63 protein-coding genes (1 of these 63 only partly in view) are annotated in these 57671 nt (G+C 42.7%); 48 read left to right on the forward strand and 15 right to left on the reverse strand.

Features of this window, described 5'->3' with window-relative positions:
- Positions 1-203: 203 nt before the first annotated feature.
- From HKX39_RS00295 to HKX39_RS00395, 21 genes are all read left to right on the forward strand, one after another.
- Positions 204-992 (forward strand): MetQ/NlpA family ABC transporter substrate-binding protein, encoded by a 789-nt coding sequence (locus HKX39_RS00295; protein WP_171679324.1) that lies wholly within the window; start codon positions 204-206, stop codon positions 990-992.
- A gap of 330 nt (positions 993-1322) precedes the next feature.
- Positions 1323-1691 carry a 50S ribosomal protein L14 gene (gene rplN / locus HKX39_RS00300; RefSeq protein WP_171679325.1) on the forward strand — a complete coding sequence of 123 codons (369 nt, stop codon included), beginning with the start codon at positions 1323-1325 and terminating at the stop codon, positions 1689-1691.
- A gap of 10 nt (positions 1692-1701) precedes the next feature.
- Entirely contained in the window at positions 1702-2022 is a 321-nt protein-coding gene (rplX, locus tag HKX39_RS00305; RefSeq protein WP_171679326.1) for a 50S ribosomal protein L24, read from the forward strand.
- A gap of 14 nt (positions 2023-2036) precedes the next feature.
- Positions 2037-2576: a 50S ribosomal protein L5 gene (gene rplE, locus HKX39_RS00310; protein WP_171679327.1), complete on the forward strand. Its 540-nt coding sequence runs from the start codon at positions 2037-2039 to the stop codon at positions 2574-2576.
- Between the two features lie 11 nt (positions 2577-2587).
- Positions 2588-2893, forward strand: a complete 306-nt coding sequence (gene rpsN, locus HKX39_RS00315; RefSeq protein WP_171679328.1) for a 30S ribosomal protein S14 — start codon at positions 2588-2590, stop codon at positions 2891-2893.
- 11 nt (positions 2894-2904) lie between these two features.
- Entirely contained in the window at positions 2905-3300 is a 396-nt protein-coding gene (rpsH, locus tag HKX39_RS00320) for a 30S ribosomal protein S8 (protein WP_171679329.1), read from the forward strand.
- An 11-nt stretch (positions 3301-3311) separates the two neighbouring features.
- Positions 3312-3845, forward strand: coding sequence for a 50S ribosomal protein L6 (rplF, locus tag HKX39_RS00325; protein ID WP_171679330.1), 534 nt, complete (start codon positions 3312-3314; stop codon positions 3843-3845).
- A 21-nt stretch (positions 3846-3866) separates the two neighbouring features.
- Complete coding sequence (rplR, locus tag HKX39_RS00330; RefSeq protein ID WP_171679331.1) at positions 3867-4232, forward strand: 50S ribosomal protein L18; 366 nt, start codon at positions 3867-3869, stop codon at positions 4230-4232.
- Between the two features lie 14 nt (positions 4233-4246).
- Positions 4247-4768, forward strand: a complete 522-nt coding sequence (rpsE, locus tag HKX39_RS00335; protein ID WP_171679332.1) for a 30S ribosomal protein S5 — start codon at positions 4247-4249, stop codon at positions 4766-4768.
- Positions 4769-4772: 4 nt separating this feature from the next.
- On the forward strand, positions 4773-4958 hold the full coding sequence (gene rpmD, locus HKX39_RS00340) for a 50S ribosomal protein L30 (protein ID WP_023949362.1): 186 nt from the start codon (positions 4773-4775) through the stop codon (positions 4956-4958).
- 10 nt (positions 4959-4968) lie between these two features.
- On the forward strand, positions 4969-5409 hold the full coding sequence (gene rplO, locus HKX39_RS00345) for a 50S ribosomal protein L15 (RefSeq protein WP_171679333.1): 441 nt from the start codon (positions 4969-4971) through the stop codon (positions 5407-5409).
- A 13-nt stretch (positions 5410-5422) separates the two neighbouring features.
- The gene (gene secY / locus HKX39_RS00350) at positions 5423-6766 is read left to right on the forward strand and encodes a preprotein translocase subunit SecY (protein WP_171679334.1); all 1344 of its coding nucleotides are present in this window, start codon (positions 5423-5425) and stop codon (positions 6764-6766) included.
- Positions 6767-6772: 6 nt separating this feature from the next.
- Positions 6773-6991: a translation initiation factor IF-1 gene (gene infA / locus HKX39_RS00355; RefSeq protein ID WP_171679335.1), complete on the forward strand. Its 219-nt coding sequence runs from the start codon at positions 6773-6775 to the stop codon at positions 6989-6991.
- Positions 6992-7014: 23 nt separating this feature from the next.
- On the forward strand, positions 7015-7128 hold the full coding sequence (gene rpmJ, locus HKX39_RS00360) for a 50S ribosomal protein L36 (RefSeq protein ID WP_081710613.1): 114 nt from the start codon (positions 7015-7017) through the stop codon (positions 7126-7128).
- A gap of 33 nt (positions 7129-7161) precedes the next feature.
- Positions 7162-7527, forward strand: a complete 366-nt coding sequence (gene rpsM / locus HKX39_RS00365; RefSeq protein WP_171679336.1) for a 30S ribosomal protein S13 — start codon at positions 7162-7164, stop codon at positions 7525-7527.
- Positions 7528-7542: 15 nt separating this feature from the next.
- A complete protein-coding gene (gene rpsK / locus HKX39_RS00370; protein WP_023949353.1) occupies positions 7543-7941 on the forward strand; it encodes a 30S ribosomal protein S11 in 399 nt (132 codons plus the stop codon).
- Between the two features lie 20 nt (positions 7942-7961).
- Positions 7962-8585, forward strand: a complete 624-nt coding sequence (gene rpsD, locus HKX39_RS00375) for a 30S ribosomal protein S4 (protein WP_171679337.1) — start codon at positions 7962-7964, stop codon at positions 8583-8585.
- Positions 8586-8767: 182 nt separating this feature from the next.
- Positions 8768-9751 carry a DNA-directed RNA polymerase subunit alpha gene (locus HKX39_RS00380; RefSeq protein ID WP_171679338.1) on the forward strand — a complete coding sequence of 328 codons (984 nt, stop codon included), beginning with the start codon at positions 8768-8770 and terminating at the stop codon, positions 9749-9751.
- 164 nt (positions 9752-9915) lie between these two features.
- Positions 9916-10299 (forward strand): 50S ribosomal protein L17, encoded by a 384-nt coding sequence (rplQ, locus tag HKX39_RS00385; RefSeq protein WP_171679339.1) that lies wholly within the window; start codon positions 9916-9918, stop codon positions 10297-10299.
- Between the two features lie 106 nt (positions 10300-10405).
- Positions 10406-11350 (forward strand): DMT family transporter, encoded by a 945-nt coding sequence (locus HKX39_RS00390; RefSeq protein WP_171679340.1) that lies wholly within the window; start codon positions 10406-10408, stop codon positions 11348-11350.
- A gap of 85 nt (positions 11351-11435) precedes the next feature.
- Entirely contained in the window at positions 11436-12035 is a 600-nt protein-coding gene (locus HKX39_RS00395) for a 2Fe-2S iron-sulfur cluster-binding protein (protein WP_171679341.1), read from the forward strand.
- Between the two features lie 90 nt (positions 12036-12125).
- Here HKX39_RS00395 and HKX39_RS00400 read toward each other — a convergent pair whose 3' ends face one another.
- Both HKX39_RS00400 and phhA read right to left on the reverse strand, forming a co-directional pair.
- On the reverse strand, positions 12126-12470 hold the full coding sequence (locus HKX39_RS00400; RefSeq protein WP_171679342.1) for a 4a-hydroxytetrahydrobiopterin dehydratase: 345 nt from the start codon (positions 12468-12470) through the stop codon (positions 12126-12128).
- A gap of 10 nt (positions 12471-12480) precedes the next feature.
- Positions 12481-13272: a phenylalanine 4-monooxygenase gene (gene phhA, locus HKX39_RS00405; RefSeq protein ID WP_216605006.1), complete on the reverse strand. Its 792-nt coding sequence runs from the start codon at positions 13270-13272 to the stop codon at positions 12481-12483.
- Positions 13273-13429: 157 nt separating this feature from the next.
- Here phhA and HKX39_RS00410 point away from each other — a divergent pair, with 157 nt between their 5' ends.
- The 3 genes from HKX39_RS00410 (at position 13430) to HKX39_RS00420 (ending at position 19482) form a co-directional block, all read left to right on the forward strand.
- Positions 13430-14740, forward strand: coding sequence for an aspartate aminotransferase family protein (locus HKX39_RS00410; protein ID WP_171679343.1), 1311 nt, complete (start codon positions 13430-13432; stop codon positions 14738-14740).
- A gap of 236 nt (positions 14741-14976) precedes the next feature.
- Positions 14977-16233, forward strand: a complete 1257-nt coding sequence (locus HKX39_RS00415; RefSeq protein WP_171679344.1) for an exonuclease SbcCD subunit D C-terminal domain-containing protein — start codon at positions 14977-14979, stop codon at positions 16231-16233.
- Positions 16234-16245: 12 nt separating this feature from the next.
- A complete protein-coding gene (locus HKX39_RS00420; RefSeq protein WP_171679345.1) occupies positions 16246-19482 on the forward strand; it encodes an SbcC/MukB-like Walker B domain-containing protein in 3237 nt (1078 codons plus the stop codon).
- Between the two features lie 35 nt (positions 19483-19517).
- Here the strand turns inward: HKX39_RS00420 and HKX39_RS00425 are convergent, their stop codons facing one another.
- Together HKX39_RS00425 and glmS are read right to left on the reverse strand one after the other, a co-directional pair.
- Positions 19518-20156 (reverse strand): LysE family translocator, encoded by a 639-nt coding sequence (locus HKX39_RS00425; RefSeq protein WP_171679346.1) that lies wholly within the window; start codon positions 20154-20156, stop codon positions 19518-19520.
- A gap of 107 nt (positions 20157-20263) precedes the next feature.
- Complete coding sequence (gene glmS / locus HKX39_RS00430; RefSeq protein ID WP_171679347.1) at positions 20264-22096, reverse strand: glutamine--fructose-6-phosphate transaminase (isomerizing); 1833 nt, start codon at positions 22094-22096, stop codon at positions 20264-20266.
- A gap of 242 nt (positions 22097-22338) precedes the next feature.
- Here glmS and HKX39_RS00435 point away from each other — a divergent pair, with 242 nt between their 5' ends.
- Positions 22339-22803, forward strand: coding sequence for an Lrp/AsnC family transcriptional regulator (locus HKX39_RS00435; protein ID WP_171679348.1), 465 nt, complete (start codon positions 22339-22341; stop codon positions 22801-22803).
- 247 nt (positions 22804-23050) lie between these two features.
- On the opposite strand, the gene HKX39_RS00440 is transcribed toward HKX39_RS00435, so the two are convergent.
- Both HKX39_RS00440 and HKX39_RS00445 read right to left on the reverse strand, forming a co-directional pair.
- Complete coding sequence (locus HKX39_RS00440) at positions 23051-24364, reverse strand: hemolysin family protein (protein ID WP_171679349.1); 1314 nt, start codon at positions 24362-24364, stop codon at positions 23051-23053.
- Positions 24365-24366: 2 nt separating this feature from the next.
- On the reverse strand, positions 24367-25257 hold the full coding sequence (locus HKX39_RS00445; protein ID WP_171679350.1) for an acyl-CoA thioesterase: 891 nt from the start codon (positions 25255-25257) through the stop codon (positions 24367-24369).
- A gap of 108 nt (positions 25258-25365) precedes the next feature.
- On the opposite strand from HKX39_RS00445, the gene HKX39_RS00450 reads away from it, so the two are divergent.
- Positions 25366-26064 carry a YggS family pyridoxal phosphate-dependent enzyme gene (locus HKX39_RS00450; protein ID WP_171679351.1) on the forward strand — a complete coding sequence of 233 codons (699 nt, stop codon included), beginning with the start codon at positions 25366-25368 and terminating at the stop codon, positions 26062-26064.
- Here HKX39_RS00450 and HKX39_RS00455 read toward each other — a convergent pair.
- Positions 26061-26735 carry a Crp/Fnr family transcriptional regulator gene (locus HKX39_RS00455; RefSeq protein ID WP_171679352.1) on the reverse strand — a complete coding sequence of 225 codons (675 nt, stop codon included), beginning with the start codon at positions 26733-26735 and terminating at the stop codon, positions 26061-26063. The two genes, HKX39_RS00450 and HKX39_RS00455, sit on opposite strands and share 4 nt — an antisense overlap.
- Positions 26736-26845: 110 nt before the next feature.
- Here HKX39_RS00455 and HKX39_RS00460 point away from each other — a divergent pair, with 110 nt between their 5' ends.
- The 7 genes from HKX39_RS00460 to HKX39_RS00490 all read left to right on the forward strand — a co-directional run bounded on the left by HKX39_RS00460 (position 26846) and on the right by HKX39_RS00490 (position 35227).
- A complete protein-coding gene (locus HKX39_RS00460) occupies positions 26846-28792 on the forward strand; it encodes an AMP-dependent synthetase/ligase (protein WP_171679353.1) in 1947 nt (648 codons plus the stop codon).
- 1 nt (position 28793) lies between these two features.
- Positions 28794-29588, forward strand: a complete 795-nt coding sequence (locus tag HKX39_RS00465; RefSeq protein ID WP_171679354.1) for an ABC transporter ATP-binding protein — start codon at positions 28794-28796, stop codon at positions 29586-29588.
- A gap of 8 nt (positions 29589-29596) precedes the next feature.
- Positions 29597-30526: a branched-chain amino acid ABC transporter permease gene (locus HKX39_RS00470; RefSeq protein ID WP_171679355.1), complete on the forward strand. Its 930-nt coding sequence runs from the start codon at positions 29597-29599 to the stop codon at positions 30524-30526.
- 26 nt (positions 30527-30552) lie between these two features.
- Entirely contained in the window at positions 30553-31617 is a 1065-nt protein-coding gene (locus HKX39_RS00475) for a branched-chain amino acid ABC transporter permease (RefSeq protein WP_171679356.1), read from the forward strand.
- Positions 31618-31707: 90 nt separating this feature from the next.
- The gene (locus HKX39_RS00480; protein WP_171679357.1) at positions 31708-33027 is read left to right on the forward strand and encodes an ABC transporter substrate-binding protein; all 1320 of its coding nucleotides are present in this window, start codon (positions 31708-31710) and stop codon (positions 33025-33027) included.
- Positions 33028-33095: 68 nt separating this feature from the next.
- Positions 33096-33932: an ABC transporter ATP-binding protein gene (locus HKX39_RS00485; RefSeq protein WP_171679358.1), complete on the forward strand. Its 837-nt coding sequence runs from the start codon at positions 33096-33098 to the stop codon at positions 33930-33932.
- Between the two features lie 17 nt (positions 33933-33949).
- Positions 33950-35227: a phenylacetate--CoA ligase family protein gene (locus tag HKX39_RS00490; protein ID WP_171679359.1), complete on the forward strand. Its 1278-nt coding sequence runs from the start codon at positions 33950-33952 to the stop codon at positions 35225-35227.
- A gap of 145 nt (positions 35228-35372) precedes the next feature.
- On the opposite strand, the gene HKX39_RS00495 is transcribed toward HKX39_RS00490, so the two are convergent.
- Positions 35373-36002, reverse strand: a complete 630-nt coding sequence (locus tag HKX39_RS00495) for a hypothetical protein (RefSeq protein ID WP_171679360.1) — start codon at positions 36000-36002, stop codon at positions 35373-35375.
- On the reverse strand, positions 36002-36508 hold the full coding sequence (gene def, locus HKX39_RS00500; protein ID WP_171679361.1) for a peptide deformylase: 507 nt from the start codon (positions 36506-36508) through the stop codon (positions 36002-36004). Before def ends, HKX39_RS00495 begins: the two co-directional genes overlap by 1 nt.
- Positions 36509-36637: 129 nt before the next feature.
- Between def and dprA the strand changes: the two genes are divergently transcribed.
- Genes dprA through HKX39_RS00515 form a run of 3 tightly spaced genes read left to right on the forward strand, consistent with a single transcriptional unit; the run spans position 36638 to position 39234 of the window.
- Positions 36638-37786 carry a DNA-processing protein DprA gene (dprA, locus tag HKX39_RS00505; protein ID WP_171679362.1) on the forward strand — a complete coding sequence of 383 codons (1149 nt, stop codon included), beginning with the start codon at positions 36638-36640 and terminating at the stop codon, positions 37784-37786.
- A 12-nt stretch (positions 37787-37798) separates the two neighbouring features.
- Positions 37799-38716, forward strand: coding sequence for a hydroxymethylglutaryl-CoA lyase (locus HKX39_RS00510; protein WP_171679363.1), 918 nt, complete (start codon positions 37799-37801; stop codon positions 38714-38716).
- A gap of 41 nt (positions 38717-38757) precedes the next feature.
- The gene (locus tag HKX39_RS00515; RefSeq protein WP_171679364.1) at positions 38758-39234 is read left to right on the forward strand and encodes a hypothetical protein; all 477 of its coding nucleotides are present in this window, start codon (positions 38758-38760) and stop codon (positions 39232-39234) included.
- A gap of 29 nt (positions 39235-39263) precedes the next feature.
- Here the strand turns inward: HKX39_RS00515 and HKX39_RS00520 are convergent, their stop codons facing one another.
- Positions 39264-39581, reverse strand: a complete 318-nt coding sequence (locus tag HKX39_RS00520) for a DUF2322 family protein (protein ID WP_171679365.1) — start codon at positions 39579-39581, stop codon at positions 39264-39266.
- 73 nt (positions 39582-39654) lie between these two features.
- On the reverse strand, positions 39655-40557 hold the full coding sequence (locus HKX39_RS00525) for a cation diffusion facilitator family transporter (protein ID WP_171679366.1): 903 nt from the start codon (positions 40555-40557) through the stop codon (positions 39655-39657).
- A gap of 195 nt (positions 40558-40752) precedes the next feature.
- Between HKX39_RS00525 and fmt the strand changes: the two genes are divergently transcribed.
- The gene (fmt, locus tag HKX39_RS00530) at positions 40753-41691 is read left to right on the forward strand and encodes a methionyl-tRNA formyltransferase (protein WP_171679869.1); all 939 of its coding nucleotides are present in this window, start codon (positions 40753-40755) and stop codon (positions 41689-41691) included.
- A gap of 103 nt (positions 41692-41794) precedes the next feature.
- On the opposite strand, the gene rimO is transcribed toward fmt, so the two are convergent.
- Positions 41795-43123: a 30S ribosomal protein S12 methylthiotransferase RimO gene (gene rimO / locus HKX39_RS00535; RefSeq protein ID WP_171679367.1), complete on the reverse strand. Its 1329-nt coding sequence runs from the start codon at positions 43121-43123 to the stop codon at positions 41795-41797.
- 101 nt (positions 43124-43224) lie between these two features.
- On the opposite strand from rimO, the gene rsmB reads away from it, so the two are divergent.
- From rsmB to HKX39_RS00565, 6 genes are all read left to right on the forward strand, one after another.
- Positions 43225-44553: a 16S rRNA (cytosine(967)-C(5))-methyltransferase RsmB gene (gene rsmB, locus HKX39_RS00540; protein WP_343043399.1), complete on the forward strand. Its 1329-nt coding sequence runs from the start codon at positions 43225-43227 to the stop codon at positions 44551-44553.
- A 37-nt stretch (positions 44554-44590) separates the two neighbouring features.
- Positions 44591-45136 carry a DUF4390 domain-containing protein gene (locus HKX39_RS00545; RefSeq protein WP_171679368.1) on the forward strand — a complete coding sequence of 182 codons (546 nt, stop codon included), beginning with the start codon at positions 44591-44593 and terminating at the stop codon, positions 45134-45136.
- Positions 45088-47403 (forward strand): sensor histidine kinase, encoded by a 2316-nt coding sequence (locus HKX39_RS00550; protein WP_171679369.1) that lies wholly within the window; start codon positions 45088-45090, stop codon positions 47401-47403. Before HKX39_RS00545 ends, HKX39_RS00550 begins: the two co-directional genes overlap by 49 nt.
- A 99-nt stretch (positions 47404-47502) precedes the next feature.
- Positions 47503-48255 carry a response regulator gene (locus HKX39_RS00555; RefSeq protein ID WP_171679370.1) on the forward strand — a complete coding sequence of 251 codons (753 nt, stop codon included), beginning with the start codon at positions 47503-47505 and terminating at the stop codon, positions 48253-48255.
- 6 nt (positions 48256-48261) lie between these two features.
- Positions 48262-49638, forward strand: coding sequence for a Trk system potassium transporter TrkA (gene trkA, locus HKX39_RS00560; protein WP_171679371.1), 1377 nt, complete (start codon positions 48262-48264; stop codon positions 49636-49638).
- A gap of 13 nt (positions 49639-49651) precedes the next feature.
- Complete coding sequence (locus tag HKX39_RS00565; RefSeq protein WP_171679372.1) at positions 49652-51121, forward strand: potassium transporter TrkG; 1470 nt, start codon at positions 49652-49654, stop codon at positions 51119-51121.
- 57 nt (positions 51122-51178) lie between these two features.
- On the opposite strand, the gene HKX39_RS00570 is transcribed toward HKX39_RS00565, so the two are convergent.
- Positions 51179-51649: a tRNA (cytidine(34)-2'-O)-methyltransferase gene (locus HKX39_RS00570; protein ID WP_171679373.1), complete on the reverse strand. Its 471-nt coding sequence runs from the start codon at positions 51647-51649 to the stop codon at positions 51179-51181.
- 2 nt (positions 51650-51651) lie between these two features.
- Positions 51652-52356, reverse strand: coding sequence for a ComF family protein (locus HKX39_RS00575; RefSeq protein WP_171679374.1), 705 nt, complete (start codon positions 52354-52356; stop codon positions 51652-51654).
- A 110-nt stretch (positions 52357-52466) separates the two neighbouring features.
- Here HKX39_RS00575 and HKX39_RS00580 point away from each other — a divergent pair, with 110 nt between their 5' ends.
- The 5 genes from HKX39_RS00580 (at position 52467) to hppD (ending at position 56793) form a co-directional block, all read left to right on the forward strand.
- On the forward strand, positions 52467-53375 hold the full coding sequence (locus HKX39_RS00580; protein WP_246225941.1) for a methyltransferase domain-containing protein: 909 nt from the start codon (positions 52467-52469) through the stop codon (positions 53373-53375).
- Between the two features lie 110 nt (positions 53376-53485).
- A complete protein-coding gene (locus HKX39_RS00585) occupies positions 53486-54034 on the forward strand; it encodes a VOC family protein (RefSeq protein ID WP_171679375.1) in 549 nt (182 codons plus the stop codon).
- A 21-nt stretch (positions 54035-54055) separates the two neighbouring features.
- The gene (locus tag HKX39_RS00590; protein WP_171679376.1) at positions 54056-55057 is read left to right on the forward strand and encodes a fumarylacetoacetate hydrolase family protein; all 1002 of its coding nucleotides are present in this window, start codon (positions 54056-54058) and stop codon (positions 55055-55057) included.
- A 1-nt stretch (position 55058) separates the two neighbouring features.
- A complete protein-coding gene (maiA, locus tag HKX39_RS00595) occupies positions 55059-55703 on the forward strand; it encodes a maleylacetoacetate isomerase (RefSeq protein WP_171679377.1) in 645 nt (214 codons plus the stop codon).
- Positions 55704-55713: 10 nt separating this feature from the next.
- Positions 55714-56793, forward strand: a complete 1080-nt coding sequence (gene hppD, locus HKX39_RS00600; RefSeq protein WP_171679378.1) for a 4-hydroxyphenylpyruvate dioxygenase — start codon at positions 55714-55716, stop codon at positions 56791-56793.
- A 146-nt stretch (positions 56794-56939) separates the two neighbouring features.
- Here hppD and HKX39_RS00605 read toward each other — a convergent pair whose 3' ends face one another.
- Positions 56940-57671: the 3' portion of an amino acid aminotransferase gene (locus tag HKX39_RS00605; protein ID WP_171679379.1), read on the reverse strand. The gene runs 453 nt beyond the window's last position; the window shows 732 of its 1185 coding nt (coding positions 454-1185); its start codon lies beyond the right edge, outside the window; it ends in the stop codon at positions 56940-56942.

Raw genomic sequence — 57671 nt, forward strand, 5'->3', positions numbered from 1 at the left:
TAAAGAGTAAGAAAGAAAGAGAGGTTTGGTCTAAGAGGAGATGTTGTAAAAATGCATTATTTGCAATAGAAGATGAAAATCATTCAGACAAAAAGAGGAAAAAATTCATAAAAGCTAAAAGTTATATTGTTATCACCAAAGCTTACTTTTCAGTTAAAAAAGAGTTTGTTATGCTTATTCCATATTTTTATAGGAAGGTTGAAATGAATAACAAAAAATTATTTAGCACACTTTTATTAAGTTTGGCTGCTGCGCACAGCGTTAGTGCAGCGGAAGAATTATCGGTAGCAGCTACACCAGTACCGGCGGCTGAAATTTTAGAGTTTATGAAGCCTGCGCTTGAGAAAGAGGGTGTGGATTTAAAAATTCACGTTTTTACGGACTATATTCAACCTAATCAACAGGTGGCAGATAAACAGGTGATGATGAACTGCTTCCAACATAAACCACATTTAGACGCATTTAATGCGCGTACAAACGCAGGACTAACACCAGTAGGTTATATTTATGTACCACCATTGGGGGCATATTCTCGCAAGGTTAAGGCGGTTAGTGAGTTAGCGGAGGGTGCAACAGTGGCTATTCCTAACGATACGACCAATAGTACGCGTGCATTGTTATTGTTAGAGAAGGGCGGTTTGATTAAGCTTAAAAATCCAGCAGATTTGCATGCAACGGCGGCGGATATTGTAGAAAATCCGAAGAAGTTAAAATTCCGTGAGCTAGAGGCAGCGACATTACCTCGCGTAGTGGATGATGTGGATTTGGCTGTAGTGAATACAAATTATGCATTGGAAGCGAAATTAAATCCAAAAACTGACTCGCTAATTTTGGAAGATGCTAAATCGCCATATGCTAATTTATGTGCAACAGATCCTCAGTATAAGGATCATCCTGCAGTCGCTAAATTGATGAAAGTCTGGCATGCACCAGAAACAGTGAAGTTTATCGAGGAAAAATACAAAGGCACCATTATTCCAGTAGCAAATTAATACTCAAATAGGGTGTCAAATATACGAAGGCTTGCTTAAATAGGCGAGCCTTTGTTGTTTTTTCAATCCTTAACGCAAAGATTCTTTGCTAAGGGCTTGAATAAAATAGAAAAAACGGATAGAATATCAAGTCTTCACCTAGAAAAGGCGAAGATAAATAAACAGAATCAATCCCAGAGTGAAGCAACTGGTATGGTGAGTTTTTATTGAAAAATCAAAAGCTTACTCATAATAAGTACTTAACTCATACGGGCCCAAAACTGGTTATATGTAAATGGGAAATCACTCATTTTGGGTGGTTAATGTAACTAAGTTGGAACAGGAATAATCATGATCCAAATGCAAAGCACGCTAGACGTGGCTGACAACACTGGTGCACGCCGAGTAATGTGCATTAAGGTGCTTGGCGGTTCTAAGCGCCGTTATGCTGCTATCGGTGACATTATTAAAGTTAGTGTTAAAGATGCTGCACCGCGCGGTCGCGTCAAAAAAGGCGAAGTATACAATGCAGTAGTAGTGCGTACTGCGAAAGGTGTTCGTCGTAAAGATGGCTCATTAATCCGCTTCGGTGGTAATGCAGCTGTATTGCTAAATGCTAAATTAGAGCCAATCGGTACTCGTATCTTCGGCCCAGTAACACGTGAATTACGTACTGAGCGCTTTATGAAGATCGTTTCATTGGCACCTGAAGTAATCTAAGGGGCTGGCAATGAATAAAATTCGTAAGGGTGACGAAGTAATCGTTATCACAGGTCGTGACAAAAAACGTCGCGGTGTTGTTTTAGCTCGTGTTGATGCTGATCACGTATTAGTAGAAGGTATCAATGTTGTTAAGAAACACCAAAGACCAAATCCAATGACTGGTGCACAAGGTGGTATCGTTGATAAAACAATGCCAATCCATATTTCTAATGTGGCAATCTTTAACCCAGCAACAGGTAAAGCTGATCGCGTGGGTATCAAAGAGGTTGACGGTCATAAAGTTCGCATTTATCGCTCCAACGGTGAAGTCGTTGGCGTTAAAGCTTAAGGAGCAATTTAAGAATGGCTCGTTTCCAAGATTTATACAACAACAAGATTGCTGGTGAAATCAAAAAGCAATTTGGTTATGAAAGTGACATGGAAGTGCCTCGCATTACCAAAGTTACTTTAAATATGGGTGTATCTGAAGCTGTTGCTGATAAGAAAGTTATCGAGCACGCTGTTTCTGACCTAACCAAGATTGCTGGTCAAAAACCAGTAATTACAAAAACTCGTAAAGCGATTGCGGGTTTTAAAATTCGTGAAAACTATCCTATCGGTTGTATGGTAACTCTACGCGGTCAACGCATGTATGAGTTCTTAGATCGTTTAGTTACTATTGCTTTACCACGTGTACGTGACTTCCGTGGTATTTCAGGTAAAGCATTCGATGGTCGTGGTAACTACAACGTAGGGGTTAAAGAGCAAATCATTTTCCCTGAAATTGAGTACGACAAAATTGATGCATTGCGTGGTCTAAACATCAGCATTACAACAACTGCTAAGACTGACGAAGAAGCTAAAGCTTTATTGAAAGCTTTCGGTTTCCCGTTTCGTAACTAAGGGGCGATGACGTGGCAAAATTATCACTCATCAATCGTGATATCAAACGTGCTAAATTAGTAGAAAAATTCTCTGCTAAACGTGCAGCACTTGTAGCGATTATCAACGATCAATCAAAATCAGATGAAGAGCGCTATGAAGCGCGCTTGAAGTTACAACAATTACCGCGCAATGCTAACCCAACGCGTATGCGTAATCGTTGTGTAATCACTGGCCGTCCTCGTGGCGTTTTCAGCAAATTTGGTTTAACCCGTCACAAACTACGCGAGATGGCTATGCGTGGTGAAGTGCCTGGTATGACAAAAGCAAGCTGGTAGGAGAAAGAATTATGAGCATGAGCGATCCAATCGCAGACATGTTGACTCGCATCCGCAATGGTCAGCAAGTCGAGAAGGTTTCAGTATCTATGCCGTCCTCAAAGCTTAAAGTAGCTATTGCTACTGTGCTGAAAGAAGAAGGCTATATCGAAAACTTCGAAGTTAAAGGTGACAAGACTAAACCTGAACTTGAAATCGAACTTAAGTACTACAATAACCAACCTGTGATTGAGCGTATCGAGCGCGTATCACGCCCTGGTTTACGTATTTACAAAGGTCGTGCAAGCATTCCTCAGGTAATGAATGGTCTTGGTGTAGCAATTGTATCTACTTCACGCGGTGTAATGACTGACCGTAAAGCACGTTCAGTTGGCGTGGGTGGTGAAGTACTATGCTATGTGGCATAAGGAGAACAAATATGTCACGTATTGCTAAGAACCCAGTTATCGTACCTAGTGGTGTTGAGGTAAAAATCGCTGCTGATAACATCAATGTTAAAGGCCCATTAGGTGAATTAAATCAAGCTTTAACAGGCGACGTAGCTGTTAAGTTAGAAGATGGTAAAGTAAGCTTTGCTGTTGCTAACGAAACTCGTCACGCTAAAGCAATGTCTGGCACTCTACGTGCTCTAGTTAACAACATGGTTGTTGGCGTGAGCAAAGGTTTTGAGCGTCGCTTAACACTAGTAGGCGTGGGTTACCGTGCTGCTGTACAAGGCGAAGCTGTGAAACTAGAGTTAGGCTTCTCACATGATGTTGTACATCCACTACCAAAAGGCGTAAAAGCTGAATGTCCTAGCCAAACGGAAATCGTTTTAAAAGGCTTTGACAAACAAGTGGTTGGCCAAGTAGCTGCTAAGATTCGCGCTTATCGTCCACCAGAGCCATATAAAGGTAAAGGTGTTCGCTACGCTGATGAAACAGTTATCATCAAAGAAGTTAAGAAGAAATAATAGCGCAGACAAGGAATTACTATGGACAAGAAAGTATCTCGTTTGCGTCGTGCAGTGGCTACTCGCCGCAAGATTGCTCAATTACGTGTACACCGTTTATCAGTGCACCGTACCAATCTGCACATTTACGCGAACATTATTTCGCCTGAAGGCGACAAAGTGTTAGTGGCTGCTTCTACTCTAGAGCCAGAAGTGCGCAAAGCATTAGCTGATGGCAAAACAACTGGTGGTAACGTTGCTGCTGCTACATTAGTAGGTAAGCGCGTTGCTGAGAAAGCGAAAGCAGCTGGTATCGAATCGGTCGCATTTGACCGTTCGGGTTTCCGTTATCATGGCCGTGTAAAAGCGTTAGCAGAAGCTGCGCGTGAAGCCGGTCTTAAGTTCTAAGGAAGGATTGTCAAATGGCAAAAGCACAAGGCAAACAAGCCCCTGAACAAGAGCGCGATGACGGTTTTCGTGAAAAAATGATCGCGGTTAACCGCGTCAGCAAAACTGTTAAGGGCGGTCGCACGATGAGTTTTGCAGCGTTAACCGTGGTTGGTGATGGCGATGGTCGCATCGGCATGGGCAAAGGTAAAGCACGTGAAGTTCCTGTAGCTGTTCAAAAAGCTATGGAACAAGCTCGTCGTGGTATGAAGAAAATCGCTTTAAACAACGGTACATTACATCACACTGTTGTTGGTAAGCATGGTGCATCTACTGTACTTATTTCTCCTGCGGCAGAAGGTACTGGTGTAATCGCCGGTGGTCCAATGCGTGCTATTTTTGAAGTAATGGGTGTACGTAACGTTGTAGCTAAGAGCTTAGGTTCTAGCAACCCTTACAACTTAGTACGTGCTACTCTTAACGGTTTAAACGCTAGCATGACTCCTTCTGAAGTTGCTGCTAAACGCGGTAAAACTGTTGAAGAAATCCTAGGATAAGATCATGGCACAAAAACAAATTAAAGTAACTTTAGTTCGTTCTGTTATTGGTACTAAAAGCGACCACCGTGCTACGGTACGTGGTTTAGGTTTAGGTAAAGTAAATAGCAGCCGAGTGTTACTCGATACACCTGAAGTACGCGGGATGATTCGTAAAGTGGATTATCTAGTGTCAGTTTCAGAAGCCTAAAGGAATAAAGATGTCTGAAATGCAACTCAACACTTTATCACCAGCTGCAGGTAGTAAGCACGCTAAACGTCGCGTTGGTCGCGGTATTGGCTCAGGCTTAGGTAAAACTGCAGGTCGTGGTCACAAAGGTCAAAAATCACGTTCAGGCGGCTTCCACAAAGTCGGCTTTGAAGGTGGTCAAATGCCTTTACATCGTCGTTTACCAAAACGTGGTTTTACACCTTTAAATCAACACTTATACGAACAAGTTCGTTTGTCTGATTTAGAGCGTTTAACTGCTGAAGAAATCGACGTTCAAGTTTTAAAGCAAGCTGGTGTGATTGGCCAAGCCGTAGCTTACGTCAAGGTTATCAAATCAGGTGAATTAACTCGCAAAGTAGCCTTAAAAGGCATTAATGCAACTGCGGGTGCACGTGCTGCTATTGAAGCAGCCGGTGGTTCTCTTGCTTAATTAAGGGGTAAATGTGGCTAAAGCGCAGACAACTAGTCAAGGTGGCGGTAAAAAATACGGCGACTTAAGACAGCGTCTTGTGTTCCTATTGTTGGCATTGGTGGTGTACCGTTTTGGTACACACATCCCAGTTCCGGGTATTAACCCGACTGTGATGCAGCAATTATTTGCTGCGCAATCAGATGGCATCGTAGGCTTTTTCAATATGTTCTCTGGTGGTGCGTTAGAGCGTTTCTCAGTGTTTGCATTAGGTATTATGCCGTATATCTCGGCATCGATTATCATGCAGCTGATGACAGCCGTTATTCCATCATTAGAAGCGTTGAAAAAAGAGGGTGAAGCAGGTCGTCGTAAGATTACCCAATACACTCGTTATGGGACAGTTGTTTTAGCTTTATTGCAGGCATTTGGTATTGCCTCTACATTACAAGCTTATATGGCATCGTATCCAGGGCTTATTTATAGTCCTGGTCCGATGTTCGTATTCACTACCGTGGTTACATTAGTGACAGGTACAATGTTTGTGATGTGGTTAGGTGAGCAAATTACAGAACGTGGTTTAGGTAATGGTATTTCAATCCTGATTTTTGCAGGTATTGTCGCTGGTTTACCAGCAGCCTTAGCTGGCATGTTCGAATTAGTGAGCCAAAATCAGATTGGTGCATTTGCAGCGATTGTGATTTTAGCCCTAGTTATTGTCGTAACGGCATTAGTGGTATTTGTAGAGCGCGGTCAACGTCGCATTACAGTGAATTATGCTAAGCGTCAAGTGGGTAATAAGATTTATGGTGGTCAAAGTTCACACTTACCACTTAAAGTGAATATGGCTGGTGTGATTCCTGCGATTTTCGCTTCATCGATTTTATTATTCCCAGCGACTATTGCGAATTTGTTCTCAAATGCAAATCAAATTCGTTGGTTAAGCGATCTGTCTGCAGCATTGCAACCTGGTCAACCGCTTTACATTACTGTATTTACTGCCTTAATCGTATTTTTCTGCTTCTTCTATACAGCGTTGGTTTTCAATAGCCGTGAGACAGCAGATAATTTGAAGAAAAGTGGTGCATTTGTTCCTGGTATTCGTCCGGGGCAACAAACGGCCAAATATATTGATAAAATTCTTATGCGCCTAACTTTAGTGGGTGCGGTATATATCACTTTAGTGTGTTTAGTACCAGAATTTTTACGTATGCAATGGCAAAATGTTCCATTTTACTTCGGTGGTACTTCGCTACTGATTGTAGTGGTCGTTACCATGGACTTTATGGCACAAGTACAGGCCTATATGATGTCGAACCAGTATGATTCATTACTAAAGAAAGCTAATTTCCGCGGTAATAATCTTCCAATGAGGTAACACACAATGGCAAAGGACGACGTCATCCAAATGCAAGGTGAGGTTGTAGAAAACCTCCCTAATGCAACTTTCCGTGTCAAACTGGAAAATGGACATGTAGTATTAGGACATATTTCTGGTAAGATGCGTATGCACTATATTCGGATTCTTCCAGGAGATAAGGTTACTGTGGAATTAACCCCATACGACCTAAATCGTGCTAGAATCGTATTCCGCTCTAAATAAGTGGAACTATTAGGAGTCTACCAATGAAGGTAATGGCATCGGTTAAAAAGATCTGCCGTAATTGCAAGATCATTAAACGTCACGGAATTGTACGAGTAATTTGTACAGATCCGCGTCACAAGCAACGTCAGGGTTAATCCCCTACGTTTTTAATATAACGAGGAACAGTCATGGCCCGTATCGCAGGCATTAACATTCCGCCGCATCAGCACGCTGAAATCGGTTTAACAGCTATTTATGGTATTGGTCGCACACGCTCTCGCTTAATCTGCGAAGCAGCTGGTGTACCATTCGATAAGAAAGTTAAAGATTTAACAGACGCAGAACTCGAAAAACTACGTGAACAAGTAGGTACGTTCACAGTTGAGGGTGATTTGCGACGTGAAGTACAACTTTCGATTAAACGCTTAATCGACTTGGGAACCTATCGTGGCATGCGCCACCGTCGTGGACTGCCAGTGCGCGGTCAACGCACTCGTACGAATGCTCGTACACGTAAAGGTCCACGTCGTGCAGCTCAATCGTTGAAGAAATAATCGGAGTAGCTAAATATGGCGAAAGCTTCTAGCAGCGCAGCACGCGCACGTAAAAAAATCAGAAAGGTAGTGACGGACGGTATCGCTCACGTTCACGCATCTTTCAACAACACAATCATCACAATTACTGACCGTCAAGGCAATGCCTTGTCATGGGCGACGTCGGGTGGCGCGGGCTTCAAAGGCTCTCGTAAATCGACGCCTTTTGCAGCGCAGGTTGCAGCCGAGTCAGCGGGACGTGTAGCATTGGAATACGGTATCAAAACTCTTGATGTACGTGTAAAAGGTCCAGGCCCAGGCCGTGAATCTTCAATCCGTGCATTGAATGCTCTTGGTATCAAAATTACTAGTATTTCTGATATCACGCCAGTTCCGCACAACGGTTGCCGCCCTCCAAAACGCCGCCGTATCTAATTTTATAGGGAACATACATAATGGCACGTTATACTGGTCCAAAATGTAAACTTTCACGTCGTGAAGGTATTGATTTATTTCTAAAGAGCGCACGCCGTCCTTTAGATTCTAAATGTAAATTTGAAAGCAAACCTGGTCAGCACGGTCGCACTTCAGGTGCTCGTACTTCTGACTATGGTACACAATTACGTGAGAAACAGAAGCTCAAACGTATGTACGGTGTTTTAGAGAAACAATTCCGTAAATACTTCGCAGAAGCTGAGCGTCGCCGTGGTAACACTGGCGAGACCCTGATTCAACTTCTAGAATCTCGCTTAGATAACGTTGTGTATCGTATGGGTTTTGGTTCAACTCGTGCAGAAGCTCGCCAATTAGTGAGCCATGGTGCGATTGAAATCAATGGTCACAAAGCTGACATTCCATCAATGATCGTTAAAGCTGGTGACGTAGTTTCTGTGCGTGAAAAATCAAAAGGTCAAGCACGTATTAAAGAAGCTATGGAATTAGCGACAAGCATTGGCTTACCACAATGGGTTGAAGTTGATTCAGCTAAATTAGTTGGTACGTTCAAACAAGCTCCAGATCGTTCAGATGTAGCACGCGACATCAACGAATCAATGATTGTGGAATTGTATTCTCGCTAATCTTGATTCTAAAGAGAACACAGTGGGTATTTTACTCACTGTGTTTTTCCTATTTATAGAATTTCTTATTCTTGTTGATTGTTTTGTATTGAACAAGAATAAACTAGGGTATAATCCCTCTTTTTAACTTATCCATCAGCCTTATCGGTGTAACGAGCCGAGGGTATTGAAAAGGAATTGATATGTCACAAGCTTTTTTAAAGCCACGTACTATTAACGTAGTACCTATCACAGAAAATCACGCTAAAGTTGTTATGGAGCCATTTGAACGTGGTTTTGGTCATACTTTAGGTAATGCTTTACGTCGTATTCTATTGTCATCAATGACAGGTTACGCACCAACAGAAGTACAAATTACGGGTGTTGTTCACGAGTACTCTACCATCTCAGGTGTTCAAGAGGACGTTGTGGATATCCTTTTAAACTTAAAAGGTGTTGTATTCAAATTACACGGTCGTGAAGAAGTCACATTAGTTTTAAACAAAACAGGTGTGGGTCCTGTGTTAGCGAGTGACATCGAATTACCGCATGATGTAGAAATCGTTAATCCTAATCACGTGATTGCTCACTTACAAGAAAATGGCAAATTAGAAATGCACATTAAAGTAGAGCAAGGTCGTGGTTATGTACCAGGTAATGTACGTGCTTTGCGCGAAGATCGTCAGCACACTATTGGTCGCATTATCTTAGATGCTTCTTATAGCCCAATCCGTCGTGTGAGCTACGAAGTTGAAAATGCACGTGTAGAACAACGTACAGACTTAGACAAATTAGTTTTAGATATCGAGACAAACGGCGTTATCACGCCAGAAGAGGCAGTTCGCCAATCAGCGCGTATCCTTATGGATCAAATTTCTGTATTTGCAGCTCTTGAAGGGGCGACAGAGACTTATGAAGCGCCTGCTCGTGGTACACCACAAATTGATCCAGTATTATTACGTTCTGTTGATGACTTAGAGTTAACGGTACGCTCTGCTAACTGCTTGAAAGCCGAAAACGTTTACTACATCGGCGATCTTATTCAGAAAACAGAAAACGAGTTACTTAAGACACCTAACTTGGGTCGTAAGTCACTTAATGAAATTAAAGACGTGCTTGCTGCACGTGGCTTATCTCTAGGTATGAAACTAGAGAACTGGCCTCCAATTGGCTTAGAGCGTCCTTAATTAAGAGATTTTGTGGTTGGAGAATATCGATTGTCTGACCACATTTTAAGCTTACCTAGTTATAGGTATATTTTTCAACCGGACCGCCTGAAAAGGGATAGAAGATCCGTTTAACAATTGAATAGACAACCGTTTATTCACATATAGATTCAAAGGAAATTATCATGCGTCACCGTAATGGTCTTCGTAAATTAAATCGTACTAGCAGCCATCGTTTGGCTATGTTCCGCAACATGTCTGTATCTTTAATTCAGCATGAAGCAATCAAAACAACATTGCCAAAAGCAAAAGAATTACGTCGTGTAATTGAACCATTAATCACTTTAGCTAAAAATCCAACATTAGCTAACAAGCGTTTAGCATTTGCTCGTCTACGTGACCGCGATGCAGTGGTTAAATTATTCGCTGAAATCGGTCCTCGTTATAAAGAGCGCAACGGTGGTTACACTCGCGTTCTAAAAATGGGTTTCCGTCAAGGTGACAACGCTCCTATGGCTTACATGGAATTAGTTGATCGTCCAGAAGTGACAGAAGCTGCTGCTGAATAATTTTATTCAGTCAAAAAGTAAGATTTTTGAACACGTCTAGGTTTACCTAGGCGTGTTTTTTATTGTATAGTCGGTGAAGTATATTGTACGGTAAGGAGATAGTGTGGTGGCTATTTTATTGGGCATATTAATGGGGTTTGGTGTGGCTATTCAAACGGTCATTAATACGCGCTTACGTATCTATGTAGGCTCTCCTTTATTAGCAAGTACAGTATCTTTTACCGTAGGTTCAGTGTTATTGGCATTGGCTTTATTCATTCTAGGAGAGCCTATTTTTCCAGAATTTCATCGTGTTGTCGCCTCCCCATGGTGGTTTTGGATTGGAGGCTTGTTGGGTGCCTTTTGGATTAGTGCGAATATTCTTGTTTTTCAGCAGTTAGGTGCGGTACAAACGGCTATTTTTCCTATTTTTGGTCAAGTGGTGATGGGTGTTATGATTGACCATTTTGGATGGTTTAATGTGCTGACAAAACCTGTGACGAAGGTTCAGTTACTGGGAGTTGTATTGGTTTTAACAGGTATTGTCATTGCGGTAGCGTGGCAAAGTATTCAGCAGCTGTTATTTAAGAGAGAACGGATATCACATATGGATGAGCCACCTGCGATGGGAGCATGGAAATGGCGATTATTCGCTTTGATTGGCGGGGCGATGATTGCTTCTCAAAGTGCCATTAATACACAATTAAGTCATTTACTCGACTCTAGCGTACAGGCCAGTTTTATTTCCTTTTTTGTAGGGATGGTGGCACTACTGCTTATTTTGCTTATCAAAGAGCGTCAAGTGAGTGGATTAAAACTTGCCATGGGTAAGCCTTGGTGGATTTGGATAGGTGGCGTTCTGGGAGCAGGTTTCGTGGTTATGAGCGTGATTCTTGTCCCTTGGATTGGTGTAGGTCAGATGCTCGTGCTGATTTTACTGGGTTTATTGCTCGGAAGTTTTTGTGTGGATAGCTGGGGATGGTTCGGTGTGACTCGTAAGCCAATACGGGCGTTTCAATGGGTAGGAATGATTATATTAGTATCGGGGGTTTTCTTAATTCGATTGACATAGCCACCTAATTTTTAACATAGGTTTTTGTGAATATGGAGCTTATTTTCGATTAAAATACGACTTTACCTTAATCAGAATTATGACCATGTCAGAGAATCATTTGCGTTGGATTCCAGCAAGAGTAGAAGAAATTAATGAAATCGCTGAGCAAACCAAGCAATTTCGTTTGTTTTTGCCTTCTTTTACCCGTTTTGAAGTACTACCGCCCAATGCTTATATAGAGATTAAAACAGCATCAGGTATGGCAAGACAAGTGCCAATTGTGACACATCACCTTACTAAGCAAGAAATTATGATTGAAGTAGCGCTAAAAGACGCAGAGGATGTGGCTTTACGCGACTTTTATGACAATACAGCACTTGAACAAATTATAGAATTGACTGCACCATTCTCAGTAGAAGATAGAGATGATGGTATTGATTTCTATGTCAAATTCGTACGACAAGGGATTACCTTAGCCATCCCTAAAGAAGTCAGCATTACAGATATAATGCGTGAGCATGGATTAAAGGTGAATACGTCTTGTGAGTATGGAATCTGTGGGACTTGTTATGCAGAGGTCCTTAAGGGAGAAATCCTTCATAAGGATACCTATCTTATGGATGATGAAAAGGCCAAGCAAGATTGCATGATGATTTGTGTATCAAGAGGCATACCAGGAAGTACGATAGAGTTAGACCTTTAGGAGGCAGGGGCTTTATCCTAAAGGTCTTTCATGAAGGGATATTTGATCGTAAATATAACTTAGGTAGCTTCGATAAAAGTCGTGTAGAACTTACTCGTTTGCCCAGAGTGCATCAGTTTTGGCTGCCATAATAAAATCATTACGGTGCAATCCTTTGATACTGTGTGACCACCATGTCACTGTCACCTTGCCCCATTCGGTTAGGATGCCGGGATGATGACCTTCACTTTCGGCTAAATCGGCAAGACGATTACTAAAAGCCATCGCTTGTTTAAAATTCTTAAAGGTAAATACGCGTTCAAGTTGCATAATGCCATCGACGACAATAGCACGCCATTCGGGCACCATACGAACGAGTTCAGCGAGTTCTTCGTCGGTTACACGAGGCGCATCGGCACGGCAGGCTTCACAAGATTGTTGATTAAGAGCTGTCATTATTTTCTTCCTATGATAAAAGACTGGGGTGAGGGTCAAAAAGCCCTTTTTCCATCGCGATATGAACTTGTTGCATTAAGTCGCTTTTAGCGAGTGTGAACAAGCTATCAATATCATCAAGTACATAATAAATGGGTTGAATACGATCAATACGATAAGGGGTACGCAGTACATCCATGAGATTGAACTCACGATATTCAGGCTCTCCGCTTAAGGCATAGATGGTTTCTGCGGGGGAACTGAGGATCCCTCCCCCATAAATGCGACGTTGATTAGCGGAGCCAACCAGCCCAAACTCAATCGTAAACCAATAGAGGCGGGCGAGGAAAATCCGCTCTTCCTTAGTCGCCTGTAGTCCTAATTTACCGTATGTTTCATTAAAAGTGGCAAAGGCAGGGTGCGTTAGCAACGGACAATGACCAGCAATTTCATGAAAAATATCGGGCTCTTGAATATAGTCAAAATCCTCTCGGCGACGGATAAAAGTCGCAACAGGGAAGGATTTATTGGCCAATAATTCAAAAAAACGACCAAATGAAATCAGTGCAGGTACAGGGGCAGTACGCCAACCGGTATTCTCGATAAGGACTTGGTCAATTTCCCCGAGTTGAGGGATGCGATTGAGAGGAAGATTTAATTTAGCGAGACCATCTAAGTACTCTTGGCAAGCATGTCCCGGAAGGGCGGCTTGTTGCCGAGTAATGAGGGCTTGCCATATAGAATGCTCATCAGCAGGATAACTGATAAAACCTGTTTCATCTGCCTGACGAGCGACATAGGTGTAGTTATCTCTTGTCATCATTGATTTATAAGTCAGGTGAATAAGACTGTCAGCGTAACAAAAAAAAACCTATGAGGATATGGGCATTTTCACTAATGCCACTGTGGAAATGTTTGACCGTTTCTAGGCTAGCTTGTATGATAGGCTCATTAAAGACGTGTTTTTGGAGATTTTATCAATGAGCACACAAGAAACGAATCAAAGCGTAGCAAACAACGATTTAGACTACGTTTTTCATTCATGGTCAGTACAAAATCAATTAAAACCGATGGCCTTTAAAACGGGTAAAGGTTGTTATCTCGAAGACTTTGAGGGTAAGCAATATCTGGATTTTAGTAGCCAATTAGTCAATACCAATATTGGACATCAACATCCTAAAGTCGTCGCGGCAATTATGGAGCAAGCCCAGTTATTGGCGACGATTGCGCCCGCCCATGCGAATAAAACACGTGCTTTAGCAGCTAAGAAAATTTTAGAAATTGCCCCAAAGGGATTTAAAAAAGTATTCTTCACGAATGCTGGTGCAGATGCAGTCGAAAATGCGATTCGTATGGCACGCCTATACACAGGACGCCGTAAAGTCTTATCGACTTATCGCTCTTATCATGGTAATACGGGGACAGCGATTAATGCGACAGGTGAGGCACGTCGTTTTAATAACGAATATGCGCAAGACCATATACATTTCTTTGGGCCTTATTTATATCGTTCAGAGTTTTGGTCAAGTACTGAAACAGAAGAGTGCCAACGTGCTCTACATCATCTACGCCGTATCATCGAATGTGAAAATCCAGCGAGTATTGCTTGTATTATTTTAGAAAGTTTACCGGGTAGTGCAGGTATCATGGTACCACCAGCAGGCTATATGCAAGGTGTTCGCCAATTATGTGATGAATTTGGCATTATGCTGATTCTTGATGAGGTAATGGTGGGTTTTGGGCGTACAGGTAAATGGTTGACCCTTGAGCATTATGAGGGTGTAACGCCTGATTTAATCACCTTTGCTAAAGGGGTGAATTCAGGTTATGTTCCTGCTGGTGGTGTGATTATTTCTGAAAAAATTAGTGATTATTTCGATGATAAAATATTCCCTGGTGGTTTGACCTATTCAGGACATCCATTAGCGATGGCGGCGATTGTGGCGACGATTGATGCCATGCGTGAAGAGGGTATGGTAGAGAATGCGGCTCGTCTTGGTGCAGAGGTTTTAAATCCAGGACTAAAAGCATTGGCAGCGAAGCATCGTGTTGTGGGTGAGGTTCGTGGTTTAGGACTTTTCTGGGCAATTGAGTTAGTCAGTGATAGTGAGAAAAAGACTAAATTCACTGCAGCTGATATGAATAAGGTTAAACAGCTTTGTATGGAAAAGGGGTTAGTGCCGTTTATCGCCGAAAACCGTATTCATGTGGCTCCTCCATTAATCGTTACAGAGGCAGAGGTACAAAAAGCCTTAGCAATTTATGATGAAGTGTTAAGCGTTTTTGCGTAAAACCTAGTTTATTTAATCTCTATTAAAGTTAAGTATCTCGCCAAGCTTCCATCAGTAAGGAGATTGGCGACACTTAACTTTTGATGTTTTTGCACAATGCTAAATAATGCATCATGGTATCAGCAGGACATGGATGCATTTGTAGCGTGAAGTACGGTTATGAGCCTTAGGTGGCACTAAACAGTACACGATAGTAATCTCTCAAAATCTTCTCATCTTATCAAGACAGGAAACTTATGCGTTTTCTCCACACATCAGATTGGCATTTAGGACGAACCCTCTACGGCAAAAAGCGTTATGAGGAGTTTGCTCAGTTGCTTGACTGGACCTTAGCGACGCTTAAACAAGAGCAGATTGATGTGTTGATTATTGCAGGGGATATTTTTGATACGACAGCACCGAGTAATCGAGCCCAGCAGCTTTATTATGATTTTCTGGTGGGTGTACGAGATACGCCTTGTCGCCACGTGATTGTGATTGGTGGTAATCATGACTCGGCGAGTTTCCTTAATGCCCCTAAAGCTGTTCTTAAAAGTCTTAATGTTCATGTCGTAGGTGCGATGGGAGAGCAGCTAAGTGATGAGCTCGTCTTGCTGAAAAAAGGCGATGAGGTGGAGGCGATTGTGTGTGCCGTACCTTATCTTCGCGACCGTGATTTGCGTGCTTCCGTGCTAGGAGAGAGCAATCAAGATAAGCAGTTAAAACTGGTGGAAGGATTAAAACAGCATTATGCGGCTGTATGTGTTTTAGCTGAGCAAAAGCGCGAGCAAATCTATCAAACACAGCCCCATCGTTATATCCCCATCATAGGCACGGGACACCTGTTTGCGGCAGGCGGGGAGACGATTGATGGTGATGGTGTACGCGATTTATATATTGGTACATTAGGTCAAATTGGCAGTGATGCATTCCCTGCTTGCTTAGATTATGTCGCATTGGGTCATTTACATGTCCCACAATATGTGAATAAAGAAGAACGAATTCGCTATAGTGGCTCACCGATTGCCATGGGTTATGGCGAAGCAAACCAACAAAAAATCATGATTGTGGTGGACATCGATGAGGCATTACAGAGTGCACAGCGTATGCAAACCCATGATATCACTATTCCACGTTTTCAAGCCTTAGCACGTGTCAAAGGCACTGTAAAAGAGATTCTAGCGACACTGATGTCGCTATGTAAGCGTGGAGAGACGGTGTGGGTTGAAGTGGAGTATACCGGTGAAGATATCGTCGGTGATTTACGTGAACAGATAGAGGCTGTAGTGGGTGATAGCACAGTCGAGGTATTGCGTATTCGCAATAATCGTATTGTGCAGCAAACGCTTGCCGCACAACATACCGAAGAAAGCCTTGATGATTTAGATCTTTATCAAGTCTTTGAGCGTCGTTTGGATGCCGCTCTGGTTCCTGCTGATCAACGAGAGAGTTTGATGGTGAGTTATCGAGAGATTGTGCGTGAATTAGACCAAGAAGATAGTCGTGCTGAGTAATAGGATAAGTTGATGAAAATTTTAAAATTAAACTTTCAAAACTTAAACTCTTTATATGGTGAGTGGTCGATTGATTTTACCGATGATGCTTATGTACAAAATGGTATTTTTGCCTTAACAGGTCCGACAGGTGCAGGTAAGACAACTATTTTAGATGCGATTTGTTTGGCGCTTTACGGACGTACGGCACGCTTAGATAAAATCACGAAATCGAGTAACGATATCATGTCGCGTCAGACGGCAGAGTGCCGGGCGGAGGTGATATTTAGCTCACAAGCAGGAGAGTTTCTCTGTCAATGGTCACAACGCCGTGCGCGTAATAAAGTTGATGGAGCATTGCAGGACACAGCACAGGAGATTTCGGTCTTAGAGCAAGGTGAGTGGAAGTTGTTAGCCACCAAGAAGAAAGACTTTGATCAATTGGTTGAAGAAAAGACTGGAATGGACTTCGACCGTTTCTTGCGCTCTATGCTGTTGGCACAAGGCAAATTCGATAATTTTTTGAAAGCCGATGTGAATACTAAATCAGCCGTACTAGAGAAAATCACGGGGACAAAAATTTACTCCGACATTTCTCAGCGTGTGCATAGACGCAGTGCTACCGAAGATGAGAAACTCAAACTATTACGTGCACAGATTGAGGGAATTCAACTCTTGAGCGAACAAGAGCGTGTGGAGATCAGCGAGCAAATCACCCAGAATCGACAGCAAGAGGTACAACTCCAAACCCAGCTCAAACAACTGGATGTAGAAATCCAATGGCACCGAAACGTGGAGCAGTTAAGACATGAATTAACTCAAGCAAAAGCACAGCAAGTCAGTTTAGAGACGGATAAAGAAGCTTTTGCTGCTCAAGGTGCTGTATTGGATACGGCTATCAGGGCAGATAGACTCAAAGATGCTTATGCCGCACTTCACACGATACGTGAGGAGCAAAGGAAAGCTCAAGTATTACAACAGCAATTGAGTCTGCAGGTGCCGCAGTTAATAGAGGCATTGACGACAAAAAACCACGTCTATCAAGTGACAGAAAATGCCTTGTTAGATTTAAAAAAACAATGGGAAACTCAACAACCTATCTGGAAACAGGTGCGTGCGCTCGATGTGCAATTAAAAGAACAACAGAAACGTCTGCATGAGGGAGCGATAGCTCTGCGAGAAGTGCAAGACAGACAACGACAATTTGAGCGAGAACAACAAAACTATCAAGAACAGCTTAATCATCAAGAGCAGCAATTAAAAGCGAGTGAGCAGTATCTTAGTCAGTATGCTCAAGATAAACATCTGGTGGAAAAACTCTCTGGTCTGGCGTTAAGTTTTCAACAGCTAAAGCAAGGTCGTGTCGATGTATTGCGCCAACAACAAGCACATACAACGCGTAGGGAGGCATTACAGACATTAGAGCAAGCCATCGCAAGTTTGAAAGCGGATAAACAGGCTTTAGTCGATAGACAGCAAGCTTTACAACAGCAGCATAGTCAAGAGCAGCAGAAGTATCAGCAGATGATGCAAGGTAAAGCCTTATCCCATTATCAACAAGAGTTAGACCATGCCCGTGAGAAAAAGGCATTGATCCAGAATATTCATGATGTGGCGGCCATACGTGAACGACTGGTAGAAAATGAGCCTTGCCCAGTATGTGGTTCAGAACATCACCCTTATCGTGTGTCCATTCCTGCTTTGAATACATACGATGATCAGATTGCTCAATTAAGTGCGATGATTCGACAGATTGAGCAGTTAGAAAAAAGCGTGCGTCATTTAGAGGATAAGCTGAAAGATAGACAGCATGAGATTAGCTTAAAGGATAGTGAGTTATTGAATAAAACGAGCTATTTCGAGCAGACAGCACAGTCGCTGAAGGAAGAAAAAGAGCAGATTGCGGCAATTGAGCAAGCCTTGCAAGTGCGTGAGCAGCAGCTATTAAGAGAGTTATCCGTATTCAGCGTTAATACACTTGATGAGACGAGTTTTGCACAGTTGGATTGGCGTGTTCGCCAGTGGCAATATCATGCTGAATTACAAGAAAAAATTCAGGCAGATTTACAGCCATTACGAGAGAAGATGGCTGCCTTACAAGCGGAACAGAAACTGTTACATACCGATATGCAGACGCGTCAAATGCGACTGAATGAGCAGCACGATGGCTATGCACAGGTACAACAAGAACGGTTTAAACTCTTTGGTGAGCAAGATGTTGATCAGCTTGAGCAACAGTATCAGCAACAAATGCGACATGCTGAACAACAGCAAAAACAGGCGGCAGAACAACGAGATAAGGTGAAATCAAGTTTAGAGGATGCTCAGGGGCGTTTGCAGCAAATCACAGAGGGGGTGCAGCAACGAGCTACGCAGTTGATTCACCAAGAAGAACGTTTTATCACGCAATTAAATCAGCATGGATTTGAGCAAGAGTCCTTGTTTATTCAGGCTTTATTACCGTCATCACAGTTGCTAGCCTTGCAAGCCCAAGCCAAGACTTTAGCAGATAGAGAAACGCAATTGAATGCCTTGATGGCGGATCGCAGTGAGCGGTTGAAGGTAGAAGAAAATAAGCAGTTGAGTCAGACAGATCTGGTGCAGTTAGAGACAGAAAAGCAAGCGTTGTTACCGCAATGGCGAGGATATATAGACCAGATTGCAGCAGCTGAGGAACGACTACGTCAAGACGATCGTCATCAGCTTAGCTTGGCAGATAAGCAAAAACAGATTATCCAACAAGAGCAAGAGGCGGCACGCTGGAAAACCTTAAAAGCACTGATTGGCTCATCGGATGGTAGTGCTTATCGTAATTTTGCACAGGGTCTGACGTTTGAATTAATGATTAGTCATGCCAATCAGCAATTACGCAAGATGAGTGATCGTTATGTGTTATTGCATGATCGCGAGAATGCCCTTTCCTTAAATGTGTTAGATGCGTATCAAGCGGGTGAAGTCCGTTCTGTACGTAATCTATCAGGGGGTGAGAGTTTTATTATTAGTTTGGCATTAGCACTTGGCTTATCGAAGATGTCGAGCCAAAAAATCCGCGTGGATTCCTTATTCTTAGATGAGGGTTTTGGGACGCTTGATGAAGAAGCCTTAGAAGTGGCTTTGGATACCTTGGCCGCACTACATGAGGATAATAAGTTGATTGGTGTGATTTCCCATGTATCTGCTTTGAAAAATCGGATTGGTACGCAAATCCAAGTTGAGCCTTTACATGGGGGGCGTAGTGCGTTGAAAGGGCCGGGTGTGTCGCGGGGGTGAAGTTATTGTTAGCCCCTCGTTGCGGAAGGGCGATGCTAGAACCACTTTTGAATGTTATAGAAAACCGCTAAACACGCCACGATGAAAATCATATAAGCAGCGAGCTTGGTAATGATCTGCATGCGATGACGCATGGTTTTATGAATAATGAGGATATACGCCAGTAGAATACCGAAATCACACACAATCCACCCAAGGGTAAGGATGGCTAGACTGAACTCCATCGAGGAGGTGATATGAATAAACTGGGGAAAAAGTGCCACAAAGAAAATCACGTCTTTGGGATTTGCTACACCAAGGAGATAGCCTTGCAACAGAATTTGGGAAAGTCTTTTTTGTGGTTTTTGAAGGTCTAATCCATACTCACCACTCGGTGCTTGAGGGGCATAACGACTTTGCTTCATCATCTTAATAGCGATAAAAAATAGCGCTACACAGCCAATAATACTGATGACTTCAAAGACAAGTGGGTGGATAATTAAGGCACCTACTAAGACTAAGGCCGCAATAATGAGTAGCGTGAGAGAGGCGATATTGGTAGCAATCGTCGTAATAATCGCTGTTTTCACCCCATAACGTCCTGAGATAAAAAGCACATAAGCAAGTACTGGACCCGGTGTGGCAATAAGTAAGGCAATTGTAGTGAAATAGGCAATGAGCAGCGAATAATTCATCGATGATGAGAGAAGATAAGGGATACTTTTAGTCTATCATTTTTTGCAAGAGAAAATGCCCTTCGGGTAAGGGAAGGGCATTGTCAAAGCGAAAGAGAGAGCGTGTTTTATTCTACGGTAACGCTCTTAGCTAAGTTACGTGGTTTATCCACATCTGTACCGCGCGATACCGCTGTATGATAAGACAATAATTGTAATGTGACGGTATGTAGAATTGGTGATAATTTACCGTAATGCTCTGGCATACGAATCACATGGATATTGTCGCTATTGACAATCTGTGTATCTGCATCGGCAAACACATATAGCTCACCACCACGTGCGTGGACTTCTTGCATATTTGATTTAAGTTTTTCTAATAACTCGTCATTCGGTGCAATCACTACAACTGGCATAGCATCGGTCACAAGTGCTAAGGGACCATGCTTAAGTTCACCAGCAGGATATGCCTCAGCGTGGATATAACTGATTTCTTTCAGTTTTAATGCACCTTCTAAAGCGATAGGATAGTGCATACCGCGACCTAAGAAAAGCGCGTTTTCTTTTGGTACAAAGCGATCTGCCCATGCCATTACTTGTGGCTCTAAGGCTAATGTTGCCGTAATGGCTGCTGGTAAGTGACGGAGCTGTTTGAGGTAAGATTCCTCTTTTTCAGCCGTAAGATTACCTTTTACCTTTGCTAAACACATGGTGAGCATAAATAAGCCCACGAGTTGCGTCGTAAAGGCTTTAGTCGAGGCTACACCGACTTCGACACCTGCACGAGTGATGTAATTTAACTTACACTCACGTACCATGGCACTGCTGGCTACGTTACAGATAGTGAGCGTATTTTCCATACCGAGACTACGCGCATGTTTAAGTGCAGCGAGTGTATCGGCGGTCTCACCTGATTGAGAAATAGTGACCACGAGAGATTTTGGATTAGGTACGCTATCACGGTAACGGTATTCACTAGCGATTTCTACGTTAACAGGGATTTTAGCGATAGACTCAATCCAGTAGCGTGCTGTCATGCCGGCATAGTAAGACGTACCGCAAGCGAGGATTAATACATTATCAATCTCTTTGAAGACTTGTTCTGCGCCCTCACCAAATAGTGCTGGTACGATAGCATCAACGTCTTGGAGCGTGTCGCCAATCGCACGAGGTTGTTCAAAGATTTCCTTTTGCATATAGTGACGATAAGGACCTAATTCAGCGGCGGCTGTGTAGGCAGCCACTGTGTGTACTTTACGCTCAACAGCTTGTAGATTCGCATCGACAATCCATACTTTAGACACTTGTAGGTCAGCGATATCACCGTCTTCTAAGTAGATGATTTGATCGGTAGTACCCGCAAGCGCTAAGGCATCAGAAGCCAAGAAGTTTTCATTTTTGCCTAGACCTAGTACTAATGGTGAACCTTGGCGTGCAGCTACTACACGATGAGGCTCTTCGCGAGAGAATACCGCAATTGCATAAGCGCCTTTTAGACGAGCGACCGTTTGTTGTACCGTGTCGAATAAATCACCGTTATAAAGGTGGTTGATTAAGTGTGCAATGACTTCCGTGTCAGTCTGGCTTTCAAAGACAAAGCCTTGAGCGATGAGCTCTTGGCGGAGTTCTTCGTAGTTTTCGATAATGCCATTGTGCACTAAACCAATGCGAGGAGAGCCTTTGTCTTGACCCGAAAAGTGTGGGTGAGCATTGTAAGTGGCTGGTGCACCATGCGTAGCCCAACGCGTGTGAGCGATACCAGTAAAGCCTTGAATGCCTTCATTTTTGACTTGCGCATCTAACTCAGCCACACGTTGAGTACTGCGAGTACGGCGTAATTCACCGTCCATATAGACCGCTACACCACAAGAGTCGTAGCCACGGTATTCAAGACGCTTTAGACCCTCTACAAGAATAGGGGTAATATCTCTTTGTGCAACAGCACCAACAATTCCACACATAATTAGATCTCCAAATAAGGAATTTTTACTATTGTGCAACAAAGAGCTGAAACTTAATATCAAAATATGGTTATAAATTGTTAAATTATTGCATTGTTTGTACTTGTAGAATATTATTTAAATTAACGGTTAATATTTGAAATTAAATTTCATGTTGCTGGATGTGAAACCTTGCTGAGGGTGGGAGTGGTTCGTGCCACGGAATAAAACGTCGCTAGAAAAATACACTGATAGGAGAGGTAATGATAGCGTTAGATGATTTAGATAAACGCATTTTAGAACAATTACAAGAAGATGCTTCACTGACAAATCAAGAGTTAGCAGAGCGAGTATTTGCCTCTGCACCGACTTGCCTACGCCGTGTACGCCAGTTGGAACAGATGGGTGTTATCCAAAAGCGAGTGGTACTGGTGGATGCCGATAAGATTGCCCCAAGCCTGACCGCTATTGTGGAGATTAATCTTATGCAGCAATCGGCAGAGGTTTTTAATGATTTTGAAAAACTCCTCGTGGCAGAGAGCGCTATCTTACAATGCTATCGCGTATCAAGCGGACCAGATTTTATCGTAGTGATGCAGGTAGCGGATATGAATGCGTATCATGAGCTAGTCAATCGCTTATTTACTAGTCATCACCATGTGCGCAATGTACGGACATTCTTCTCCACGCACCGCAGTAAGTTTGAGACAAAAGTGGCGGTGGAGTAATTGGATCGGTTGAGTAAACAAATTGGTTTAGTGAACAAATTTGCTCTTGTTGAATATGTATATTGACAGTTTCTCCGACAGTAAATAGTTTATCTTTTGATGTATTTAAGTAATCTACTAAAAGAATCTCGTCATGAACGAGAACCTTATAACGAATAATATTACTTAAGAGTTGACGTTTAGTAATAATACCTGTGCCATACTTTTTCTCAGCTGTTGGAGTCAGTTCATTGATAGGGCATAGCCATCACTCATCCGCCTCTTCTTTTTCCTCCACAGGCTCTTCCACCTTGACCAATAGACGGTCAATACGATGTTTATCCATATCCATCACTTCGATGTAGAAGTTTTGCCACGTAAAGGACTCTGCCTCTTTGGGAATGTGCCCTAATTGATGCATCACAAAACCAGCGAGAGTGTGGTAATGCTCCAGTTCTTCATTAGGGAAGTAAACTTTTGTATTAAAGACTTCACGGAAACGGTCTAATGTCATCGTGCCATCAATAAGCCAAGAGCCGTCTTTGCGCTGAATCGCATCGGATGTTTGGTCTTCATTGACAGGGAGATTGCCACCGACGAGAACTTTGAGAATATCACGCAGCGTGACAACGCCTTCAACTTCACCGTACTCATTAATCACCACAGCAATCTCTGAGCGATGTTGTTGGAGGGTCTCAAGTAAGTCCATGGCGCTAATGGTTTCTGGTACAAAGCGCGCTGATTTCATGACGGCTCGGATGTCCGTCGCTTCGCCACGAATTTGTTGTTCAAATAAGCTACCTGCATCGACAATACCGATAATATTATCTAGCTCATTTTCCACCACAGGAAAGCGTGAGTAAGGGCTATCTGCAATGATGGCTAATGTTTCTTCGAGAGGGGCATTAATATCAATATAATGCACTTCATTGCGTGGCGTCATAATTGAGGCAATATGCTTATCATCTAAGCTTAAGGCACGAGCAACGATTTCGTGTTCGGTTTTCTCGAATAAACCTGCACTGGCACCTTCGTGTAGGATACCGCTGATGTCTTCTTCGGTGAGGGAGTCTTGTTGTTTGCCTGACATACCGAGTAGGCGTAAGACGAAGTCGGTACTAATCGATAGTACCCAAACAAAAGGCGATACAATGCGTGATAGCCATGTCATCGGTAGAGCAATCAGCATGGCTACACGTTCTGGGTAGTGCATGGCGATACGTTTAGGCACTAACTCACCAAAAATCAACGAAGCAAAGGTAATTCCTATCACCACAATGGCGAGGGCAACTTGATAGGCGAAATCCCCAAAGATATGCTCAATCGCAGGGGCTAGCCGAGAAACCAATGAGGCCTCACCGAAAGCACCGTTAAAAATACCAATCAGGGTAATGCCAATTTGTACGGTAGATAGAAATCGGCTGGGGCCATCCGCAAGATTAAGCGCCGCTTTTGCCGCCTTGCTGCCTTCATCAGCGAGCTTTTGCAGGCGCATACGTTTTGATGATACAACGGCAATTTCTGACATAGCAAAAAGGCCGTTAATAAAAATCAGAAAGAGAATAATAAAAAGATCTAACATAGTTATTCTGAACTACCAAAACGTGTCGTATTGCGGATTAAGCCTTCTTGTGCCGTGGTCGCTAATAATTGACCTTGTTGGTTATATACTTTACCGAATGACAGTCCGCGAGCACCTGAAGCATTAGGTGACTCTAAGACATACACATTCCATTCATTAAGATTGATAGGTCGATGATACCAAATTGCATGGTCTAGGCTTGCCATTTGCATTTTGGGATCAAAGCTACTTTGTTGGTGAGGAAGTAAGCTCGTAAATAAGAGATAAAAATCACTCAGGTAAGCAAAGGTGACCTTATGCAATAAGGTGTTTTCAGGGTCTAAGTGCCCATTTGCTCTGAACCAGCAATAGGTGAAAGCAGGGTAATCCCCCCCTTTGAGAATGCGATCGGGATGCGCTGGGCGGATTTCAATCGGATTACTGTCCTCAATATGTCGTTTTGTGAGTGACTTAGGAAGGGGGAAAGGAATTTGTTTGACAAGATCCTTTTCTGAGATAAAGTTCTCTGGACCTTGGATATCGGCAGGCATCGCATCAAAATGCTCAAAACCGGGTTCTTCAATTTGGTAGCTCGCCGCCATGGTGAAAATATGCTTATCGTCTTGGTATGCAGCGACCAAACGATTAGAGAATGTACCGCCATCACGGACACGTTCTACTTCAAAACGGATAGGTTTGCTCACATCACCGGGACGGACAAAGTAGCTATGTAAAGAGTGAATTTGGCGTTCAGGTGGCACAGTGAGTGAACTAGCCATCAATGACTGTCCTAATACTTGACCACCAAAAATGCGACCATTACCAAAAAGATCTGTACTGTCACCTTGAAAAACATCGGGTTTTAATGGTTGAACCGAAAGTTGTTGAACCATTTTTTCTAATGCTTGACTCATTTTCTCTTCATAAAAAATCGTTAATGCTTTGATTTTAATGTTTTTCAGCGTAGGTGAGTAGTTTTTGTGGTTTGTATTAAAATAATAGGTGTCATATAAAGGAGTGAAATGATGTTAGCAGAAAACTTTAAAATCGTGACAGCACAATTAGTTGCGGCTTGTGAAAAGGTAGGGAGAGAGCCATCATCGGTCAGTCTTTTGCCTGTAAGTAAGACGTTTTCTGCAGAGGTCGTGGCACAGGCTGCTCAATTAGGTTATCGCCGTTTTGGTGAAAATAAAGCTCAGGAGCTAAAACAAAAAGCGCAGGAATTGGCAGATTTACACTTAAGTTGGGTGATTATCGGGCATTTGCAAACTAATAAGGCTAAGGAAGTAGCGAAATACGCCGATGAAATTCAGTCTTTGGATCGTATAGAGTTGGCGGTTGCGTTGGATAAACGCCTACAACAAGAGGGACGAGCATTAGATGCTTTGATTCAGGTCAAAACAAGTACAGAAGAAAGTAAGACAGGAATGCTACCTGAAGAAGTGCCTACTTTTCTAGACGCATTAAAAGGATTTGATACTTTACGGATTAAAGGCTTTATGACCATTGCCGAAAATAGTACGAATAGTCAAGTGGTGCGTGAGTGCTTTCGGCAAGTGCGAGAGTTGTCCGAAAAAATGCGACAACAGACAGGCTTGCCATTGCCTGTCTTATCGATGGGGATGAGTGGGGATTTTGAGTTGGCGATTGCAGAAGGGGCTACTGAGGTACGCATTGGTAGTGCGATTTTTGGGGCTCGCCATTATCCACCATCAGCCTAATCATGTTTATAAGAGTTCTTTAAGCGGTCTAAATCCAGCACATGTAATGCACCGTATTCGACACGAATAATATGTTTTTGCTCTAGATTTTTAAGTGCAATATTGGTGCGTTGGCGCGAGAGTTTAGCTAAGTAGCCTATTTCTTCTTGGGTAATGGCTAGTCGTAAACTAGTGTTTGGATAGAGGTCTTGGTTAAAGAGCTCAGCGAGGCAAGCGGCAACACGATCATCTGCATTTAAAAGACGATCACTCTCTGTACGACCAATGAATTGACTGACGCGAGCATTTAGTTGCTCAAGTAAAAAACGATTAAAGGGAATGCTATTATCTAATAGCCAATTAAACGTGGTGAGTGGTAGCTTAGCGATTTTTGAGTCGCGCAAAGCAAAGACATCATAGCGTCGAACCTCTTTTTTAATCAGACTTCCTTCGCCAAACCAACCACCAGCAGGAATACCTGTGAGAGAGGTAATTCTGCCATCAGCATTACCGACAGAGACTTTGACTAGTCCTTCTAAAACCCCCATCCAATTGGTCGCCAAATCCCCTTTTTGTTCAATCATCGTTCCTGCTGGTACAGCATGGATAACGATGGTTTGCAGTACGCGAGATTGCTGTTCTGTGGTTAAAACGTTAAACCATTTTGTATCGTAATTAGTGAAAATACTCATAAGGACTTACCCTAAAAAAGGCTTAAATTGTCACCAAGATGACAATTAGAGTAGCGTTAATACGGTACTTTTGCAATAAGTAGAAAAACTAATCCAAAAAGGAGACGCACATGGCGAATGCTATGGATAAGGAAACTTTCCCTAGATTGCTGCTCAAGCATGCAAAAGAGCGTCCTAACCAAGCGGCAATGCGAGAGAAGGACTTAGGGATTTGGCAGACATTTACATGGGCTGATGTTGCAGCGCAGGTAAAGTCGGTAGCGAATGCTTTTCTTGATTTAGGTGTCAAAAAGGGAGAGCACGTTGGTATTGTGGGTGAAAACCGTCCTCGTTTGTATATTGCGATGATGGCTGCTCAGTCAGTGGGCGGTATTCCTGTGCCTATGTATCAGGATGCGGTTGCCCAAGAGATGGTGCATGTTCTAAAGGATGCGGACTTACGTATTGTAGTTGTCGAAAACCAAGAGCAAGTGGATAAGATGCTTGAGGTGAGAGAGCAAGTGCCTGCTTTAGAGTTGGTGGTTTATGATGACCCACGGGGTTTACGTAACTATAAAGAGGATATGATTTGTTCTTTTGAGCAAATCGTTGAACGTGGTAATGCCTATGCTAAAGCGCATCCTGATGCGTACATGGCTGCTGTTGAGAGTGTTGAGCCTCAAGATGCTGCAGCGATGTTCTATACATCGGGTACGACAGGTAAGCCTAAAGGTGTAGTATTAACCCATCATGCCTTGATTAACCGTGCTCGAGTGATTGAGCGCATGGAAGGCTTGACGGATAAAGAGGAAGTGTTAGCGTATTTGCCACCAGCATGGATTGGTCAAAATATGTTCTCGTATGCTCAGGCGCTGACGACAGGGTTTACCGTTAATCATCCAGAGTCACCTAGCACGGTGTCTATTGATATGCATGATGTGGGTCCTACCTATTATTTCTCACCTCCACGGGTATTGGAAGAGTTGCTTACACAGGTCACTATTCGTATGGAGGATGCAGGTAAGCTTAAACAATGGCTTTATAAAAAATGCATGGGATTAGCTAAACGCGTTGGCACGAAGATTCTCGACAAAGAGCCTGTTGGTGCTTTAGACCGTTTGAAATATGCCTTAGGTGATTTATTGATGTATGGTCCATTGCGTAATGCCTTGGGAATGAGTCGTGTACGTGTGGCGTATACGGCGGGTGAGGCGATTGGTCCTGATTTATTTACTTTCTATCGCTCCATTGGGATTAATTTAAAGCAGCTCTACGGTTCGACAGAAACTTCTGTGTTTGTCTGTGTCCAAAAAGATGGTCAGGTTCGTGCGGATACTGTAGGTGCGCCAGTTGAAGGTGTAGAAATCCGTGTCGCTGATAATGGTGAAGTACAAGTGAAGAGCCCAGGACTGTTCCGCGAATATTATCGTAACCCAGAGTCAACGGCCGAGTCTTTTACGGAAGATGGCTGGTATCACACAGGTGATGCAGGTTTCTTAGATGCCAATGGTGATTTAAAAATTATTGATCGTGCGAAAGATGTTGGTCGCTTAGTGGATGGTCGTTTATTTGCACCGAAGTATGTGGAGAATAAATTGAAATTCTTCCCATTTATCAAAGAAGCGGTTGCCTTTGGTGCTAATAAAGAGTTTGTTACAGCATTTATTAATATTGATTTAGAGGCCGTAGCGAACTGGGCAGAACGTCGAGGACTCGCTTATGCAGGTTATGCAGACTTAGCATCTAAGCCAGAAGTCTATCAACTGATTGGTGAGTGTATTGATCAAGTCAATGTGGATGTGGCACAAGATGAGCAGTTGCAAGGCTTACAAATTCATCGCTTCCTTATTTTGCATAAGGAGTTAGATCCAGATGATGATGAATTAACGCGTACACGTAAAGTCCGTCGTAACTTTATTGCAGAGAAATATAAGGTGTTAATTGAGGCTTTATTTGAAGGCAAAGAATCTCAATACATTGAAACTGAAGTGAAGTATGAGGATGGTCGTAAAGGCAAGATTAGTGCGGATTTACGTATCTCTCCAGCGAAAGTAGTTAACACAGCAAAGGCGGTCTAATATGCATCAAACAAACGAAAAGAAAATCGGCGATGTTATTTTGGATATGCAAAGTATTTCGCTGTCATTTGGAGGCGTTAAGGCGCTGACCAATATCTCTTTCAATGTGAAAGAACATGAAATCCGTTCGATTATCGGTCCAAACGGTGCGGGTAAGAGTTCAATGCTTAACGTGATTAATGGCGTTTATACCCCACAAGAAGGCAAGATTGTTTTTGACGGTAAGAACTTTGACAAAATGAGTCCTCGTCGTGCGGCTGAAATGGGTATTGCGCGGACATTCCAGAACTTAGCCCTATTTAAAGGGATGAGTGTACTCGATAATATTATGAGTGGTCGTAATCTTCGCATGAAGAGCGGTATCCTTTCACAAGCTTTCCGTATCTTTGGTGCGGAAAAAGAGGAGATTGAACACCGCGAATATGTTGAGAACATTATTGATTTCTTAGAGATTCAAGCCTATCGTAAAACACCTGTAGGTCGCTTGCCATATGGATTACAAAAACGGGTGGACTTAGGGCGTGCTTTAGCAATGGAGCCTCGTTTATTACTATTAGACGAGCCAATGGCAGGTATGAACATCGAAGAAAAGCAAGACATGAGTCGCTTCATTCTTGATGTTAATGATGAGTTTGGCACTACAATTGTGTTAATCGAACACGATATGGGTGTGGTCATGGATATTTCTGATCGTGTTGTAGTACTTGACTACGGTAAGAAAATTGGTGATGGTACGCCAGAAGAGGTTCGTACTAATGAGGAAGTTATTCGCGCTTATTTAGGCGTAGAGCACTGAGGTCAATCATGGGATATTTTTTAGAAACATTATTTGGTGGTCTCATGAGCGGCATGTTATATGCGCTCGTTGGTTTAGGTTTCGTTTTAATCTTTAAAGCATCGGGTGTATTTAACTTTGCTCAAGGGGCAATGGTATTAGTAGCAGCCTTATCGATGGCACGTTTCTCAACCTGGATTCCTGAGTGGTTAGGTTTTGAGAGTATGTTACTTGCCAACATCTTAGCATTTGTGGTGTCAGCAGTTCTAATGTGTATTGTGGCGATTTTAATTGAGCGTTTTGTATTGCGTCATTTGGTTAACCAAGAGGCGACAACGCTATTAATGGCGACATTAGGGATTAGCTACTTCTTAGACGGTGCAGGTCAAACATTATTCGGTAGTTCAGTCTATTCGATTGATGTCGGTATGCCAAAAGATCCTGCCTTTATCTTAGATAGTATGTTCGAAGGTGGCGTATTAATTAATTTAGAGGACCTAACGGCAGCAGCGATTTCAGCGGCGCTTGTTGTGGTACTTGCCTTGTTCTTCCAATATACCACGACAGGTCGTGCTTTACGTGCGGTGGCTGATGATCACCAAGCGGCGCAGTCTATTGGTATTCCTTTAAATCGTATTTGGATCATCGTTTGGGCAGTGGCAGGTATTGTTGCTTTAGTGGCAGGTATTATCTGGGGCTCTAAATTTGGTGTGCAGTTTACCTTATCAACCGCAGCACTTCGTGCGTTACCTGTGGTGATTTTGGGTGGTTTAACTTCTGTACCCGGCGCGATTATCGGTGGTTTGATTATCGGTGTGGGTGAAAAGTTATCTGAGGCTTATCTAGGTCCATTCTTAGGTGGTGGTATTGAGATTTGGTTTGCGTATGTTTTAGCCCTTGTCTTCTTACTATTCCGTCCACAAGGCTTATTCGGTGAAAAAATCATTGACCGTGTGTAATCCACTCGAACGAAAAGGAAAATATTATGTTTTATCGTGAAAATGGTCAATTTAAAACAAGTTATCGGAGCGATCAGCAGATTTTTCCGATCTTACAGGACCGTGTATTTATCTTATTATTAATAGCCGTCGCCCTATTTGTTGTGCCGTTTGTGGCGAGTGATTATTTCTTGAGTGGTATTTTAATTCCGTTCTTGATTCTTTCGCTAGCCGCCTTAGGGCTTAATGTATTAGTCGGTTATTGCGGACAAATATCGTTGGGTACAGGTGCATTTATGGCTGTCGGTGCCTATGCAGCGTGGAATTTTGGGGTGCGTATTCCTGAGTTACCATTGATTGTGCAAATTCTACTCGGTGGTTTCTTCGCGATGCTCGTAGGTATTGTCTTTGGTGTACCGAGTTTGCGTATTCGAGGACTTTATCTTGCGGTAGCAACGTTAGCTGCACAATTCTTTGTGGATTGGACATTCTTACGTATCCCTTTCTTTACCAACTATTCAACGTCTGGTAGCGTTTCTGTACCACAGCTGGACTTCTTTGGTTTGCCCGTACAAACACCAGTTCAGAAATACATCTTTGTATTAATTTTAGTGGTGATTTTTGCTTTACTCATCAAAAACCTTGTGCGTAGTGCAATTGGTCGTGAGTGGATGGCCATTCGTGATATGGACGTTGCGGCTTCGGTGATTGGTATCCGTCCTATGTATGCCAAATTAACCGCCTTTGCCGTCAGTTCATTCATCGTTGGTATTGCCGGTGCACTATGGGGGTATATCCACCTAGGCTCATGGGAACCATTAGCTTTCGATCTTAACCGCTCATTCCAATTACTCTTTATGGTGATTATTGGTGGTTTAGGTTCTATTGCAGGTAGTTTCTTTGGGGCGGCGTTTATCGTATTAATTCCCATTTTACTCACGCGTATCCCTGAGTTTTTAGGTATTCCTTTAGCGGTAGACACGATTGATCATATTCAACATATGGTGTTTGGTGCCCTTATCGTGTTTTTCCTAATTGTAGAACCGCACGGATTAGCTAAATTATGGGCTATTATGCGCGAGAAACTACGTATTTGGCCTTTCCCTCACTAAGGTGATGGATGGTATTAATTAAAAGGTCGGCGTAAGACTGGCCACTATTTAAACTCTTAGATAACCGAAATCTTTCGGAGGAGATAAACTATGAAAAAGCAAGTTTTAGCAACAGCAGTCGCTTTAGGTACGTTATGGACAGGTACAGTTGTCTATGCTCAAGAGCAATTTGTACCGTTGATGACTTACCGTACGGGTTCATTTGCACCATTAGGTATTCCTTGGGCAGACGGTAAAATTGACTATTTACGTCTTGTTAATGAGCGTGACGGCGGTGTTAATGGTGTCAAACTCCGTTTTGAAGAGTGTGAGACTGGCTATGCGACAGACCGTGGTGTTGAGTGTTATGAACGTCTAAAAAATGCTAACGGCGGTGCATCAGGTTTTGACTCTCAATCAACAGGGATTACCTTTGCGGTATCAGATAAAGCGCCTATCGATAAAGTGACCATTCAAACAGTAGGTTATGGTCTATCACAATCAGCGGATGGTTCGGTTTTCAAATGGAACTTCCCATTATTGGGTACCTATTGGACAGCCGCTGATGTGATGATTCAAGATATCGCTCGTCGTGAAGGCGGTATGGATAAGCTTAAAGGTAAGAAAATTGCCTTGGTTCATCATGACTCTCCTTATGGTAAAGAACCTATCCCTCTTTTAAAAGCACGTGCAGAGGCAAATGGTTTTGAATTAATCATCTATCCAGTAGCTGCACCGGGTGTAGAGCAAAAATCTACATGGTTAAATATTCGTCAACGCCGTCCTGACTACGTCTTATTATGGAGTGCAGGTATTATGACACCGACGGCTATTCGTGAAGCTCAATCAACAGGCTATGCGCGCGATAAGATGTATGGCATTTGGTGGGCAGGCTCTGAAAGTGATGTTAAGGATCTAGGTGCTGTGGCTAAGGGCTATAACACAGTCACCATCCATGATACAGGGGATACCAGCGGCCGCGTATTCGAAGATATGCAAAAGCATGTATTTGATAAAGGTGTTGCGTCTAAAACAGACAGCTTTGGCACGATGGCGTATAACCGTGGTATGGTGATTTCGATGCTACAAGTTGAGGCTATCCGTACAGCACAAGAAAAATTTGGTGTTGGCAAACATATGACACCAGAGCAAGTACGTTGGGGCTTCGAAAACTTGAACTTAACCGAAGAGCGTTTAAAAGAAATCGGTTTTGATAAGATGGTTCGTCCAGTTCAAACATCATGCGCTAACCATATGGGTACTGACTGGGCGCGTATTCGTCAATGGGACGGTGCGAAGTTTGTCTTAACGTCTGATAACTGGTTCCAAGCAGATAAATCATTCGTTGATCCATTAGTGAAATCAGAAGCTGAAAAATACGCAGCTGAGAAGAAAGTTGAAAAACGTGATTGTTCTGTTGAACAGTCTTAATCATTGATGCAATGAGAGGGTGGGTGTGTAGTAATACATACTCACCTTATAAAAGCAAAGGATTTTTTATGACAAACACGCAAACTGTTGATACACAAGCACCTAAAGTTTTACTTGATGTAAACGGTATTGAGGTGATTTATAACCATGTGATTTTAGTGCTACGAGGAGTCTCTTTAGTCGTGCCAGAGGGAAAAATTGTTGCTTTATTAGGTGCTAATGGTGCTGGCAAAACAACGACCTTAAGAGCAATCTCTAACTTGTTGCACAGTGAGCGTGGTCAAGTGACCAAGGGCAGTATTACTTATCGTGGAGAGCGTATCGAGGATATGACGCCAGCGGATTTGGTAAAACGAGGCGTTATCCAAGTAATGGAAGGGCGTCATTGTTTTGGTCATTTAAGTATCGAAGAAAACCTATTAACAGGGGCTTATACACGCAATGCTAGTAAAGGTGAGATTGAAGCCTCATTAGATATGGTGTATCAATATTTCCCTCGCCTTAAACAACGTCGTACTAGTCAGGCGGGTTATACCTCTGGTGGTGAGCAGCAGATGGCAGCGATTGGGCGTGCGCTAATGGCAAATCCTAATATGATTTTATTAGACGAGCCGTCAATGGGTCTAGCACCACAAATTGTAGAAGAGATTTTTGAGATTGTGCGTGATTTAAATACACGCGAAAAAGTGAGTTTCCTACTAGCCGAACAAAATACCAATATCGCTTTACGTTATGCTGACTACGGTTATATTCTAGAAAGTGGTCGTGTGATGATGGACGGGACGGCCGAAGATTTAGCCAATAATGAAGACGTTAAAGAGTTCTATCTAGGTTTAGACAGCGGTAATCGCAAGAGCTTTAAGGATACGAAGTTCTATCGTCGCCGTAAGCGTTGGTTAGCCTAGTATTGGGGGCGAGAATAATGTCTAAAGATTTTTATGACTCCCAAGAAACTTTATCAGCAGAAGAGCGAGAGTTACAGCTATTTAGCGTTTTGCGTGATAATTTAAGACAGCTCGGAGATAAGGTGCCTGCCTTGGCTAAGCAAATCGAGGGCATTAATATCTCTAACTTGAATAGTCGAGCGGATTTGGCCGCGATTCCTGTTATACGTAAGTATGAGCTATTAAAGGCGCAGACAGAAGCGAGACAAACGTTAGCCGCTACTGATGATGAGAAGCAGCGGATTTTTGGTGGATTTTCAGCCGTTGGTTGGGGGCAGGCTGCGCGTGTTTTTTGCTCTCCGGGCCCTATTTTTGAACCCGAAGTCGCACGTACCGATTATTGGCGTATGGCACGTGCTTTATATGCTGCCGGTGTTCGTAAAGGGATGCTAGTGCATAATTGCTTTGCCTACCACTTTACACCCGCGGGTTCGATGTTTGAGAGTGCTGCTTTAGCCATTGGGGCGACTGTATTTCCTGCAGGTGTGGGACAGACAGAAATGCAAGTCACTGCCATTCATGATTTAAAACCTCATGCTTATACAGGGACACCTAGCTTTTTACGGATTATTATTGAAAAAGCGGAAGAACTTGGTGTGGATATTTCCTCGATTAAGCATGCTTTATTTTCTGCTGAAGCCTTTCCTCCTTCATTGCAAAAATGGTTTGCTGACAAGGGGGTTGATGGTTATCAGGCGTATGGTACGGCAGATTTAGGCTTAATCGCGTATGAAACAAAAGCGCGTGACGGTTTAGTGATTGCAGAAGATATTATTCTGGAGATTGTCAAACCGGGTACCAATGACCCTGTGCCCGACGGCGAAGTAGGCGAGGTTGTCGTCACCACACTCAATCCAGACTATCCTTTATTACGATTTGGTACGGGTGATTTATCGGTCATTATGCCAGGGAACTCTCCTTGTGGACGTACGAATCGACGGATTAAAGGTTGGATGGGACGTGCGGATCAATCCGTTAAAGTGAGAGGGGCGATGGTTCATCCGAGTTTAGTTGATAAGGTGGTAAAACGTCATCCTGAGATTAAGCGAGCTCGCCTAGTCGTGACAGGAGCAACAGGTAAAGATGAGGTGAGTTTATTTGTAGAAACTAAACAAACACCTAGCGATACCTTGACTGCCGCTATTTTGGAGTCGATTAAAGAGTTTATTAAGCTACGTACGGCGGTTGTTTATAAGAATGAGGGTGAGATTAAGAATGATGGTCTAGTGATTGAAGATGCACGTTCTTATGATTAAGTTATCCTATGAATAAAGAATAGGCACCTTGTTCAAATAAACTAGGCTCATCTTAAATGAGCTAACCCCCCATAAGTTAAGCATCAACTAACTATGGGGGGTGTGAGTAAATATCGGTGGTTTTGCACCAATAAGCCGAGAGGACTTATTTACCGAGTAATTTATAGGCTTCAAACCAGTCTTGCATAGGTGATAAGCCTGCGCCAGCCGTAAGTGTACTATGACCTAGGCACGCCACAGGGTAGCTAGGTTTAGGTTGTTGCTGGAAGTGCATTTGTACAGAGTAATCCGCTATACGCGTAAAGGCACAAAAAATAGGGCTTTCTGCAACGCTAAAATTAGGGATAGCATTAATCGTTTGTTTTACACAGGCAAGATGATCACCACAGGCTACCTTAATACTGCGCAACCATTCTGAATGTAGCTGAGCTTTTTGATCTAAGGGCATATTAGGGGTTTGTTGTTCTGCCAACGCTGTCGCTAAATCACTAGGGGATTTTTGTTGTGCCGCTACCTGTAATGCCAAACGATAAGGATTACGAACTGTTTTATCGACTACGTTGACGTTTTCTGTACAGTTAGAAGGCAGATTAAGCTTACTTTGATTATTCGCCAACTGAGCACCTAAAGTAACGAGACTTTTAAATTGCTCATCATTAATTTCACTAGGCGCTTTGCAGGCAAATTCCACAGCACTTTCGGCTTGTGCACAGGCCACAAATAAAGTGGACGTTAGTGCAAGGGCAAGGGATTGGATAGAGAGTATTTTCATCATTACATATTCTGGCGAGCTTGTTTTTTAATCTTTGTCTTAATGCGACTTTGCTTTAAAGGGGATAAGCGTTCGACAAACACTTTGCCTAAAAGATGATCAAGTTCATGTTGTACGCAGACGGCGAGTAGACCATCGGCATGGAATTCATATTCTTCACCTTTTTCGTTAAGGGCGCGAACCTTGACTTCGGCATGGCGATCCACTTTGTCATAGATACTGGGTACAGAAAGACAGCCCTCTTCGTAGACAATCATTTCTTCACTACGCCAGATAATCTCGGGATTAATGAGTACACGTAGCTGATTACCTTCTTCTGACACATCAATCACAACAACACGCTCATGCACATCTACTTGGGTGGCAGCCAAACCGACACCTGAAGCTTCGTACATCGTTTCTGCCATATCTTTAACCAATTGACGAATACGGTCATCAATTTGTTCAACAGGTTTTGCCACAATCTGTAGACGAGGATCAGGAAAATGTAGAATAGGAAGAAGTGCCATAAGTAATTGAAACCAATAGGATAAAGATTAGATTATAGTAGAAATACGAATGGACAAGTTAATACTCCTATCATCAACAGAAATGATTTTGTCCTTATAATTAAAAGAATACATCAAAGGACTGTTTTTATGCAAAATAATGCCTTAATTGCTCATTCAGAAACTGAGTTATATGCTTGGTTGCGTTTAACCTTGGAGCCGGGTATTGGTTCTGTAGGAGCTAAGAATTTATTAGCCCGCTTTGGTTTGCCACAACAAATTTTTGAGGCAAAGTTTACGGAGTTAATGTCTATCGTGGGTGAAAAACTAGCGTTGCAATTAAGAGAGCCTTGTTCTTTAGCCATTCAAGAGCAGATTAATAAAACAGTGGAGTGGCTACAAAAAGACCCTGAGCATCATATTCTTACTTTAGCGGATAATGCTTATCCGCAGAGTTTATTAGATACCCATGATCCCCCTATTTTATTGTATCTGGATGGTCAGATAGAGGTTTTTCAGAAACAAGCGATTGCCATTGTTGGAGCAAGGCATGCTACTTTGGGTGGAGAACAAAATGCGCATGCCTTTGCTAAGTATCTTGCACAGCAAGATTGGTGCGTTATTAGTGGGTTAGCAAAAGGGATTGACGCAGCTGCTCATGAGGGGGCATTGGCCTCTGGACAGTTTGGCGCTACTATCGCAGTGATGGGTACAGGAATTAATCGTATTTATCCTGCTGAGCATCGTGATTTGGCGTGGCAGATTAAAAAAAATGGCGCTTTGATTAGTGAGTTCCCTTTGGATACGCGTTCCGCTGCACATCATTTTCCAATGCGTAATCGCATTGTGGCTGGTTTATCTCGAGGTGTCGTGGTGGTAGAGGCAGCTCAAAAAAGCGGTTCTTTAATTACCGCAAGATTGGCAGGCGACTTGGGGAAAGAGATTTTTGCCATACCGGGTTCTATCCACTCGCCATTATCGCGGGGCTGTCATCAGCTGATTCGCCAAGGCGCCAAACTCGTCGAAACAGGGCAAGATATTTTTGAGGAATTGGGGCATCCTGTGCGTGTGGCAGCACCTCAGCCAGATGAAATTTCCCAGAAGAAAGGGGATATCCCTATTGAGTTTCAGCAAATTTTGGCTATGATAGGGTTTGACCCAATAGTACCGGCCGTCTTACAAGAAAAATTAGCCATAGATGACGCACAGATGAGTCAATTATTAATCGCTATGGAATTGCAAGGGTTGATTGTTCGTTTGGTGGATGGGCGTTATCAGCAAAAACACGGCACAGCATAATTAGGAGATTATATGCAAGTATCTAAAGTAAAAATAGTAGAAGTAGGTCCTCGTGATGGATTACAAAATGAAAAAGAGTTTGTACCGACAGAAGTCAAAGTAGAGTTAATTAATCGACTGACGGATGCCGGTTTTCCCAATATTGAGGCAGCTTCTTTCGTTTCCCCTAAGTGGGTGCCGCAAATGGCGGATGGTGCAGAAGTCATGGAGCAGATTACACGCAAGCAAGGGGTTATTTACTCTGTATTGACACCTAATTTAAAAGGCTTTGAGGGGGCAGTTGCTGCTAAAGCGGATGAGGTCGTAATTTTTGGTGCAGCGAGTGAGGCGTTTTCTCAGAAAAATATTAACTGTTCCATTGCTGAGTCTATTGCACGTTTTGAGCCTGTCGCGGAGGCAGCTTTAGCACAAGGGATTCGTCTGCGTGCGAGTATTAGTACCGCATTTGGTTGTCCTTATCAAGGTGAGGTTCCTATTGACGCTGTACTTGATGTGGTTAAACGGATGAAAGCTTTAGGGGTGCAAGAGTTTGATATTGCTGATACGATTGGCGTGGGCACGGCGGGTCAAGTTTATGAGGTGATGTCTAGAGTGACCGAAATTGTGGATCCTAAGCAGGTAGCAGGTCATTTTCATGATACCTATGGTCAGGCCTTAGCAAATATTCTGTCAGCGATGCGTGCAGGTATTCAGATTTTCCATTCTTCCGTTGCGGGCTTGGGAGGCTGTCCTTATGCTAAAGGTGCAACAGGCAATGTAGCAACTGAAGATGTGCTTTATATGTTGCATGGTATGGGGATTGAAACAGGCATTAATTTGGATAAGGTAATTGAGGCAGGTGATTTTATTTCTCGACATCTGAATCGTGCCAATGCGAGTCGTGTCGGTCGTGCCATTTTAACCAAACGGGCTAATGCGGCATGTAGCTAATGCTATACTTGACGCTTTTATAGTCATAGGATAGACCTGTTATGATGATTTTTACCCCGTTGACTGCAGAGGAGCAGGCACAAATTAAAGCAACTATAGGTCGTTTGCCCATTAGTGGTGATGCTTGGCCAAAATGGGTAAAAGCGGCTGCAGTACTGATGCTAGTGGTGATTGTGATTCAAACAGGTCTGGCGATTTCAAAAGTAGGGTTTGATAGTCTTAAGAATATTGGGGGTTTGACTATTCTTATTGTATTTATTGCCTTATTGGTTATCACATACTATATGGTTAAGGCAAAAACAACCATCTCAGAAAAGGGTTTGCATCAGACATGGATTACGCAACGAGAAGTCAAATGGGAAGATGTGACGTTTGCGAAGTTTGTGCCGCTTTTAGCTTCTAAGCGCCTCGTTGTTTTTGTTAAAAAAGGCCGCCCTGTGGTATTTCAAGGCGGCACGAAGGAATTACAAATCGCTTTTGCCCATATCTCACTGCAATTTAAAAATCGCAATGTTTAAAATGCAGTGAAGAAGATAGAATAAGTCGATTATTTTTCGATAGGTTTTAAGACTAATTTCAAGTTTTTTGAAATAACATTAAGTAATAAATCGATATTCGGGTGATGGCCGACATTCTTTTTGGCCTCTTCAACGTGTTCAGCGAACCAAGTGATTCCTTGTTCTGCTGACGTGGCATTTAATTGATGGTTAAACTTCGTTGCCAGAGCATAATAAAGTTTAAGAGAGCCTAATTTGCCTTCAACAGCAGGAATATGGTGGACAGTATCACCCTTTTCATTAAGAATATCTAATCCTGATAAATGATCAATGCTTGGAAATGTGGCTAAATAATCTTTGAACTGCATAATTTCTTCCTTTGTATTCTGATAATGGCTATTTTACTACGCCCAGCGAAGGTGATCGTAGGGATATGACGCTTTAGATGGGGTCAAAGTGAGTGACTACTTCAATAATATTATGTTTCTTGGATTTTAAGCGATTACTCACGTCTAAAGCTATCTCATGAGCCTCTTTTACAGACATAGTCCCGGGGAATTCAAGGTGTACATCAATATGCGTAAAATCACCTGATTTGCGGGTGCGCAAATGATGAAATCCTGAAATACCTGGTGTGCTTATAATGGTCTGCTCAATGAGTTTGCGTTCTTCTTCATCTGTGGCATGGTCACTTAATTGATGTATAGATTTCCATGTAAACTCGCCACCCATTTTAGTAATCATAGCGCCTACAATAATAGAAGCAACAATATCTGCCCAATTGATACCCACGAGATTAGCGGCAATTGCAATTAAAACAATGAGTGAAGATAAAGCATCTGAGCGTGCATGCCATGCATTGACAATTAACATAGAGGAGTCTACCTTCTTACCGACAGCGAGTAAATAGCGAAAAAGAAGCTCTTTGGCAATTAAGACGATGCCGGCGACGATTAACGCCGAATAGTGAATTGCAGGGAGATTTGCCGTGCCACTTAGTAAGCGTTCGCCACCATTCCAAATCATGCTGACACCTACCGCGAGTAAAAGTAAACCAATAAAAAGACTGGCAATATTTTCAAAGCGATAATGCCCATAGGGATGACTTTCATCGGCAGGTGAGTCTGAGAATTTATTTGCAATGAGTACCGCAAAGTCTGACACTAAATCTGATAGAGAATGGATGGCATCTGAAATTAAGGCGGTGGAGGCGGAGAAAATGCCAATAATAATTTGTGCAATACTGAGTAGTAAATTCACTATCACACTCACCCAAGTGGATTTGGATGCCGCACGTTTACGTGCTAGGGCTAAATTGTCTTGGTGGACGGGAATGCTTTCCATCGTTGAAGTCCTTTTTACCTCTGTTGTATTGAGAGATGGTTACTTTATATATTTATAATGCATTAATCCTTAAGGAAGTCTTAAAATTGAGGAAAAGTGAAGATTTAGTAATGTAGAATTATTCTCAGTTTATAAAAAAGATTTGATGTATCTTTGCCACGATGAGAGTAAGGATACTTTAGTAAGAGAAGAATGATGAAAAAGTTAAAAGTGGTATTTGCAGGAACACCAGAGTTTGCACGCTTAGCTTATAAAGCGATTCTTGAAGCAGATTTTGAGGTGCCTCTAGTGATGACTCAGCCAGATCGTCCAGCAGGAAGGGGGATGAAGTTACAGGCGAGTCCTGTTAAACAAGAGGCTTTAGCACAAGGTGTAGAGGTATTACAACCGTTAAGTTTACGTTTAGATGGTAAGTATCCCGAGGATGCAGCTTATGCAAAAGGCGTATTAGAAGCTATACAGCCCGATGTGATGGTCGTTGCTGCTTATGGACTGATTTTGCCCCAATGGGTGTTAGATTTGCCAAAATATGGTTGTTTAAATATTCATGCAAGTCTATTACCGCGTTGGCGGGGCGCTGCACCTATTCAACGTGCTATTGAGGCAGGTGATGCTGAAACCGGGGTTGGCATTATGCAAATGGCGATTGGTTTGGATACCGGCGATGTATTACTTGAAAAGCGTGTGGCGATTGTGGAGCAAACAGCGGCCGAATTACATGATCAATTAGCAGAGTTAGGTGCGCAAGCGATTGTGGAGGTATTACATCAAATCGGTCAATTACCAGCTATTCCTCAGCCAGAAGAGGGGGTGACTTATGCCGCTAAATTAGAAAAAGCCGAAGGTCATTTACGTTGGGATATGGATACGGTGACATTATGGCGTAAAATTCGTGCTTTTAATCCAGTGCCGGGGGTTGTGCTGCCGTTGGCAGGTTTAGCAGAGCCAGTCAAAGTCTGGCGTGCACAAGTGTTGAGTACAGAATCGAAAGCGGAGGCAGGTACTGTGTTAGCGGCTAGCGCAGACGGTATTGATGTGGCGACGGCTAATGGCGTATTGCGTATTCTGGAGTTGCAAAAAGCAGGAGGTAAACGCCAGTTAGCTAAAGATTTTGTGAATGGTTATAAGCGTTAAGTATTGTTGTACCCGTTTATTTTTGTAGCGCTATAGTGTCAAAAGGATAAGCCCCAGTTTTATATGACTGAGGCTTGTTTTTTATGGAGTGACCCGCAACGATTTATAGGGCGCGAATGATATCTGCATATAAATCATATTCATCAGCATCGGTCACGATGGCACGCACTATCTCGCCAACTTTGACAGGGATTTCTTTGTCTAAGTAAACCAAACCATCAATTTCTGGTGCATCAGCGCTGGAGCGTCCGATAGGGAAACCTTCTTCATCAATTTCATCAATGATGACATCGATTTCTTTACCGATTTTTAGTTGTAAACGTGCAGCGGAGATGGCTTGTTGGTGTGCCATAAAACGCTCCCAGCGATCTTGTTTGACCTCTTCGGGAACTTGGTCTGGAAGGTCATTGGCACTCGCTCCTTCGACATCAGAGTATTTAAAACAGCCGACACGGTCCAATTGAGCTTCTGTCAGCCAGTCTAAAAGGTATTGGAAGTCCTCTTCGGTCTCTCCCGGAAAGCCAACAATAAAGGTTGAACGAATCGTAAGGTCTGGGCAAATTTCTCGCCATTGTTTAATACGAGCGAGAGTTTTATCCTCAAAAGCAGGGCGCTTCATGAGTTTGAGAATCTTTGGACTAGCGTGTTGGAAAGGAATATCTAAATACGGTAATACCTTACCTTCTGCCATGAGAGGGATAATATTATCGACATTTGGGTATGGGTAGACATAGTGTAAGCGTACCCATACGCCCATAGAGCCTAGAGCCTCTGCTAGTGAAATCATATTGGTTTTGAGAGGGCGACCGTCCCAGAAACCGCTACGGTATTTAATATCTACACCATAGGCGCTGGTATCTTGAGAAATCACTAATAATTCTTTTACTCCCGCTTTAACAAGACGTTGCGCTTCGTCCATCACTTCGCCAATAGGACGGCTGACAAGAATACCTCGCATAGAAGGGATAATGCAGAAACTGCAGTGGTGATTACACCCTTCGGAAATTTTAAGATAAGCGTAATGGCGAGGGGTAAGTTTAATACCTTGAGGAGGTACTAAATCGACAAAGGGATCGTGGTCTTTTTTAGGGGGAACGACGTTATGGACAGCACGTACGACTTCTTCGTATTGCTGAGGGCCGCTGACAGAAAGTACGCTTGGATGTACTTCGCGAATAGTATTTTCTTCTACTCCCATACAACCCGTAACGATAACTTTACCATTTTCCGCTAAAGCCTCACCGATAGCGTCTAGTGACTCTGCTTTGGCACTATCAATAAAACCACAGGTATTGACCACAACGACATCTGCACCTTCATAAGAAGGAGAAACTTCATAGCCCTCCATACGTAATTGGGTGAGGATACGTTCAGAGTCAACCAATGCTTTAGGGCAACCTAAGCTGACAAAACCGACTTTAGGGGTAGACATAGCAAACCTTTAAAAATAAATTGATTGGGCAATATTTTAGCAGATTGTTATCAGCGCTTTATTTGTTAAACTAAGGGGGATTTAATAGCGTAAGAAAAATTGTGATTACTCCTAAATTATCGGATGTTTTATTTCAGTCGGCACAAGCCGTTCGTCAAGTATTGGCGGGTCAATCCTTAACGGAGGCTTTAGAAAGCACGCCCAAAGAACAAAAGGCTGCAGTACAGTCGATTAGCTTTTATTGCATGCGTCATTTGGCGACTGCCCAAGCATTGAGTCAGCAGTTATTGAGTAAAAAAGCACCTAACCCCTTAGTTAATGCTTTGCTCTTGGTCAGCTTATGTCTATTGACGGTAGCTCGTCGTCCTATGCCAGAGGGAGAGTTGGTGCATAGTATTCCGCAATACCAAGACTTTACGATTGTGGATCAAACCATCAAAGCAACACAATTACATAAAAAAACAGCCGCTTTTAAAGGTTTACTCAATGCATGCTTGCGACGTTATTTACGAGAGCAAGAAACTTTGTGGGCTACTGTACAGCAATCCGAGGAGGTTCAGTTTAACTATCCGCAATGGTGGATTAATCTGATTCGAAAGAGCTATCCAACAAAATGGGAAAGTTTATTAAAAGTCGCCGATTTCCCTGGTCCCTTAAGTTTACGTGTGAATCGACGTAAAACCAGTCGGGAGAGTTTTTCTCAGCAGTTGAATGCAGCGAATATATCCCATCAACTTTATGGAGAAGACGCTATCATTCTAGATAAAGCTGTGCCCGTTCAACAGATTCCCGGGTTTGAACAAGGGTTATGTGCCGTACAAGATGCGGGTGCACAGTTAACGGCTAGTCTATTGCCTTTACGGGATGGTATGCGAGTCTTGGATGCTTGTGCTGCTCCAGGAGGAAAAACAGCCCATCTGCTTGAGAGAGCCGATATACAAATGACAGCTATCGATATTGAGCCTAAGCGTTTGGCAAGGGTAGCAGAGAATTTACATCATCTTGGGTTATTTAGTGATAAGGTACGTTTATTGCAAGCAGATGCCGCAACAACGCAGCCGTGGTGGGACGGTGAGTTATTTGATGTTGTGATGGCAGATGTGCCTTGTACCGCATCAGGTATTGTGCGTCGTCACCCTGATATAAAATGGTTGCGCCAAGAGAAAGATGTGGCTAAAACGGCAGCATTACAGCGAATGATTGTCAAAAACCTATGGTCAGTTTTAAAACCCGGAGGTTATTTTCTTTATATTACGTGTTCTATTTTTCCGCAAGAAGGGATAGAGCAAGCGGCATTTATTCAACAGACCTTTAGCGATGCGACAATGCTAGCAGCACCGGGACAATTATTGCCTGAGATAACCACAGGGAATTTGCGTCCTTTACATGATGGGTTCTTCTATGCTTTATTTCAAAAAGCTGTGGTGTAGATACTTTATTTTCTTAGCCTTGCTGTGGATAAATCTAATGGTTTTTATCATGCCGGCAAAGGCAGCGTTATCGTCACAGGCTAATTTTCGTACTGTAGAGATGACTGTACAAGAAGCTACAAAGGGTAATTTGGCCTTTGAGCTAGATTTATTATTGAGTGATGAGCTTAACGTCGCCTTACATAAAGGGATGCCTTTATTTTTTACCCTAGATGTACAGTTAAAACGTCCTCGGCAATGGTGGTTTGATCAAATCGTTTATGAGGGTTCTCGAACATTAGGTATTCGCTACAATATGTTGTTACGTGAATGGCGTGTTTCGCAAGATGAGCGTGAGTATCGAGAATTTTCCTTGGAAGATGCTTTGCAGCGGATTACCAAGGTGGATGATTGGGTGATTCCATTTAAACAAACTCTTATGAATCAGACAGTTTATGAGGGTAAGATTCGCTTAAGATTAGATACCTCCCTATTAGCGAGACCTTTTCAGATAACCGCACTCAATAATAGTAGTGCATGGTCATTTTCATCATCATGGAAAAATTTCAACTTTCATTCTTTGGTAGCAAAGCCCAATTCATAGTGAAATGGACCTTGCGGGTCAGTCTATTTATTGCTGTTATCGCAGTCTTTGTATTATTGGCATTGCTGATTGGTTCGGCAGGGAATACCTCACGATTTGCAGAGCAATTTGATATCTTATTATTGCTCAATGGTGTTTTGGCTCTGGCACTTTTTATCTGGGTCTTTAGTCTGGTATTAGGTTTATTAAAACAAGTACGTAAGAAGAAGTTTGGAGCAAAACTCACTTCTCGGTTTGCCTTTTTCTTTGCTGTGATTGCCATTGTGCCGGGGGTGATTATTTATTTGTTATCGGTACAGTTTATGTCACGATCAGTAGAGTCGTGGTTTAACGTTAAAGTCGATAGTGCGCTGGAGTCTGGTTTAACGCTAGGACAAGCTTCATTAGATACGATGCGAGAAGACTTGTTGTCGGCAACTCGTCGTTTGGCCATTAATTTAGGTAATGTAGACGATATGGAGTTGCCTGCGGCATTGACCCGTTTACGTGAAGATAGTCAAAATACAGACGTATTGGTATTCGCAGCCAATGGTACAAAAGTAGTGGCATTTGCCTCATCAACGTTTGGTTCTTTATTACCTCAACTGCCATCGGCAAATTTATTGAGTCAATTGCGTTTATCGCGTCAATATGCGGGTGTTGAGGAGGTGGTTTCTGAAGAGGGGGGACGCGAACGTCCTCAGTATCAGTTAAGGATTATTGTGCCTTTATTTACGAGTAGTCGTCTTGATACGAATTTAACTGGCACAACCGAACCACATTGGTTGCAATTAACCAAGATGGTTCCTGAAGCATTTTCCAATAACCTCAACGAGGTACAAATGGGTTATCGTAACTATGAGGAACTTGCTTTGTCGCGAGGAGGTATCCGACAATTATTTACGATTACATTGACGATGGCCTTGTTATTAACAGTCTTTGCCTCGTTAGGGATTGCGTTATGGTTAGCAAAACGTTTGGTTGAGCCTCTCCTTACCTTAGCAGAGGGGACACAAGCGGTGGCTGCAGGAGACTATCGTCAAATTCCCGAACCTAAACAAAGTGATGAGGTAGGACAATTAAGTCGTTCCTTTAACTTGATGACATCTCAATTAGAGGAAGCACGTTGTCAGGTACAAAATAATCGCTTGAAACTTGAGCAATCGAATTTGTATCTAGAAAGTATTCTTGCTGGTTTGACGACAGGGGTTATCGTGTTAGACCAGTTATTTAATGTAGTGCGGGTGAATAAAGGTGCTCAGACAATTTTGCACGATGATTTGAGTGATGTGATGGGTAAGTCTTTGGATGTTAAAGCACATTTACAAGCCTTTAATCAGCTGATTCGACGAGCATTTGCCGCCCATATAGCGGTAGGTTCTACACGTCAATATTGGCAAGAGCAGATTGAGTTGCAACATGAAGATGAACAAGGTCATCAGCGTGAGTTAACCTTATTGTTAAGGGGAACACATTTGCGACATGATGATAATAAGTTGAATTATCTTCTCGTATTTGATGATATTTCTGAGGTTATTTCGGCAAACCGTGCTGTGGCGTGGGGAGAGGTGGCACGTCGCCTTGCACATGAGATTAAAAATCCCCTCACGCCTATTCAATTATCGGCAGAGAGGATTCAAATGAAACTTTCTCCGAAATTGGATGAGCAAGATAGCCAGTTCTTGGACCGTCTAACCAATACGATTGTGAATCAAGTGTTTTCTCTCAAAACGATGGTGGATGACTTCCGTGAATATGCACGTACTCCTCCAGCGCAATTCCAAGAAGTGAATGTCAATGAGTTAATCACTGATATTGCTGTACTCTATGGTTGGACACCAGAGGGTAATGAGGAGGAATTGCTTTATCGACAATTGAAATTGGAGTTAGATCCTAATCTGCCGTTGGTGCAAGCGGATACTACACAGTTACGACAAGTCTTTAATAATTTATTATCTAATGCACGGGATGCGATGGAGGGATTGGCACTCTCTGGTAGTGATCCGGGTATTACCATTCAGACACAATGTACTTATATTGAGGACTCTTTAACAGACAATAGTCCAGCCGTACATATTGTGATTAAGGATAGAGGTCCGGGCTTTCCTTCCAATATTTTGCAAAAGGTTTTTGAGCCATATGTCACAACTAAACCGCACGGAACAGGTTTGGGATTAGCCATTGTTCGAAAAATAGTGGAAGAACATCACGGTAAAATTGAGGTCTCCAATATGCCAGAGGGTGGCGCTAAGATTTCCATTCTTTTATCGCGAATAGTGAAAAAATAATAAAACCCTTTGTTATAATCAAAAAAACAACACTTTTATATTTATCTAATGTGTTGAGTTTGTTAGTTAAGCTGTTTAATTTTATAGGCAGGTAATCATATGGCCAGAATCCTGGTAGTAGACGACGAAATTGGCATTCGTGAGCTTTTACAAGAAATTTTGTATGAGCAAGGACATACTGTTGAGTTGGCAGAAAATGTCGCTCAAGCACGTGCAGCACGTTTGAATAGTCGTCCTGATTTAGTATTACTCGATATTTGGATGCCAGATGCAGACGGGGTGAGTTTGCTACGAGAGTGGAACTCACAGGGTTTACTAGATATGCCAGTTGTCATGATGAGTGGTCATGCGACCTTGGATACGGCTGTTGAGGCAACACGTATTGGTGCAGCGGATTTCTTAGAAAAACCAATTACCTTAAATAAGCTACTAACAACGGTTCAACAAGTTTTACAACGCCCGATTGTGCGTCCAGCGGCATCAACAACAGGTAGTTTTGTGGCACCAACCTCAGTAGTGACAGCGAATACAGCAAATACTGTAGCGGTTAGACCTGTGGTTGCAACTCCAGTCATGTCGCATGCACCTACGTCAGTATCTGCGGTACAGACGAACCCATCAGTATCTGTGGGGACAGAGGACGTTTCTCGTAGTGGTTTCTTGGGGTCTATTCCTTTGGATCAGCCTCTGCGCGATGCACGAGATGAGTTTGAGCGCGTGTACTTCGAATATCATTTACAACGTGAGAATCACAGTATGACGCGAGTATCCGAAAAAACAGGCTTAGAGCGTACACACTTGTACCGCAAGCTACGCCAATTAGGTATTGATTCTCGTCGTCGTAGTTCATAATACACCATGAAAATCCTGCTGATAGGGGCAGGGCGAGTAGGCTCAAGTGTAGCCGAAAACCTTGTGTCTGAGAAAAACGATATCACTATTGTTGATACGAATAAAGAGCAGTTGAGTTACCTGCAAGAACGCTTTGATTTACGAGCGGTTTATGGAGATGGTGCATCGCCTGAGGTGCTGATGCAGGCAGGTGCAGATGATGCGGATTTAATTGTCGCCTGTGCAGCGACGGATGCTGTCAATCTAGTCGCCTGTAAACTTGCTAAAGATATGTTTAATGTCCCTCGCCGTATTTCTCGCGTGAGAGGGCAATATTATGCAGAACATCCAGATATTCTTTCTGAGCATTTTGGTGTAGATGCGATTATCAGTCCAGAAAATAGTGTTACCCAGTATCTACAAGGACTCATTGAATTCCCAGATGCCTTGCAAGTCGTCAACTTTGCCGATGGTAAAGTGAGTATTGCGATTATTAAGATTAGCAAGCGTAGTACATTGTTAGACTATCAAATTGATGAGAATCATCTTAATTTGCCACAAAGTCGTGGGCGTATTTTAGAGTTAGTGCGTAATGGTGAGTCTTTACCTTTAGATCGGTTATTTAATCTTAAAGTCGATGATGAGCTGGTCCTATCTATGGATACCACAGAGGCTTTAAAGGCGATTGCACGTCTTAATCGCGCTAATAAACGTGTGCGGTCTGTGATGATTGCTGGCGGAGGGAATATCGGTGCTCGTCTAGCAGCCTCACTAGCCAGAGCTGACTATAATGTACGTATTATTGAGAAAAACCTCGATCGTTGTAAGCATTTGGCCTCTATTTTGCCAGAAGAGGTATTAGTGCTTCATGGCAATGGTACTGATGAGTCTTTACTGGTCAGTGAAAATATTGATGAGATGGATACATGGGTGGCCGTTACCAATGATGATGAAGACAATATTATGTCGTCATTATTGGCCAAACGCTTAGGTGCGCATAAAGTCATTGCCTTGATTGCACGACATGCCTATGGTGAATTAATGCAAGGTAGCATGATTGATGTCGCCGTATCACCATCACAAGCCACGATTGGTGCCTTATTACACGAGGTACGCCAAGGTGCTATTGTACGAGGACATCGTTTGCGCCGCGGTGAGGCAGAGGTGATTGAATTTGAAGTCGTGGGTGATGAAAAGAGCTCCAATGTTGTGGGTAAAGCGGTCGAAGATATTCGCCTCCCATCCTCTTCACAAATTGCTGCGATTTTGCGGGATAGCGAAATTATTATTCCCAAAAACGATACAGTCATTCAAAGTGGCGATCATGTTATTGTCTATGCCGCTAATCGTAATGTGATGAAACGGATTGAGAAGTTGTTCCAAGTCTCTCTCTTATTCTTCTAGAGGACTGACGACGGTGAAGCGTTTCTTATATATCGCACATGCATTGGGCTTAGTTACTATTTTCTGGTCAGCGATTCTTTTTTTACCGTATGCTTTTTCACTTTATTATCAAGATGGTTGGGATAAGAATTTCCTTTATGCGATTGGTATCACCGCAAGCGTAGGTCTTTTTTTATTCTTAGTGGGATTTCCTTTTAAACGAGAGCTGCGGTTAAAAGATGGCCTATTACTGGTATTTTCGGTGTGGTTATTATTCCCCGCTATTGGTACGTTGCCCTTTATGTTGCCTTACCATCCCGGGGAATTTACCTTGGATTTCACGCGTGCCTATTATGAGGTAATGTCGGGTCTGACGACGACGGGATCGACGGTAATTGCGGATGTAACTGACTTACCTAAATCGATTAATGCTTGGCGACATTCGTTGATTTGGGTGGGTGGTATGGGTATCCTTGTCCTAGCAGTGGCTATTCTGCCTTTATTAGGTGTGGGTGGACATCAGGTGATGCGAGGAGAGGCGGCCGGTCCGATGAAAGAGGAAAAACTAACACCTCGGATTGCTGGTACAGCGAAAGCACTTTATGCAATTTATATTGGTAGCACATTGCTATGTGTCTTATGTTATCGTTGGGCAGGTTTAAGTTGGTTTGATGCATGGTGCCATGCGGGCTCGACAATGGGCTTAGGTGGTTTTTCAACCTATACCAATGGTTATGCAGATATCAATAAACCAGCCGTCGAGTGGGTGGCTTGTATTTTTATGTTATTTGCGGGGATTAACTTTGCTACACACTTCACCGCCTTCAGAACGCGAAGTTTAAAAGCGTACAAATACTGTCCAGAGGCATTACCTTTCCTAACGGTTGTATTGAGTAGTGCGTTTCTTATTAGTGTGTACCTCTTTTTATCGGGGTATTACACTTCGGTCAATAATGCTTTCCGTTATGGCTTTTTTAATACCATCTCCTTAGCGACGACAACGGGATTTGCTAATGCAGATTATTCTTTATGGCCGATTGCCTTACCGATTTGGATGTTAGTGATTGGTAATTTTTCCAGTTCTGCAGGTTCAACAGGTGGTGGTGTCAAAATGATTCGTATGGTCATTTTGTTCAAACAGATTGGGATTGAACTGAAAAAGCTGATTCATCCGCATGGCGTATTTCCGTTAAAAGTAAAAAGACGCTTAATTAATCGCTCTGTCATTTCAGCGATTTTATTATTTTTAATCGTGTATGCGGGCACTTTTATGTTTTGTGCTGCGTTATTACTCATTAGTGGCTTGGATTACGATACAGCCGTATCAGCGGCATTAGCGAGTATTAGTAATATTGGGCCAGCCTTAGGTGAGGTGGGGCCTATGAGCAATTATGGTGTACTTAATGATTTTGCCATTTGGGTTTGTACCTTTGCGATGTTAATTGGTCGTTTGGAACTCTTTACGGTGATGATTATTTTTGCACCAGAGTTCTGGCGTAAATAAGTCCATCATCTTGGTGCGGAGAAAGAATCGTCCATCAGGGTGAGACTATACCTTCTTTTAGACAGCCCCTTCAAACCCTACTTGTCGCCATGCATCATAAATCGTAATTGCCACGGCATTGGAGAGATTAAGGCTACGAGAGTTAGCTTGCATAGGTAAGCGAATCGCTGCATCCAAGCCTATCAATTCCCATTCTTCAGGTTTTAAGCCAGCAGTTTCTCGACCAAAAATAAAGCAGTCACCTTTCTGAAATGGTACCTCGCCAATTCGAGTTTTACCTTTTGTGGAGATAGCGAATACGCGGTCTTTACTGGCTCCTGTTGCTGCAATTGCCTCACTTAATGAGTCGTGCACTTTGAGGGAAGCATATTCATGATAGTCCAAACCCGCACGACGAAGACGTTTGTCGTCCAATGAAAATACAAAAGGACGTACGAGATGGAGTTGAACTCCTGTATTGGCAGAAAGACGGATGATATTGCCTGTATTGGCAGGCATTTCAGGCGAAACAAGAATAATATGAAACATAATTAAAAGGGTTTGGCTGAGCGAGCAATGACAATGGCATCTACTTGCTTCACTCCTGCACTCATTAAGGCTCTGGCAGCGCTTTCTAATGTACTACCTGTCGTTAGAATATCATCGACCAAGATAACTCTGTCGATGGGTAGACGACGTTGAGCATAGTACAACTGACTGCTATGGAGAAACCTATCGTGACGGTGGAGTGACTTTTGCAAATAAGCCGATTCATGACGTCGTAAAATTGTTAAATCTACGTCACATTGTAATTTCTTTGCTAGTGCTTTGGCAAATATACCTGCTGGATTGTAGTTCCTTTTTTGTAGTTGTAATCGACTGCTTGGAATGGGAATGAGTAGACTATCTGTGGTAATGGCGTTATGGTGATGTTGAGTTAGCTGTTCAGCAAAGAGATGGGCAAAATTATTAGCCAAGTGTGGTTGTTTGGCATTTTTAAAGCGTAATACGAGAGAATCAAGTGGAGGGACATAGTCAAAAAGATGGTAAATACGCTGTAGACTTAGACGATGATTGTGGCAATTGGGGCAAGGACTATGGTTTGGTAAAGCAAGTAAACAATGTGGACACCGATAAGGGTATTGCTGTTGCGAAAGTATATTGTCATGGCAACTAGTACAAAACTGTGCTAAGCGAGCAGAACATCCACAAAGAGGACATGGTGCTGTGAGGCTATTTGCCCATTTTTTTAACATAGTTCCCTCATCCACTAGAAAAATTAGAAAAGACACTACAATAAAGCTTACGCATAAAGTTGGTCTATGCCTAGAGGGCTGGATAAAAGTAGCCTAGTATCAAGGAAAGTATGATGAGCCAAAAACCGCAATCATTAGCGATTAACTCACGTCATGTCGCATTACAATTTGCTCGTCGTCCCTCATTGCAAGGGGCGCGTTTTGTATTAGATGAAATCGCACAAAGAATGATAGAGCGTTTGCAATATATTCGTATCACACCTACAAAAATCCTTGATATGGGGTGTGGTCCCGGCTTGCGAGTTGAGGCATTGCAGAACCTATACCCCAAAGCGAGCTATCTAGGGATAGATAGTTGTGAAACCTTTATTCAAGAGGCTCAATCAAAGTATACGGCTCGGGGCTTAGACATCCTATGGAAAAAATTTAATGCGCAAAAAACGCCAGAGTTCTTATTAAAGGATATGGCGACCACAGAACTTGCGCCGGAAAGTGCGGAGATGATTTGGTCTAATTTGGCTTTACATTGGCATCCGTCACCTGAGCAAGTGATGTTGGAATGGCGTCGATTATTGAAGGTTGGCGGTCTCTGTATGTTCTCCTGTTTTGGTCCACATACCTTTATTGAACTAAGAGAGGCCGTGACTCGGGCAGGGATACAAACGGCGATGATGCCTTTTGTGGATATGCATGATTTTGGCGATATTATGTTAGAAAATGGTTTTGTCGACCCCGTTATGGATCAAGAGATGATTACGTTGACGTATAAAACTCCCGAAAAACTCTTAGCCGATGTGTATCAGTTAGGAGGTAATCCGAGCATAGGACGTATGGGTGGTTTACGAGGTCGTCAGTGGTACCAGAAATTATTAAACGGGATTGAGCAGGGGCGTAAAGCGGATGGCTTGTTGCACCTTACCCTTGAAATTGCCTATGGACATGCTTGGCGTAGTGGTATGGTGAAGGGGGCTGCAGGGGAAACCCGAATCTCTTTATCTGCTATTGGTGGTCGTCGTTAAACTCTATTTATCATAAAAACTTATAAATAAATAAAAAAATACGGTTTGTCAGAGACTTGAGGATTTATTTACTATATAGTTATCGTCAGGTTTTCCAAGAGGAGGCAAACGTGAGTTTATTACAAGGCGTACACCACGTAGCGTATCGCTGCAAAGATGCCAAAGCAACGGTAGAGTGGTATCGTAAGCATTTAAATGCGGATTTTGTGTTGGCGATTGCCGAAGATAAAGTTCCTTCGACGGGAGAAGATGACCCGTATATGCATATCTTTATTGATATTGGCGGAGGCAATATCTTGGCATTTTTTGAGCTACCGACTAAGCCGGAAATGGGGAGAGATGAGAATACCCCTGTCTGGACACAACATTTAGCCTTAAAAGTCAATTCTATGGACGAATTACTCGCCACGAAAGAGCGTCTTATCGCCAATGGCATTGAGGTGATTGGTCCAGTCAATCATACCTTATTTCAGTCGATTTATTTCTTTGATCCGAGTGGTCATCGTTTAGAGTTGGCATGTGATACTGCTACCGATAAAATGAATCGTGCACTTAATCATGTTAAATGGGATATGCTCAATGAATGGGCAGCCACTAAGCGCGCCCCCCAACATGCGCGTTGGATGCATGACGGCTCTGAACCCCCAGAAGTTGAATAAAATTTAAAGGAGTAGAATAAGATGAAATTAGCGACATTAAAAAATAATACTCGAGATGGTCGTTTGGTCGTGGTCAGTCGAGATTTAAGCCGTTATGTTGAAGCAGATATTCAAACAATGCAAGCGGCATTAGATGATTGGGATAGTGCAAAACCTCGCTTAGAAAAACAATACCAAGCGCTTAATGCGGATACTTCTTTGGGCTTGCCATTTGATCCAGAAAAGGCACACTCACCTTTACCACGCGCTTATCAATGGGCGGATGGTTCGGCTTATTTAAACCATGTGGAGTTAGTGCGTAAAGCACGTCATTCGGAAGTGCCCGCTTCTTTCTATGATGACCCTTTAATGTACCAAGGTGGTTCAGATAGCTTTATTGGTCCTCGCGATGAAATCTATGCCAAGCCAGAATGGGGCATTGACTTTGAGGCAGAGGTCGTCGTAGTGAGTGGGGACTTAAAACAAGGAGCTACATTAGAAGAAGCGGCGCAAGCAATTCGTTTAGTGATGTTGACTAACGATGTATCATTGCGTGATTTAATTCCGGCAGAGTTGGCTAAAGGGTTTGGGTTTTTTCAGAGTAAACCGGCCAGTGCCTTTAGTCCTGTTGCCGTTACACCAGATGAGTTAGGTGATGCTTGGCAAGACACTAAATTACATTTACCACTTAAAGTCACTTGGAATGATCAGCTATTTGGTTTCCCAAATGCAGGTCAAGATATGACATTTAATTTTGCACGCTTATTGACGCATATTACTAAAACTCGAGATGTTGTTGCTGGCACGATTGTGGGATCTGGTACGGTTTCTAATAAGCAAGAAAGTTTGTATGGCTCTTCCGTTGAGAATGGTGGAGTCGGTTATTGTTGTTTAGCTGAATTGCGTATGTATGAGGTGATTGAAACAGGTAAGGCACAGACCTCTTTTATGCAGCATGGTGATGTTGTACAGATTGAGATGTTTGATAAAGAGGGTAATAATATTTTTGGCTCTATCATCAATCGCGTCAATACGGAGTATTAAGATGAAGCTTTATTCCTATTTTCGTAGCTCTGCCGCGTATCGTGTGCGTATTGCTTTAGGTTTAAAGCAGTTGCCATATGATTTGGTACCTATCCATCTTGTGAACAATGGCGGAGAGCATCGTAGTCCAGAATACATGGCATTAAATCCGCAAAAAATGGTTCCGTTATTACAGGATGAGGATGCTACCATTCCACAGTCGCTTGCGATTATGGAGTATTTGGAAGAGGCTTATCCAGAAGCATTGCCCTTAATGCCCCAAGATGCAGCAGCACGCGCAAGAGTTCGGGCTATCGCTTTATTAATTGCCGCAGATACACATCCATTAAACAATATGCGTGTTTTGAATTACTTGACGAAGACATTTGGCTTGAGTGAAGAACAAAAAATGCAATGGTATAAGCATTGGATTCATGAGAACTTTCTGGCATTAGAGCAGGTGCTGCAATCCAATCAAACGGGTAAATTCTGTCATGGAGATACGCCGACGATGGCAGATTGTTGTTTAGTACCTCAGGTTTATAACGCACGACGGTTTGATTGTGATCTTAGTGCATTTCCAACCATTGTGCGTATCGCTGAGCAATGTAATCAATTAGAGGCTTTTCAAAAAGCGGCACCAGAACAGCAAGTTGATTTTTCATAAGGGAGAAGACATGGCAGATTTATTTGATAATCCAATGGGTTTATGTGGGTTTGAGTTTGTAGAGTTCGCTTCGCCTACTCCGAATGTATTAGAGCCTTTATTTGAAAGAATGGGCTTTACTTTAGTGGCTAAACATCGCTCGAAAGATGTACTCCTCTATCGTCAAGGCGATATTAATTTTATTGTTAATCGTGAGCTACGCAGTGAGGCTGCCTATTTTGCGGCGGAGCATGGTCCTTCTGCTTGCGGTATGGCATTCCGGGTACGTAACTCCCACTACGCTTATGCTAAGGCATTAGAATTGGGTGCCCAAGGGATTGATATTCCTACTGGGCCGATGGAATTACGGTTGCCTGCAATTAAAGGTATCGGTGGTGCACCATTGTATTTGATTGACCGTTTTGAAGATGGTAAATCTATTTATGATATTGATTTTGAGTTTCTTAGCGGCGTGGATCAGCATCCAGTCGGACATGGCTTAAAAGTCATTGACCACTTAACACATAATGTCTATCGTGGTCGCATGGACTATTGGGCAAAGTTTTATGAGCGTTTATTTAACTTTAAAGAAATTCGTTATTTTGATATTAAAGGCGAGTATACAGGGTTGACGAGTCGAGCAATGACAGCACCTGACGGTTTAATTCGTATTCCACTTAACGAAGAGGCCAAACAAGGAGGTGGTCAAATCGAAGAGTACTTAATGCAGTTTGGTGGTGAGGGCATTCAGCATATTGCTTTGTTAAGTGATGATTTATTATCTACTATTGATAAGCTACGTGCGGCAGGTATCCCTCTGATGACAGCACCGCCTACTACTTACTATGAAATGTTAGATGAACGCTTGCCGGGGCATGGGGAGCCTGTCGCTGATTTACAAGCACGAGGCATTTTATTAGACGGTACGACAGAGGGCGGTCATCCACGGTTGTTATTGCAGATTTTCTCGGAAACGTTATTGGGGCCCGTATTTTTCGAGTTTATTCAGCGTAAAGGGGACTATCGAGAAGGCTTTGGTGAAGGTAACTTTAAAGCTTTATTTGAGTCGCTTGAACGTGATCAAATCCGTCGTGGTGCTTTAGAGGTTTAATGCGGTAATATTGTGTGAAGTTACCTTAAGTAGCGCTTTATGATAGAAATTGCCCTCTTGTGGATAGTATCCATAGGAGGGCAGTTTCATTAGGGTAAGAGTATTCGCTATTTGTATAAAATAACGAGGCAATCTTCTTTGAGTGCTTAGAGAACAGCAGCAAAGGCCTCCGCAACATAGTCAATATTTGATTCATTTAAACCAGCCACACACATGCGTCCAGAACCCACTAAATACACAGCAAACTCATCTTGTAAGCGTTGTACTTGTTCTGGATTGAGACCAGTATAGCTAAACATACCACGTTGCTTGATAAAGTAATCAAAGTTACGTCCTGGTAGCTTGCTGCTGAGGGCCTCGTAGAGTTTTTGACGCATGGCTTTGATGCGGTCACGCATTTGAGCAACTTCACTATCCCATTTGGCAAACAGCTCTGGTGTATTCATGACAGCTGCCGTTATATAGCCACCATGAGCAGGAGGGCTAGAGTAAACGCGACGTACGCCCGCTTTTAATTGACCAAAGACTAATTGGCATTCTGCTTCGTCAGGACAAACAACACTTAACCCCCCAACACGTTCACCGTAGAGTGATAAGTTTTTAGAGAAAGAGTTGCTGACAAATAGAGAAAGCCCCATTTCAACTGCTTTTCGGATAGCATAGGCATCTTTTTCTAAATTGTCCCCAAAGCCTTGGTAGGCGATGTCCATAAAGGGAATCAGTTTTTGTGTTTTGATGATTTCTAAGACTTGATCCCATTGCTCATGGCTTAGATCCACGCCCGTTGGGTTATGGCAGCATGGATGAAGAATGAGGACGGTATTTTCTGGTAAGGTCTTAAAAAAAGCAATCATCTCATCGAATTTGACACCGATTTT

The organism is Pelistega suis, assembly GCF_013133795.1.
GTDB lineage: Bacteria > Pseudomonadota > Gammaproteobacteria > Burkholderiales > Burkholderiaceae_B > Taylorella > Taylorella suis.

Coding starts and splice junctions, on each gene's coding strand:
- HKX39_RS00295 (WP_171679324.1), top strand. CDS start 204: ATGAATAACAAAAAATTATTTAGCACACTTTTATTAAGTTTGGCTGCT.
- rplN (WP_171679325.1), top strand. CDS start 1,323: ATGATCCAAATGCAAAGCACGCTAGACGTGGCTGACAACACTGGTGCA.
- rplX (WP_171679326.1), top strand. CDS start 1,702: ATGAATAAAATTCGTAAGGGTGACGAAGTAATCGTTATCACAGGTCGT.
- rplE (WP_171679327.1), top strand. CDS start 2,037: ATGGCTCGTTTCCAAGATTTATACAACAACAAGATTGCTGGTGAAATC.
- rpsH (WP_171679329.1), top strand. CDS start 2,905: ATGAGCATGAGCGATCCAATCGCAGACATGTTGACTCGCATCCGCAAT.
- rplF (WP_171679330.1), top strand. CDS start 3,312: ATGTCACGTATTGCTAAGAACCCAGTTATCGTACCTAGTGGTGTTGAG.
- rplR (WP_171679331.1), top strand. CDS start 3,867: ATGGACAAGAAAGTATCTCGTTTGCGTCGTGCAGTGGCTACTCGCCGC.
- rpsE (WP_171679332.1), top strand. CDS start 4,247: ATGGCAAAAGCACAAGGCAAACAAGCCCCTGAACAAGAGCGCGATGAC.
- rpmD (WP_023949362.1), top strand. CDS start 4,773: ATGGCACAAAAACAAATTAAAGTAACTTTAGTTCGTTCTGTTATTGGT.
- rplO (WP_171679333.1), top strand. CDS start 4,969: ATGTCTGAAATGCAACTCAACACTTTATCACCAGCTGCAGGTAGTAAG.
- infA (WP_171679335.1), top strand. CDS start 6,773: ATGGCAAAGGACGACGTCATCCAAATGCAAGGTGAGGTTGTAGAAAAC.
- rpmJ (WP_081710613.1), top strand. CDS start 7,015: ATGAAGGTAATGGCATCGGTTAAAAAGATCTGCCGTAATTGCAAGATC.
- rpsM (WP_171679336.1), top strand. CDS start 7,162: ATGGCCCGTATCGCAGGCATTAACATTCCGCCGCATCAGCACGCTGAA.
- rpsK (WP_023949353.1), top strand. CDS start 7,543: ATGGCGAAAGCTTCTAGCAGCGCAGCACGCGCACGTAAAAAAATCAGA.
- rpsD (WP_171679337.1), top strand. CDS start 7,962: ATGGCACGTTATACTGGTCCAAAATGTAAACTTTCACGTCGTGAAGGT.
- HKX39_RS00380 (WP_171679338.1), top strand. CDS start 8,768: ATGTCACAAGCTTTTTTAAAGCCACGTACTATTAACGTAGTACCTATC.
- rplQ (WP_171679339.1), top strand. CDS start 9,916: ATGCGTCACCGTAATGGTCTTCGTAAATTAAATCGTACTAGCAGCCAT.
- HKX39_RS00395 (WP_171679341.1), top strand. CDS start 11,436: ATGTCAGAGAATCATTTGCGTTGGATTCCAGCAAGAGTAGAAGAAATT.
- HKX39_RS00400 (WP_171679342.1), bottom strand. CDS start 12,470: ATGACAGCTCTTAATCAACAATCTTGTGAAGCCTGCCGTGCCGATGCG.
- phhA (WP_216605006.1), bottom strand. CDS start 13,272: ATGATGACAAGAGATAACTACACCTATGTCGCTCGTCAGGCAGATGAA.
- HKX39_RS00410 (WP_171679343.1), top strand. CDS start 13,430: ATGAGCACACAAGAAACGAATCAAAGCGTAGCAAACAACGATTTAGAC.
- HKX39_RS00415 (WP_171679344.1), top strand. CDS start 14,977: ATGCGTTTTCTCCACACATCAGATTGGCATTTAGGACGAACCCTCTAC.
- HKX39_RS00420 (WP_171679345.1), top strand. CDS start 16,246: ATGAAAATTTTAAAATTAAACTTTCAAAACTTAAACTCTTTATATGGT.
- HKX39_RS00425 (WP_171679346.1), bottom strand. CDS start 20,156: ATGAATTATTCGCTGCTCATTGCCTATTTCACTACAATTGCCTTACTT.
- glmS (WP_171679347.1), bottom strand. CDS start 22,096: ATGTGTGGAATTGTTGGTGCTGTTGCACAAAGAGATATTACCCCTATT.
- HKX39_RS00435 (WP_171679348.1), top strand. CDS start 22,339: ATGATAGCGTTAGATGATTTAGATAAACGCATTTTAGAACAATTACAA.
- HKX39_RS00440 (WP_171679349.1), bottom strand. CDS start 24,364: ATGTTAGATCTTTTTATTATTCTCTTTCTGATTTTTATTAACGGCCTT.
- HKX39_RS00445 (WP_171679350.1), bottom strand. CDS start 25,257: ATGAGTCAAGCATTAGAAAAAATGGTTCAACAACTTTCGGTTCAACCA.
- HKX39_RS00450 (WP_171679351.1), top strand. CDS start 25,366: ATGATGTTAGCAGAAAACTTTAAAATCGTGACAGCACAATTAGTTGCG.
- HKX39_RS00455 (WP_171679352.1), bottom strand. CDS start 26,735: ATGAGTATTTTCACTAATTACGATACAAAATGGTTTAACGTTTTAACC.
- HKX39_RS00460 (WP_171679353.1), top strand. CDS start 26,846: ATGGCGAATGCTATGGATAAGGAAACTTTCCCTAGATTGCTGCTCAAG.
- HKX39_RS00465 (WP_171679354.1), top strand. CDS start 28,794: ATGCATCAAACAAACGAAAAGAAAATCGGCGATGTTATTTTGGATATG.
- HKX39_RS00470 (WP_171679355.1), top strand. CDS start 29,597: ATGGGATATTTTTTAGAAACATTATTTGGTGGTCTCATGAGCGGCATG.
- HKX39_RS00475 (WP_171679356.1), top strand. CDS start 30,553: ATGTTTTATCGTGAAAATGGTCAATTTAAAACAAGTTATCGGAGCGAT.
- HKX39_RS00480 (WP_171679357.1), top strand. CDS start 31,708: ATGAAAAAGCAAGTTTTAGCAACAGCAGTCGCTTTAGGTACGTTATGG.
- HKX39_RS00485 (WP_171679358.1), top strand. CDS start 33,096: ATGACAAACACGCAAACTGTTGATACACAAGCACCTAAAGTTTTACTT.
- HKX39_RS00490 (WP_171679359.1), top strand. CDS start 33,950: ATGTCTAAAGATTTTTATGACTCCCAAGAAACTTTATCAGCAGAAGAG.
- HKX39_RS00495 (WP_171679360.1), bottom strand. CDS start 36,002: ATGATGAAAATACTCTCTATCCAATCCCTTGCCCTTGCACTAACGTCC.
- def (WP_171679361.1), bottom strand. CDS start 36,508: ATGGCACTTCTTCCTATTCTACATTTTCCTGATCCTCGTCTACAGATT.
- dprA (WP_171679362.1), top strand. CDS start 36,638: ATGCAAAATAATGCCTTAATTGCTCATTCAGAAACTGAGTTATATGCT.
- HKX39_RS00510 (WP_171679363.1), top strand. CDS start 37,799: ATGCAAGTATCTAAAGTAAAAATAGTAGAAGTAGGTCCTCGTGATGGA.
- HKX39_RS00515 (WP_171679364.1), top strand. CDS start 38,758: ATGATGATTTTTACCCCGTTGACTGCAGAGGAGCAGGCACAAATTAAA.
- HKX39_RS00520 (WP_171679365.1), bottom strand. CDS start 39,581: ATGCAGTTCAAAGATTATTTAGCCACATTTCCAAGCATTGATCATTTA.
- HKX39_RS00525 (WP_171679366.1), bottom strand. CDS start 40,557: ATGGAAAGCATTCCCGTCCACCAAGACAATTTAGCCCTAGCACGTAAA.
- fmt (WP_171679869.1), top strand. CDS start 40,753: ATGAAAAAGTTAAAAGTGGTATTTGCAGGAACACCAGAGTTTGCACGC.
- rimO (WP_171679367.1), bottom strand. CDS start 43,123: ATGTCTACCCCTAAAGTCGGTTTTGTCAGCTTAGGTTGCCCTAAAGCA.
- HKX39_RS00545 (WP_171679368.1), top strand. CDS start 44,591: ATGGTTTTTATCATGCCGGCAAAGGCAGCGTTATCGTCACAGGCTAAT.
- HKX39_RS00550 (WP_171679369.1), top strand. CDS start 45,088: ATGGAAAAATTTCAACTTTCATTCTTTGGTAGCAAAGCCCAATTCATA.
- HKX39_RS00555 (WP_171679370.1), top strand. CDS start 47,503: ATGGCCAGAATCCTGGTAGTAGACGACGAAATTGGCATTCGTGAGCTT.
- trkA (WP_171679371.1), top strand. CDS start 48,262: ATGAAAATCCTGCTGATAGGGGCAGGGCGAGTAGGCTCAAGTGTAGCC.
- HKX39_RS00570 (WP_171679373.1), bottom strand. CDS start 51,649: ATGTTTCATATTATTCTTGTTTCGCCTGAAATGCCTGCCAATACAGGC.
- HKX39_RS00575 (WP_171679374.1), bottom strand. CDS start 52,356: ATGTTAAAAAAATGGGCAAATAGCCTCACAGCACCATGTCCTCTTTGT.
- HKX39_RS00580 (WP_246225941.1), top strand. CDS start 52,467: ATGATGAGCCAAAAACCGCAATCATTAGCGATTAACTCACGTCATGTC.
- HKX39_RS00590 (WP_171679376.1), top strand. CDS start 54,056: ATGAAATTAGCGACATTAAAAAATAATACTCGAGATGGTCGTTTGGTC.
- maiA (WP_171679377.1), top strand. CDS start 55,059: ATGAAGCTTTATTCCTATTTTCGTAGCTCTGCCGCGTATCGTGTGCGT.
- hppD (WP_171679378.1), top strand. CDS start 55,714: ATGGCAGATTTATTTGATAATCCAATGGGTTTATGTGGGTTTGAGTTT.